Source organism: Kribbella sp. VKM Ac-2571, assembly GCF_004362255.1.
GTDB classification, from domain to species: Bacteria; Actinomycetota; Actinomycetes; order Propionibacteriales; family Kribbellaceae; genus Kribbella; species Kribbella pratensis.
On sequence record NZ_SNWS01000025.1, the window covers coordinates 1 to 56308 of the forward strand.

Genomic DNA, 56308 nt, shown 5'->3' on the forward strand with positions numbered 1-56308 from the left:
ACCCTGCCCACCCGATCCGGTCACCCGCACCCAAACCAAGCACCAGCCGCACCCACCCTCACGACGACCGACACTTTTTCAGGTCGAAGTAGCTAGTGTTCGGCCCGTGAAGCTTTGGCGTGTGATCGCAGGTGTGCTGGCGGCCGGATTCGTCGCGGCCGGGGTGACTCCGGCGTGGGCGTGCGCGTGCGGCGGCTATCTGCCGGACGCACAGTCGCAGGCCCGGGCGTACGGCGAGAACGCGCTCGTCCAGTACGCCGGGGGCAGCGAGCAGATCACGCTCTCGATGTCGGTCCACGGCGTGTCGAAGAAGGCGGCCTGGATCATGCCGGTCCCGTCGGCCGCGAAGGTCGACCTCGGCGACGACGAGGATCTGTTCTACCGCCTCGGCCAGCTGACGCGCCCGAAGCGCGTGGTGAAGAAGACGTACTGGCCGTTCCGTGATCTGGGGATCATGGGCAACGGCCGTGGCGACTCGGCCGGCGCGCCCGCGCCGGGAGCCGGGGTGAACGTCAAGCAGCAGATGGTGCTCGGCCCGTTCGCGGTCACCCGTCTCGGCGGCTCCAGCGGTACGGCGGTCACGGACTGGCTGCGTACGAACGGGTACGTCGTACCGTCGACGCTGGCCGCGAACCTCACGCCGTACCTGACAGAGAAGTGGGAGATCGTCGCCGTGAAGCTCGCGCCGAAGCAGGACGGCGAGAGCCTGTCCGGTGCGACGCCGCCCCTGCGGCTGACGTTCGCGTCGGACCGGATCGTGTACCCGATGAGGCTGAGCAAGGGTGCGACCACGACGCAGACCGTGACCGTGTACGTCGCGGCCGAGCACCGGGTCGACGCCACGAAGGTGCCGGACGCCGACGTGACTCCGGAGCTGCTCTTCGCGGGCCGGGTCGAGATGGAAGCGTTGCCGAAGCCGACGGACTTCCTGACCGCGTACACGGCGACGTACCGCGAGCCGGGCAAGATCACCGACGACTTCACGTTCGCGCAGGCGGCCAACGACGACGAGTACCAGCGGATCACCTACGTCACCGAGAACGACGGTTTCTGGAGCACGGTCGCGGTGCTCGTCGGACTCGTGCTGCTCCTGGGCGGCGGGGCGATCGTGCTCGCGCGGGTGCTGGCTCGGCGGGCGGCCGCGGGCGTCCGCAGGTAGTCGTCTAGGGTCGTGGATCGTGCCGGCTGACAACGCGTTGCTCGCTGCGGGAATCGGCGCGGTCGCCTGCGGTGCCGTGGCGCCCGTGCTCGGTCCCTGGCTGATGCGGAGCATTCCCGAGCCGGAGCTCGAGGAAGGCGAGACCAAGGTCTCGTACGCGTCGCTGGCCGGTCGGCGAGCGACGTACTGGTGCGGCGGACTCGCGGCTGTGGCCGGCGGCATCCTTGGCTGGGTGCTCGGTATGGACGCCGCGCTGCCCGCGTGGCTGGTGCTCGTGGTGGCCGGCTCGGTGCTCGGGTACATCGACGCGCGCACGCGGTTCCTGCCGTCGGTGATCATCTGGCCGACGTACTTCGTGGTCGGAGCCGGACTGTTGGCCGCGGCGGTGGCGACGGGGGAGTGGGGCTCGTTGCGGCGGGCTGCGATCGCTGGAGCGATCGGGTTCGCGGTGTTCTACGTGCTGTGGTTCGCGTTCCCACGCGGGGTCGGGTTCGGCGACGTTCGGTTGTCGGGTCTGCTCGGGATGGCGCTCGGCTGGCTCGGCTGGGGCGAGTTCGTGTCCGGGCTGTACGGCGGGTTCTTCCTCGGCGCGATCGTCGGGATCGTGCTGATCGCGGCCCGGATCATGACCCGCAAACAGATGGTCCCGTTCGGTCCGTTCATGCTCGTCGGCGCGCTCGCCGGCGTCCTGCTCGGCGCCCCGTTGGAGAAGTTGTACGCCGGATAGGGGAGTCCTCCACTCCACCAGATGGTTGATGTGCGGACGCCACCCTCCTTCCTAGGGTCGAAACATTCGAACTCTCGGGAGGGAAATCAATGCCAGTCAGTCGTCGTGGTCTCCTGGCCGGAACAGCCGTTGCGGGTGCAGCACTCGCCATACCTGGTACGGCGTCCGCCGCTGTCGTCGGCACCAGCGCCAAGATCGGGCCGGGTGACGCGCGCTACCAGGATCTCGTGCAGCGCGGCCAGAATCGCCGCTTCGTCGGTCAACCCGACTACGTGCGGATGATCCGGTCGGCCGAGGACGCCGTCGCGGCCGTGCAGGACGCGGTCCGCAGCGGGAAGCGGATCGCGGTGCGCGGCGGCGGGCACTGCTTCGAGGACTTCGTGGACAGCAGCGACATCGAGGTCGTGCTGGACATGTCGACGTACGACGCGGTGACCTGGGACCCGCAGTACCGGGCCTTCTCGATCGGCGCTGGGGCGGTCCTCGAATCCGTCTACAAGGAGCTGTTCTACGGGTGGGGCGTCACAGTGCCCGGCGGCGGGTGCCTCGGCGTCGGCGTCGGCGGTCACTTCAGCGGGGGCGGGTACGGGCCGCTGTCCCGCAAGTACGGCTCGGTCGTCGATCACCTGTACGGCGTGGAGATCGTGATCGTCGACGCCCGTGGACGGGCGCGATCGGTGGTGGCGACGCGCGACAACGAGCACCACGACCTGTGGTGGGCGCACACCGGAGGCGGCGGCGGGAACTTCGGTGTCGTCACCCGCTACCTGATGCGGTCTGCCGGGTCGTCCGGCCGGGCACCGAGCGAATCGTTGCCCAAGGCACCGGCCGCGCTGCGGGCCACGCTACTGGTGTACGACTGGAAGACGACGACGCAGGCCGGCTTCCTGCGGACGGTGCGGAACTGGTTCGACTTCTTCGAGCAGCACAACACCGCGGACTCGCCGTACGCGACGCTCTATGCGCCGTTCATCCTGACCCACTCGTCGGCCGGGCAGTTCCTGCTCTCCACCCAGATCGACGCGGCCGCGCCGAACGCGGCGGCGCTGATGAACGCGTTCAACGCGGCGATGGTCGCCGGCGTGGACCCGAACCCGCAGGTCTTCGACGCCGGTGAGGGACCGTTCCTGCACACCACGATGGAGCGCTCGATCGCCGATACGCCGTCACCGGGACGCGGGAAGTACAAGGCCGGGTACCTCAAGAAGGGGTACACCGACGAGCAGATCGTGGCGATGTACCGCGGGCTGACGGACCCGACGTACACCGGACCGGAGTCGTCGGTGCTGCTGATCCCGTACGGCGGCAAGGTGAACACCGTTCCGTCCGACGCGACCGCCGCCGCGCAGCGCGACGTAGTCGCCAAGATGGTGCTCAGCGCGTCCTGGCAGAACGAGACCGACGACGCCAAGAACATCGCGTGGGCACAGAAGGTGTACGCCGACATCTACCGCAACACGGGCGGTGTCCCGGTGCCGAACGCGATCAACGCCGGGTCGTACATCAACTACCCCGACGTGGACCTGGCGGATCCGGCGTACAACAAGTCGGGTGTGCCGTGGCACGACCTGTACTACCTCGGCAACTACGCGCGGCTGCAGCAGATCAAGTCGAAGTGGGACCCGCGCAATGTGTTCCACCACAAGCTCTCGATCGAGCCGTTGTAGTCACCAGCCCGGGTAGCGGGTGGTCCAGGCGGTGTGCGGCCCGTAGTCGCCGTGCAGCCGCTTGCCCTGGCTGAACTCCAGTGCGAAGTCGTCAGCGAGCTGGAGGATGACCGGACGTCCCTCGACGGTGAAGACGAGCTCTGCGGGCAGAGCCGTCTCACCGTGGAGGGCGCCGAGAATGTTCCCGCAGATCGCACCGGTGGAGTCGCTGTCCCCGGAGTGGGTGACCGCGAGCGCGAGGGCATCGAGGAACTGCTCCGGCTCGGGGTAGGCGAGGGCCGCGTAGACGGCGATCGCAAGCGCCTCCTCCGCGACCCAGCCGCCACCGAGGCGCTCGACCGTGACGGGTCCGGCCGGTGCCGTCGCGGCCAGGTGCCTGGCGAACGCGAGCGCCGTACTGGTCTCCTCGTGGCCCTCGTGCTTGATCAGCAGGTTTGTTGCGCTGGTGAGTGCGTCGTCGAGGCTCGCGCCGCCGCACAGCTCCCGGATGATCGCGGCCAGCGCACCGGAGGCAAGCTTGCCGGTCGTGTGACCGTGCGTGTACCCGGCGGCGGTCGCGGCCGAGTCGAAGATCCACTCGGCCGGGAAGTCGTCCGGCAGCAGCCCGAACGGCGCGACCCGCATCACGCCACCGCAACCTTTCGAGTCGTTGACCGTCTGGCCGCCGTACTGCGCGATCCTGGCCTCACCCTTGCGGGCCTGGGTCAACGCGGTGAGGCAGGTGTTGCCCGGCGCGCGGCGCGCGTACAGCCACTGCTCGTTGATGAGCCAGCCGTCGCGCTCGCCGCTCGGGCCCGGCAGGTTCTGCGTGTCCAGCCAGCGGTCGTACGCGTGGTGCACGACACCTACGGTGAAGCCGAGTCCGCGATCGGTTCGCACGCTCGCCCGGATCAGTCCCTCGACCGTGAACAGGGTCATCTGGGTGTCATCGGTGATCGTCCCCGCCGGCCATCCGCCGGCAACGAACGTCCGCAGACCGTCGGAGTGCTTCGCGACGATCGACCGACCGTCCTCGAACTCCACCGGACCGCCCAGCGCGTCCCCGATCGCACCGCCCAACAGGCACCCACGCACCCGCGCCCGCCACGTCTCCTCAGCTACCCGATCAGCCACCCGACTCATGCCAGGACCCTATCGGTGGTGGTGTCAGCGCTACCTCCAAGACGGGATCTGGAGCCAGTTCGCGCGGCGCTCGTTCCTTCTACGGTCATTGGTAGTAGAGCAACCGATCGTCGAAGGAGCGCATCATGACCACCGCATTTCGTCGTACCGCCGGGCGTCTGGCCGTGGCGGCCCTCGCCACGACAGCCCTCACGGGCGCCGCGATCGCCGGCGGTCAGGCAGCCACGGCCAGCACCAGCTGCCAGGACTCCCCGATCGCCAGAACCTTCAACGCCGTCCTAGCCGTCCGCACCGGCCCCACCCAGGACGACGCGACCTGCGGCTGAGGTTGATGAATCTGTCCAGTCTGTCTAGACTGTTCCCGAGGTGATGGTCATGACAGTTACGGCTGGGCAGTGGCAGTTGCAAGAGGCGAAACAGCATTTCAGCGAGCTGATCCGGGCAGTCCTGACCGACGGTCCGCAGATCGTGACAAGGCACGGTCAGCAGGTCGCCGTCGTGCTGGACATCGTGGACTACCGGCGGATGATCGGGGTGGAACTGGTGGATTTCAAAAGCTTCCTGGCCTCGGCGCCGGATCTGAGCGGTCTCGAGATCGAGCGCTCGACCGAGCCGGCGCGGCAGGTCGACTTCGAATGAGCTTTCTGCTCGACACGAACGTGGTGTCGGAGTTCCGAAAGAAGTCCCCGGATGCCGGTGCGGCCGACTGGATCGGCTCGGTCCGGTCGAGCCAGTTGTATCTGAGTGTTCTCGTGGTCGGGGAGATGAAGCAGGGTGTCGAGCGGCTCGCCGCCAGGGACCCGAAGCAAGCCGCCTCGATCGAGGACTGGAGACAACGACTGGTTCGGGGCTACGCAGACCGGATCGTCCCGGTGTCTCTGGAAGTCGCCGAGGCCTGGGGTCGTCTGAATGCGGCCGGTCCGCTCCCTCTGGTCGACGGGCTGATGGCCGCGACCGCACTCGTCCACGACTGGACATTCGTTACCCGCAACGCCGCCGACGTCGAGCGCACCGGCGTACGGCTCCTGAACCCCTTCGACAACTGAGACCGCTGTCCGGAGGGCGAACTCGGCGTGAAAGAATCGCGGCATGCTGCGCTGGCTCACCGCCGGCGAGTCGCACGGACAAGCGCTCGTCGCCGTACTCGAAGGTCTTCCCGCAGGCGTTGAGGTCACCACGGATGACGTGGCCGACGCCCTGGCTCGTCGTCGGCTGGGCTATGGCCGCGGCGCCCGGATGAAGTTCGAGCGGGACGAGGTGACGTTCGTCGGCGGCTTCCGGCACGGACTGACTCTCGGCAGCCCGGTCGCGATCCAGGTGGGCAACACCGAGTGGCCCAAGTGGGAGCAAGTGATGAGCGCGGATCCGGTCGACGCGGAAACGCTGGCCGGCCTCGCGCGGAACGCGCCGCTGACCCGCCCGCGGCCCGGCCACGCCGACCTAGCCGGCATGCAGAAGTACGGGTTCGACGAGGCCCGCCCGGTGCTCGAACGCGCCAGCGCCCGGGAGACCGCGGCCCGCGTCGCGCTCGGCGAGGTCGCGGCCCGCTTCCTCCGCCAGGCGTACGGCGTGACGATCGTCAGCCACGTCGTCGAGCTCGGCACCGTCAAGGCGCCGTACGGCGTGATTCCGGCGTACACGGATGTCGCGGCGCTGGACGCGGACCCGGTCCGCTGCCTCGACCAGGACGCGAGCAAGCAGATGGTTGCCGAGATCGACGCCGCACAGAAGGCCGGCGACACGCTCGGCGGCGTCGTCGAGGTCGTCGTCGACGGACTCCCGCCGGGCCTCGGCAGCTACGTGCACTGGGACCGCCGCCTCGACTCCAAGCTGGCCGGCGCGCTGATGGGCATCCAGGCGATCAAGGGCGTCGAGCTCGGCGACGGGTTCGAACTGGCCCGGACGCCGGGCTCCAAGGCGCACGACGAGATCGTCGCCGAGGACGGCTCGGTCCGCCGTACCAGCGGTCGTTCGGGTGGTACCGAGGGCGGGATGAGCACCGGCGAGACGCTCCGGGTCCGCGCCGCGATGAAGCCGATCGCGACCGTCCCGCGCGCCCTCCGCACGATCGACACCGCCACCGGCGAGGCCGCTGCCGCGCACCACCAGCGTTCGGACGTCTGCGCCGTACCGGCAGCCGGCATCGTCGCCGAGGCGATGGTCGCGCTGGTGCTTGCCGAGGTGTCGCTGGAGAAGTTCGGCGGCGACTCGGTTGCGGAGACCGCGCGCAACCACCAGTCGTACCTGGCGAACCTGCCGAAGACGATCACCCCGCGGGAGTGGGAGTGAGCCCCGTCGTTGTGCTGGTCGGCCCGCCCGGATCGGGCAAGTCCACGATCGCGGCACTGCTCGCGAAGCGGCTCGGCGTACCGCACCGCGACACCGACACCGACATCGAGGCCGGCGCGGGCAAGCCGATCTCGGACATCTTCGTCGACGAGGGCGAGCCGCACTTCCGCAAGCTCGAGCGGGAGGCGATCGTGGCCGCGCTGCAGGGCGACCGCGAGGTGCTGTCGCTCGGCGGCGGCGCGATCCTCGACCCCGCCACCCGCGCCGACCTGGCCGGCCACACCGTGGTGTTCCTCGACGTCAGCCTGGGGGAGGCGACGAAGCGCGTCGGCCTCAGCGTCGCGCGTCCGCTGCTGCTCGGCAACGTCCGGACCCAGCTGCGCAACCTGATGGAGGCGCGTCGCCCGCTGTACGGCGAGGTCGCCAAGCAGACCGTACTCACCGACGGCAAGACTCCGGACCAGATCGCCGACGAGATCCTGGAGCAGCTCTCGTGAGTGCAAGGATCCGCGTCGAGGCGGCCGCGCCGTACGACGTTGTCATCGGCAACAACCTGCTCGGGGAGCTGCCCGCCCTGCTGGGTGACGGCGTGCAGCGGGTCGCCGTCATCCACCCGCGGGCACTGCGCTCGACCGGTGACGCGATCCGCGACGACCTGACCGGCTCCGGGTTCACCGCGCACGCGATCGAGATCCCGGACGCCGAGGAGGCCAAGACCGCAGAGGTGTTGGCGTACTGCTGGTCGGTCCTCGGGCAGGCCGGCTTCACCCGCTCGGACGCGATCGTCAGCGTCGGCGGCGGCACGACGACCGATCTCGCCGGATTCGTTGCCGCCACCTGGCTGCGCGGCGTGAAGGTCGTGCACATCCCGACGACTCTGCTCGGCATGGTCGACGCGGCCGTCGGCGGCAAGACCGGGATCAACACGGCCGAGGGCAAGAACCTGGTCGGCGCGTTCTGGGAGCCGGCCGGCGTACTGTGCGACCTCGCCGCACTCGAGACACTGCCCGTCAACGACTACGTCAGCGGCCTCGCCGAGGTCGTGAAGTGCGGCTTCATCGCGGACCCGGTGATCCTCGACCTCATCGAGAAGGACCCGGCCGGCGCCAAGAGCCCGTCGTACGGCGCGACCGAGGAGCTGATCGCCCGGTCCATCCAGGTGAAGGCGGACACGGTCGGCGCGGACCTGCGCGAGCGGACGACCACCGCGGGCGGGCCGATCGGGCGCGAGGCGCTCAACTACGGGCACACCCTCGGCCACGCCATCGAACGCGTCGAGCGCTACAAGTGGCGCCACGGTGCCGCGATCAGCATCGGCATGGTCTTCGTCGCCGAACTGTCCCGCGCCGCCGGCCGCCTGGACGACGCCACCGCCGACCGCCACCGCACCGTCCTGGAATCCCTGGGCCTCCCCGTCACCTACCGCCCCGACGCCTGGCCCCACCTCCAAGACGCCATGAAACTCGACAAAAAAACGAGAGCCAACCGCCTCCGCTTCGTCATCCTCGACGCCCTCGCCAAACCCACCATCCTCGAGGCCCCCGACCCCAGCCTCCTAATAGCCGCCTACACCGAAACCACCTAACCTCCCACGCCGAACCCCCGCCCAAGGCATCGCGCCCCACGTCCCGGCCCCACGTCCCGGCCCCACGTCCCGGCCCCACGTCCCGGCCCCACGTCCCGGTCCCACGTCCCCGCGCCCGCACTCCCAGCGCGCCAGCTCCGGTGCCGTTGCACAGGGTCTGGTGACCGGGCACCTGTTATTTCCTGTTCCACGCCCCCGCGCAGGGTGCCGTGTCCCCGGGTCCTGTGTGGTGGGCCCGCTTCCTGTTCCGGGACTGCACGGGCGCCGCGGGTCGTGTGGTTGCACAGGGTCTGGTGACCGGGCACCTGTTATTTCCTGTTCCACGTCCCCGCGAGGGGTGCGGTGTTGCCGGGTCCTGTGTGGTGGGCCCGCGTCCTGTTCGGTGACTGCGCGGGTGCCGAGGGTCGTGTGGTTGCACAGGGTCTGGTGACCGTGCACCTGCTATTTCCTGTTCCACCCCCCCGCGAGGGGTGCCGTGTTGCCGGGTTCTGTGTGGGTGGCCCTGCTTCCTGTTCGGTGACTGAGTGCGTGCCGGGTGTGGTGTGGTTGGACGGGATCTGGTGGCTGGGCACCTGGTATTTCCTGTTCCGCGCCCCGGCGTGGGGTGCCGTGTCCCGCGGTCCTGTGTAGTGCCCCGCTTGCTGTTCCGTGACGCACGGGTGCCGAGGGGCGTGGGGTTGGACAGGGTCTGGTGACTGGGGGCCTGTTATTTCCTGTTCCGTGTCCCCGGGATGGGTGCTGTGTCCCGGCGGTTTGTGTGGTGGCACCGCCTCCTGTTTTACGTCCCGGCGAGGGGGGCCGTGGGCTCGCGGCCTGTGGTGTGGCGCGGCGGGCTGTGTTGTGAGTTGGTGGGCATGGCGGGGGTGGTGCGGGTTGAGGGTGGGGGTGGCTGGATGTGGTCAGATGGTGGGCGGTGGGTTGTGGGATGGGGGTGGGGCGCGGAGGATGCTGGAGATGCCTCGGAAAGGGCTTTCCATATGAGTGAGAGCAAGTATCGGATCGCGATCGTCGGGACCGGAGGGATTGCCGCCTCGCATGCGCGGGCTGTTGCGGCGTTGCCTGAGCGGGCCGAGTTGGTCGCGGCCGTCGACGTTGATCTGGATCGGGCGAAGGAGTTCGCCGCCCAGTGGAACATCCCGGCGACGTACGCGAGCCTGACCGACCTGCTGGCCGCCGGCCGGGTCGATCTGGTTCATCTGTGTACGCCGCCGAACTCGCACGTCCCGTTGGCTGCCGAGTGCCTCGCCGCGGATGTCGACGTGTACCTGGAGAAGCCGCCGACCCTGTCGCTCGACGAGTTCGACGCGCTCGTGGCCGCGGAGGAGAAGTCCGCCGCGCAGGTGGCGTGCGTGTTCCAGCACCGCTTCGGATCCGGGGCGGTCCGGCTGCGCGAACTGCTCGCCGACGGCGTCCTCGGGCGCCCGTTGGTTGCCCTGTGCAACACCGTCTGGTACCGCGACGACGCGTACTTCGCGGTGCCCTGGCGCGGTACGTTCGACGTCGAGGGTGGCGGTCCGACGATGGGCCACGGGATCCACCAGTACGACCTGTTGCTGTCGATCCTCGGCCCGTGGGAGAAGGTGACCGCGCTCGCCGCCCGGCAGGCGCGGCCGACGCAGACCGAGGACGTGTCGATGGCGCTCGTGACGTTCGAGAGCGGCGCGGTGGCGTCGGTCGTGAACTCGCTGGTGTCCGCGCGGCAGACCTCCCAGCTGCGCTTCGACTGCGAGAACGCGACCGTGGAGCTGGAGCACCTGTACGGGTACAAGAACCCCGACTGGACGATCACGCCCGCTCCTGGCCACGAAGAGATCGCCACCGCCTGGTCGGCCGATCTGCCGGATGTGGCGAGCGGTCACACCGCACAGCTCGCCGCGATCCTCGACGCCAAGGCCGCGGGCGAACCCACCCCGGTCACGCTGGCCGAGGCGCGCAACACGCTCGAACTCGCCGCGGCCATCTACGCCTCCGCGTTCACCGACAAGCCGATCCGCCGCGGTGAGCTCGGCCACGGTACGCCGTACGCACAACGCATGGGCGGCCCCGGCGCCCCCTGGAGTTAGGTCAGCTCGGGTGGTAGCTCCCGGCTGTGCAGGATGTCCAACCGGGAGACCGCCCGCGTGAGGACGACGTACAGGCGGTTGAGGCCGCGGGTCTCGGAGGCGACGATCTCGGACGGCTCGAGTGCGATGACGTGGTCGTACTCAAGCCCCTTCGCCAGGCTCGCCGGTACGACGGCGACGCGACCGTCACCGTCCGCCGCCGAGCTCTCGATCCCGGCCGCCTTCAGCGCATCGCTCACCGCCGGCAAGTGGTGATCGGCGGCAATGACACCGATCGAGCCCTCGACCGAGAGCGCTCTCCGGATGCTCTCGACGCATGCGGCCGCGACATCGTCGACACGTGTGATGGTCAGCTCGCCGTCCGAGCGGAACGACCTGGTCGGTGGAACCGCGACGTCGAGCGCGTCCAGCAGGCGGTTGGCCAGCTCGACCACGGTCCCCGGGACGCGGTACCCGGTGCTCAAAGCAACGATCTCCGCAGCAGGCTTTCCGAGGTGCCTGAGCTGTGTCGCCCAGTCGTCGGCCGCCCAAGCCGTCGTACCTTGCGCAAGATCGCCGAGCACCGTGATCGAGGTGTGTTCGCTGCGCCGCGCAATCGCCCGGCACTGCATGGGGGAGAGGTCCTGAGCCTCGTCCACGATCACGTGGCCGTACGTCGGAGAGCGCTCGAGCAACGCGCTCACCTCGTCGAGCAGTACGGCGTCCGCGGCCGTCCAGCGCGCGCTCTTCGCCTTACGCGGGCGCGACCACGCGATGGCGCGCTGCTCCTCCGCCGTCAGGATGCCCACCTGACTGGGATCGCTCAGATACTCGGCCAGCACCTCGTCCGCCTTCAACGCCGGCCACACCTCCTCGACGTACGGCGTCACGCCCCGCGCCATCCGCCGCAGCCAAACGCCGTTGCAGTTCTGCCCGCGCGCTTCGGCCTGCCGTTGCACCGCGGCGACGAGCCGTGCGATCACCCGCTCGCGACCGGTCGAGTACGTCGTCGCATCAGCCTCGGCCTCGTCCACCATCTCCGCGAACTCATGCTGACTGACCCGCCACTTGTACGACTCGTCCCGCACCACGACCGCCTGTGCCGGCCGCCCGATGCGCCCGTAGACCGCTCTCCGAAGGACTTCGGCCATCCGTACGTCGTGCTTGATCGCGGCCGCTATCGGGTCGTCGACCGCCCGCACCTCGCGGTCCAGCAGTTGCTCGATCGTGGTCTGTTCGACGTCCACTTCACCGAGGGTCGGGAGTACGGCGGAGATGTAGTGCAGGAACGCCCGGTTCGGTCCGAGGACGAGGACACCGTTGCGTTCGAGCCGCGACCGGTGCGCATACAGCAGGTAGGCGGCGCGGTGCAGGCCGACCGCGGTCTTGCCGGTCCCCGGCGCGCCCTGGATGCACACCGAGACGTCGAGTCCGGTCCGCACGAGTGTGTCCTGCTCGGGCTGGATCGTGGCGACGATGTCCCGCATCGGACCCACGCGAGCCCGCTCGATCTCCCGCCGCACAAGCTCGCTGGCCGAGCCACCAAAGCCGTCACCAGAACCGCCACCAGAACCGTCACCAGAACTCGTCCGGAGATGCTCGTCCTCGAAGCTCGTCAGCCGATTCCCTGACCAGCCGAAGCGGCGGCGGACGTCGATCCCGCGCGGCTCGACGGCGGACGCCTGGTAGAACGAGGCCGACACCGGCGCGCGCCAGTCGATCACCATCGGCGGGCGGCCGATCGCGTCCGAGATGTGCCGGCGGCCGAGGTAGTACGTCTGGCGGCGGTGCTCGCCGGCCGCCGGGTCCGTGGCGCCGTACGCGATCACGCCGAAGAACGGCGGGTTGTCGCCCTCCTCACCCATGTCGCGAGCCAGCGTCTTGAGGTAGAAGCCCAGCCGCTCGGCGGTGTACCGGTCACCCCAGGTGCCCTCGCCGACGACCACGTTCTCCCGCGCACCCGCGACCATCCGCCGCAGCGCGTCCCGGCAACGATCGGCGTACGCGCGTTCCTCGTCGAGCTCCTTCATCCGCCCCTCCACAAAAGATTAACTCGGTCAATCTTTTGCCTAGGTTAACATGATCACTGTGACCGGACTCCGCGAACGCAAGAAGCAGCAGACGCACGACGCCCTGTCCGAGGCGGCGATCGCGCTGTTCCTGAAGCGCGGCTTCGACGAGGTGTCGGTGGCCGACATCGCCGAGGCGGCGAACGTCTCCAAACCGACGTTGTTCAAGTACTTCCCGACCAAGCAGGACCTCGTCCTGCACCGGATCGCCGACCATCGGCACGAGTCGGCCCGGGTGGTCGCGACGGCCGCGGTCCCGCCGGTCCAGGCGCTGCGTGAGCACTTCATGGCCGGTCTCACTGCCCGCGACCCGGTGACGGGCCTGAACGACCATCCGCAGGTCCTCGCCTACTACAAGCTCGTCTTCGGTACCCCCGCCCTCACGACCCGGCTGCACCAGTTCATGGACGACGACCAGCACGCCCTCGCGACCGCCCTCGGAGGCGACCTCGCGGGCGAACTCCTTGCCGCCCAGACGGTGTCGGTCCAGCGGGTGCTGTCCCGCCGCAACTGGGAAGCCATCGAGGCCGGGCAGCGGGCCGCCGACCGCTACCTGGACGCGGTGACCGAGGCCGAGATCGCCTTCGACGGCCTCCCGCTAGGGTGAACGCTGTGACGGATGTGAGCAGGCGAGTGCTGGTGCTGAACGGGCCGAACCTCGGGCGGCTGGGGTCGCGGGAGCCGGAGAAGTACGGTACGACGACGTTCGCCGAGCTGGTCGGGGTGTGTGAGAAGACGGGCGCCGAGCTCGGGTTCGAGGTCGACGTACGGCAGACCGACGACGAGGCCGAGTTGGTCGGCTGGCTGCACGAGGCCGCGGACGGCCGGATTCCCGTCGTCCTGAACCCGGCCGCGTTCACCCATTACTCGTACGCGTTGCGGGACGCGATCGCGCAGCGGACCGCTCCGTTGATCGAGATCCACCTGACCAATCCGGCCGCCCGCGAGGAGTTCCGGCACACCAGCGTGGTCGCCGGGGTGGCGACCGGGACGATCGCCGGCTTCGGGGTCGACTCGTACCGGCTCGCGCTCCGCGCGCTCACCACCCTCGATTCATAACCAATCTGCCCCTTCGGGCATCAGATGGTTGTGACGACACAACAGGTGGGGGAACCTCTCGGTCAGCACCACCGGATTCCGGTCTGGGTCAAGGCGCTTGACCCGCTGTCGCAGTTCGGGCTGGTGCACACGCTGCGGCAGTGCCCGGAGATCAGCGTGATCGATGACGCTGACCTGGGGGCGCAGCGGCTCGCTCAGTCGGCCAATCGGCGCACTGCCCCGCCAGTGGTCGCGTTGGTTGCCGTCGACTCGCTGGACGCCGGTGCCGTTCAGGTACTGCGGGCCGCGACGCAGCGGGGTTTCCGCCGGACCGTGCTGATCGGCAGCACGATCGACGACGAAGCGCTGATGACAGCTGTCGAGCTGGGGGTCTCCGGCGTACTACGGCGTACCGAAGCGACCGGTGACCGGATTGTGCACCTCGTCCAGGCCGCCGCTGCGGGTGACGGCAGCCTGCCTCCGGACCTGCTGGGACGGCTGCTCGGCCAGGTGTCGCGGATGCAGCGCCACGTTGTGGCACCGCGAGGACTGTCCCACGCCGGTCTCTCCGACCGGGAGACTCAGGTACTGCGACTTGTCGCGGACGGCATGGACACGCAGGAGATCGCCCGGGAGCTGTCCTACTCGGAGCGGACGGTCAAGAACGTCCTCCACGACGTCACCAGCCGCCTGCAGCTCAGGAACCGCTCCCACGCCGTCGCCTATGCACTGCGCCAGGGACTTATCTAGGCGCTGAGCTGCGGGTCGTACCTGAGCGAACGCAAGGGCCGCCAGCACGATGAGACCGCCGACTGCCTGCAATGCGGTCAGGTGCTGAGAGAGGACCAGCCAGCCCACTGTGGTGGCTACTACCGGGCTCAGCAGTCCCAGGAACGTGACCTCGGTCGGAACGAGTTCCCGGAGTCCGCGGAACCAGAGTGCATAGGCGAGTGCCGAGCCGAACAGCGCCAAGTACGCGTAGCCAGCGACGTTCCGCAGTGTGAAGGCGGGAAAAGCGCCCTCGACCAGGAAGGCCACTGGCAGGAGCACAAGTCCACCAGCGACGAGCTGCCAGCCCGTAGTGGCCAGCAGGGGAGCAGGTGACGTCCAGCGCTTGCTGAGTACGACGCCGAATGCCATGACGACCGCAGCGCCGGCGGCTGCGAGTACGCCCCCCATGTCGAGTCGTGCGGTAGCTCGCAGCACGAGCAGACCGACGCCGAACACGCCCGCCAGCGCAGTGAAAACGGTGCGCAGTGACAGGCGCTGGCGCAGCAGACCAGCGGACAGCAAAGCGACCAGCAGAGGCTGGATCGCACCGACGGTCGCCGCCACGCCACCTGGCAGCCGGTACGCACCGACGAACAAGAACGCGTTGAAGGCGCCGATGTTGAGCGTGCCGAGGAGCAGCGAGCGCCACCACCAACTGCCGCGCGGCAGGACACGGGTGACCGCGACGAGCAGGAGGCCGGCCGGCAGCGCGCGCAAGAGTGCGGCCAGCAGAGGGCGGTGGGGCGGCAGGAACTCGGTGGTCACCACGTAGGTCGTGCCCCAGAGCATCGGCGCGATGGCCGTGGTCAGGAGGATGGTCGAGCGTCGATTGCTTAGCACTAAGATAAAGTATCTCAGTGCTAAGCAACTTTCAAGTCTCTCAGCGCTAAGGGATCTGGCGCTAGGCTGGGTGGATGGCAGATCACGTCGACCTGGTGCTCGAGCAGTGGCGTGTGCGGCGGCCGGACCTGGATCCGTCGCCGATGGGCATCATCGGGCGGATGAGCCGCCTCGGCGCGCTGTTCGACGCCGAGCTGCGGCGGAACTTCAGCAAGCATGACCTGGACCGCGCGTCTTTCGACGTACTGGCGACCCTGCGGCGCAGCAACGCCGAGCACAGCCTGACCCCGGCCGGGCTGATGCACTCGTCGATGGTCACGTCGGGAGCGATCAGTCAACGGCTGGATCGGCTGGAGGCTCGCGGACTGGTGACGCGTGCGCCGAGTGAGACCGACCGCCGTGGTGTGCTGGTGACCCTGACGCCTGAGGGCCTCGAGCTGATCGACAAGGTGCTGCCGACACACGTCGACACCGAGTCGCAGCTACTCGCCGGCCTGTCGGCGGCTGAACGCGAGCAGCTGGCAGGTCTGCTGCGGACGCTACTGGAGTCACTCGGGGATAAGCGGGACTAGCTACCTCACTGCGACGTGGGAGGAGTGGCCCGCGGCGGGTTGCTGACGGTCTGCCACAGCTCCTCGATGTCGGAGCGATCCTCCGGCTCGGGTACGTCGACCCAGCCGCTGGCCCACACGTTTTCGTCACGGTCGTTGACGTTGAAGATCGACTCCGCGAACGCCGCTGAACCGACGTACCGCTCCTCGTCAGGCTCGTCCGGTACGTCGGTTCCTTGCTGAGCTGCCGGCGGCGCGACCAAGGTGCGGGCGTACTTCTGCGCCTCGAGGATCCCCATCTCACGCTCGTCGCTCAGCAACCGGATCGCGCCTACCTCGTGGCCCGCCTTCATCAGGTCCCGCACCCTGGCGTCCAGGTCCTGCTTCGTCGACGGCAGGTTGTTCTGCTGCGGTCGATGCGCCGGCGGCTGGTACGGCCCCGGGTTGTACTGCACCGGGTACTGCGCCGGGTACTGGGAGGGCTGGAACTGCGCCGGCGGCTGGTACGGCGTACCGAAGCCGGGCTGCTGTGCCGCCTGGCCGGGGGAGTTCCGCTCGCCCATGTGTCGCGGCTGCCGCCCGTTCTGCAGGAGTTGCTGGAGAACGGCCGCGGCCTGCTGACTGCCCTGCGCAGTCCCGGTCTGCATCTGCCCTGGTATCGGCGCCGGAGGTGGTCCGCCCGGCCCGGCGGCCTGGGTGAACTGGCCCTGGAACTGGACCGGTTGGTTGCCGCCCTGCTGGGCCTGGATCCGCTCGATCACCGCCTGCATGCGGGCGTTCTGCTTGGCGTTGCCGCCGCCGGACTGCTGCTTGGCTTTGTTGATCAGGCCGACCACGATCATCACCACGACGAAGATCACGAACCCCGTCATCAGCCGGCCTCCTGGCACCTCGGTGGACGATCCGGAGCTCCAGCGTACGGCCCCCGGGGTCCGGCCGAACGCACGAATCGGAGGAATGCGGTAGTCACCGCTACAATTTGTCGTTACCGCTGATCGATTTCGAAGGGCATACCCGCGTGGCATCGACGAACGACCTCAAGAACGGCATGGTGCTCGACCTGGACGGACAGCTGTGGTCCGTCGTGTGGTTCCAGCATCACAAGCCGGGCAAGGGCGGCGCCATCGTCCGGACCAAGCTGAAGAACGTGCTGTCCGGCAAGGTGGTCGACAAGACGTTCAACGCCGACGTCAAGGTCGACGTGGCCACGGTCGACAAGCGTGACATGACGTACCTGTACAACGACGGCACGTCGTACGTCTTCATGGACAAGAGCACCTACGACCAGCTGCAGCTCACCCCCGAGGTGGTCGGCGACGCGGTGCACTTCCTGCTGGAGAACCAGGACGCCATCGTCGCGGTGCACGACGAGCTCCCGCTGTACGTCGAGCTCCCGGCCTCGGTCGAGCTCACGGTCGAGTACACCGAGCCCGGTCTGCAGGGCGACCGCTCCAGCGGCGGCACCAAGCCGGCCAAGCTGGAGACCGGTTACGACATCCAGGTCCCGCTCTTCCTGACCACCGGCGAGAAGGTCAAGGTCGACACCCGCACCGGGGACTACCTCGGCCGCGTCACCTCCTGAGCAGCGCAACCTCTAGGGAAAGTCGACAACAGAAGATGTCTGCCCGGAGCAAGGCCCGCAAGCGCGCCCTCGACGTGCTGTTCGAGTCGGAGGTCAGGGGGTTGCCGGTCGGCGGCACCCTGGCTGACCGGGTGGCCGACAACGACCCGCCGGTGAACGAGTTCACCGTGGCGCTGGTCGAAGGGGTCGCGAAACACAATGAGCAGATCGACGACCTGCTCGAGACCCACTCGGTCGGCTGGACGCTGGACCGGATGCCGGCCGTCGACCGGAACATCCTGCGGATCGGCGCCTACGAGCTGCTGTTCGACGACCAGGTGCCGGACGTGGTCGCGGTGAGCGAGGCGGTCGCGCTCGCGCGGGACCTGTCGACCGACGAGTCCCCGACGTTCGTCAACGGCCTGCTGGCCAGACTGCTGCAGCTGAAGCCCACACTGGGCGTCTGAATCGCTGCTGGGAAGTGAGGGGGCGAGCCCTCTCTCAGGCCCGGTGACCGTCTCGGTACGGTCCCGGGCCGCCGTTGCGTCCCCGTGTGCGGCCGGTGAGGTGGTACCTGCCGCTGGTACTGCGTTGGTCCTGCATTGGTACTGCGTTGGTAGTGCTCTGTTCCGTCTGCTGAGGAAGGCGGGCGGCCGCGGGCCAGCTGCTACAAGCCCCGACCGTCTAGTACCTTCGCCAGATTGCTGCCTTCTCAGGCGTCAGGCGCCGGCGGCTTCGGACGTTTCCTCGACGTCACCCTTCGCCTCCGGGTTCAGTACACCCCAGGAGATGAAGCGCTCGGTCAGCGTCGTCGGCGACTCGTCGTAGATGACCGCGAGCGTCCGCATGTCGTCCTGACGGATCGACAGCACCTTTCCGTTGTAGTCCCCACGCTGAGCCTGGATCGTGGCCGCGTACCGCGTCAGCGGACCGGCCTCGCTCGCGTCGAGGTGTTGCAGGGCCTCCAGGTCGAGGATCAACCGGGGAGGAGCGGCAGCCGCGGCAGCCGCGCTGGCGGACCCAGGGAGCAGCTCACGGATCGGCACGCCGTAGAAATCGGCGAGCTCCGCGAGCTTCTGGACCGTGACGGCTCGATCGCCGCGCTCGTACGAGCCGACGACAACCGCCTTCCAGCGACCCTTGGACTTCTCTTCCACGCCATGCAGCGACAAACCCTGCTGCTGGCGGATGGCACGTAGCTTGCCACCCAGTGTCTTCGCGTATTCGCTCGGCACGCTGGTTCTTCCCTCCGACTAGTTTCGTCATGTCCGGCCCGCAGGGAACGGGCCAGATGGCCAAACCCCCTCGATTACACAGAGTAACAATATTCTGGGTCAGAGGCCAGCGTCAAGACGGCGTGTCACATCCGATACCATGTCAAGCGGTCCGAACGTCCTTTAAAGACCCGTCCAGAGAGGCGGGAAAGGAGGAACGGTAGCGATGAGCCCTGCCCAGAGTGCAGAGCACCCCGAGATCTCGCAGCCGCCGAAACGCAGCAGCCGCGAAGTCCTCGACGCTTCCGACATTTCCCGGGCACTGACCCGGATAGCTCACGAGATCCTCGAGCGGAACCGCGGCGCCGACCCGGTCGTCCTGCTCGGTATCCCCAGCCGCGGAGTCCCGCTGGCACAACGCGTCTCGGCCCGGATTCAGGCCGTTGAGGGGCAGAGCGTGCCGACAGGATCACTCGACGTGACCATGTACCGCGACGACATCGGCCTCAAGCCACCACGCGGCCTGGAACACACCGACATCCCGGCGGACGGTATCGACGGCAAGGTCGTGGTGCTCGTCGACGACGTGCTGTTCTCCGGCCGGACGATCCGTGCGGCGCTCGACGCGCTCGGCGACATCGGCCGCCCGCGCGCCGTCCAGCTCGCCGTCCTGGTCGACCGCGGCCACCGCGAGCTGCCGATCCGCGCCGACTACGTGGGCAAGAACCTGCCGACCTCCCTGGTCGAGCGGGTCACCGTGCACCTGACCGAGTTCGACGGCGAGGACGCCGTACTGATCGCGGACAAAGCAGCCGACCAAGCTGCGGACAAAGCAGCCGACAAAGCAGCCGACAAGCCGCCGACAGGGGTGAAGGCATGAAGCACCTGCTGAGCGCCGCGGACCTGAGCCGCGACGAGGCGCAGCTGATCCTCGACACCGCCGAGGAGATGCGGTCGCTGGCCGACCGCCCGATCAAGAAGCTGCCCGCGCTGCGCGGGCGGACCGTGGTGAACCTGTTCTTCGAGGACTCGACCCGGACGCGGATCTCGTTCGAGGCGGCCGCCAAGCGGCTGTCCGCGGATGTCATCAACTTCTCCGCGAAGGGCTCGAGCCTGAGCAAGGGCGAGAGCCTGAAGGACACCGCGCTGACCCTGCAGGCGATGGGCGCCGACGGCGTCGTCTGCCGGCACGGATCGTCCGGTGCGCCGCACCTGCTGGCGAAGTCGGGCTGGATGACCGGGTCGGTGGTCAACGCCGGCGACGGCACCCACGAGCACCCGACGCAGGCGTTGCTCGACGCGTTCACGATGCGCCGGCACCTCGGTTCGCTGGAGGGCCGCCGGATCACGATCGTCGGCGACGTCCTGCACTCGCGGGTCGCGCGGTCGAACGTGCTGCTGCTGTCGACGCTCGGCGCCGAGGTCACCGTGGTCGCCCCGCCGACGTTGGTGCCCGTCGACATGAGCAGGTGGCCGTGCGCCACGTCGTACGACTTCGACGCGGTGCTGCCGAAGAGCGACGCGGTGATGATGCTGCGGGTGCAGCGGGAGCGGATGAACGACGCGTTCTTCCCGAGCGCCCGCGAGTACACGCGCCGCTACGGCCTGGACAAGAACCGGATGGCGCAACTGCCGGACGAGGCGATCGTGCTGCACCCCGGGCCGATGAACCGCGGGATGGAGATCAGCGCCGAGGTCGCCGACTCCACCCGCTCGGTGATCGTCGAGCAGGTCACGAACGGCGTGGCGATCCGGATGGCCGTCCTGTACCTGCTGCTATCTGGAACCAACGAGACCGAGGAGCACCTGGCATGACCGCATACCTGATCACCGGCGCACGGATCGTTGGCGGTGACCAAGCGGACCTGCTGATCGACAACGGCGAGATCGTTGCCACCGGCACCGGTCTGGACGTGCCCGCCGGCGCGCAGACGATCGATGCGCACGGGCTGGTCGCGCTGCCGGGTCTCGTGGACCTGCACACGCACCTGCGCGAGCCCGGCCGGGAGGACGCCGAGACGGTGTTCACCGGCACCCGCGCGGCCGCGAAGGGCGGCTTCACCGCGGTCTTCGCGATGGCCAACACCGACCCGGTCGCCGACACCGCCGGTGTGGTCGAGCAGGTCTGGCGCCTCGGCCGCGACGCCGGGTACGCCGACGTGTACCCGATCGGCGCGGTCACGGTCGGACGGAAGGGCACGCAGCTCGCGGAGCTCGGCGCGATGGCGGACTCCGCCGCCCGGGTCCGGGTGTTCTCCGACGACGGCGACTGTGTCTGGGACGCCGCGCTGATGCGCCGCGCGCTCGAGTACGTGAAGGCGTTCAACGGTGTGATCGCGCAGCACGCGCAGGAGCCGCGGCTCACGCAGGGCGCGCAGATGAACGAGGGAGCGCTCTCCGGCGTGCTCGGCCTGACCGGCTGGCCGAGTGTCGCAGAGGAGGCGATCATCGCCCGCGACATCCTGCTGAACGCGCACGTCGGGTCGAAGCTGCACGTCTGTCACCTGTCCACGAAGGGCTCCGTGGAGATCGTCCGCGCGGCGAAGCGGCGCGGGCTCGAGGTGACCGCCGAGGTCACCCCGCACCACCTGCTGCTGACCGAGGAGCTCGCCGCCTCCTACAACCCGGTCTACAAGGTGAACCCGCCGCTGCGCACGAAGGAGGATGTCGAGGCGGTCCGCGAGGGCCTGGCCGACGGCACGATCGACATCGTCGCCACCGACCACGCGCCGCACCCGGTCGAGGACAAGGACTGCGAGTGGAGCGCGGCCGCGTTCGGGATGACCGGCCTGGAGACCGCTCTCTCGGTGGTCCAGCAGGCGATGATCGACACGAAGCTGCTGACCTGGGCAGATGTCGCGGACCGGATGAGCTACCGGCCGGCCGCGATCGGCCAGGCCGCCGAGCACGGCCGCCCGCTGGAGGCCGGTGCGCCCGCGAACGTCGTCCTCTACGACCCCAGGGTCGAGCGGACCGTCGTACCGGAAGACTCGGTGTCACTGTCGCGGAACACGCCGTTCGACGGGATGACGCTGCCGGGCAAGGTGGTCGCGACGTTCCTGCGCGGTACGCCGACCGTCCTGGACGGTGAGCTCACCCGGTGAGGGCGTTCCTCGGCACTCTCGGCACGCTGCTGGTGCTGGCAGCGGGCTACCTCGGCATGTACCGGGGCTGGCGGAACCGCCAGGCCAGGCAGGCCGACCTGGCGCCTTTGCCCACGGCGCCAGAAGAAGGGGCGCGCGGCGTCGAAGGTGTGTACGTCGCGACGACGAGCGCAGGCGACTGGATGGACCGGATCGCCGTGCACGAACTGGGCGTCCGCGCCACCGCGGACCTGGCCGTCAGTGAGGCCGGCCTGATCTTCCACCGGCAGGGCGCGGCGGATGTCTTCATCCCCGCGGACCACCTGACCGGGGTCCGGACCGACCGTGGGATCGCCGGCAAGGTGACCGCGGAGAAGTCCGGCCTGGTCGTGGTCACCTGGACCCACGACGGCCGTGAGCTCGACACCGGGTTCCGTCCGCGTCGTAAGGCCGACACCGCCGCCCTGACCGCATCCATCTCGACTCTGATCGGAGCACTATGAGCCAGCCAGCGCTGCTCGTCCTCGAGGACGGGCGGTCGTTCGCCGGTACGTCGTACGGGGCGACCGGATCCACGTTCGGCGAGGCGGTGTTCACCACCGGGATGACCGGTTACCAGGAGACACTGACCGACCCGTCGTACCACCGGCAGATCGTCACCCAGACCGCGCCGCACATCGGCAACACCGGGATCAACGACGAGGACGACGAGTCGCAGAAGATCTGGGTCGCGGGGTACGTCGTCCGCGACCCGGCCCGGGTGCCGTCGAACTGGCGCGCGAAGCGATCGCTCGACGACCAGCTGAAGGGTCAGGACATCGTCGGGATCTCCGGGATCGACACCCGCGCGCTGACCCGGCACCTGCGGGAGCGCGGCGCGATGCGTGCCGGGATCTCCACCGAGATCCTGGACCCCGCCGAGCTGCTGCAGAAGGTGCTCGAGCAGCCGCCGATGGTCGGCGCGGACCTTGCGTCGGAGGTGACGACGCATCTGCCGTACGTCGTGCCGGCCGAGGGGGAGAAGCGCTTCACGGTGGTCGCACTCGACCTCGGGATCAAGACGATGACGCCGAAGCGGATGTCCGAGCGCGGCATCGAGGTCCACGTCATGCCTGCGAACACCCCACTGGACGAGATCCTCGCGGTGAACCCGGACGGCATCTTCATGAGCAACGGCCCGGGTGACCCGGAGACCACCGAGCACCCGACCACGCTGCTGAAGGAACTCCTGCAGCGGGGGAAGCCGTACTTCGGGATCTGCTTCGGCAACCAGGTGTTCGGACGGGCGCTCGGACTGGGCACGTTCAAGCTCAAGTACGGGCACCGCGGGATCAACCAGCCGGTGCTCGACCGGGCCACCGGCAAGGTCGAGATCACCGCGCAGAACCACGGGTTCGCGGTGGACGCACCGATCGGGGAGACGGTGGAGACGCCGTACGGAACGGCGGAAGTCAGCCACGTCTCGCTCAACGACAACGTCGTCGAAGGACTCAAGCTGACCGGCAAGGACGGCCGCGTGCTGGCCTTCTCGGTCCAGTACCACCCAGAGGCGGCGGCCGGGCCGCACGACTCGGCGTACCTCTTCGACCGGTTCGTAGAGCTCATGGAAGGGCGGAACTGATGCCGCGCAGGACAGACATCGAATCGGTCCTGGTGATCGGGTCCGGACCGATCGTGATCGGCCAGGCGTGCGAGTTCGACTACTCCGGGACCCAGGCCTGCCGGGTGCTGAAGGAGGAGGGGTTCCGGGTCGTCCTGGTGAACTCCAACCCGGCCACGATCATGACCGACCCGGAGTTCGCCGACGCCACGTACGTCGAGCCGATCACCCCGGAGTACGTCGAGAAGGTGATCGAGAAGGAGCGCCCGAACGCGCTGCTCGCCACCCTCGGCGGGCAGACCGCGCTGAACGCGGCGATCGCCCTGCACGACAACGGCGTACTGGAGAAGTACGGCGTCGAGTTGATCGGCGCGTCCGTCGACGCGATCCAGCGCGGCGAGAACCGGGAGTCGTTCAAGCAGATCGTCGAGAAGCTCGGCGCGGAGACCGCGCGGTCGGTGATCTGCCACACGATCGACGACGTGATGGGCGCGGCCGACCAGCTCGGCTACCCGCTGGTGGTGCGGCCGTCGTTCACGATGGGCGGCGTCGGATCCGGGATGGCCTACGACGAGGCGGACCTGCGCCGGATCGCCGGCGCCGGACTGCACGCCAGCCCGACCACCGAGGTGCTGATCGAGGAATCGATCCTCGGCTGGAAGGAGTACGAGCTGGAGGTGATGCGCGACAAGGCCGACAACGTCGTGATCATCTGCTCGATCGAGAACGTCGACCCGATGGGCGTGCACACCGGCGACTCGGTCACGGTCGCGCCGGCGATGACGCTGACCGACCGCGAGTACCAGGTGATGCGGGACCTCGCGATCGGCATCATCCGTGAGGTCGGCGTCGACACCGGCGGCTGCAACATCCAGTTCGCGGTGAACCCCGACGACGGTCGGCTGATCGTCATCGAGATGAACCCGCGGGTGTCCCGCTCGTCGGCGCTGGCGTCGAAGGCGACCGGCTTCCCGATCGCGAAGATCGCCGCGAAGGTCGCCATCGGCTACACGCTCGACGAGATCCCGAACGACATCACCAAGCAGACGCCGGCCAGCTTCGAGCCGACGCTGGACTACGTGGTGGTGAAGGTGCCGCGGTTCGCGTTCGAGAAGTTCCCGGCCGCGGACGCCACGCTGACCACACACATGAAGAGCGTCGGCGAGGCGATGGCGATCGGCCGCAACTACACCGAGGCGCTGCAGAAGGCGTTGCGGTCGCTGGAGAAGCCGGAGGCCCGGTTCTCCTGGGCCGGCCAGCCCGCCGGCGAGCTCGAGCCGTTGCTGGAGGCAATCAAGACGCCGCAGGACGGCCGGCTGCGGATCATCATGGACGCGATCCGGGCCGGTGCCACACCGGAGCAGATCTTCGACGCGACCAGGATCGACCCGTGGTTCGTGGACCAGCTGTACCTGATCCACGAGACCGCTCTCCAGGTTGCTGCCGCTCCGCGGCTGACGCCGGACGTCATCAAACTGGCCAAGCGGCACGGTTTCTCCGACCTGCAGCTGGCCGAGATCCGCGGCCTGACCGAGGACGTCGTCCGCGGTGTCCGGCAGGCGCTCGGGATCCGGCCGGTCTACAAGACGGTCGACACCTGCGCGGCCGAGTTCAAGGCCGAGACGCCGTACCACTACTCGTCCTACGACGAGGAGACCGAAGTTGCGCCGCGGGACACTCCTGCCGTCCTGATCCTGGGCTCCGGGCCCAACCGGATCGGTCAGGGCATCGAGTTCGACTACTCCTGCGTGCACGCGTCGATGGCGCTGCGCGAGGCCGGCTACTGCACGGTGATGGTGAACTGCAACCCGGAGACGGTCTCGACCGATTACGACACCTCCGACCGGCTGTACTTCGAGCCGCTCACCTGCGAGGACGTGCTCGAGATCGTGTACGCCGAGTTGCAGGCCGGACCGGTCGCGGGCGTGATCGTCCAGCTCGGCGGTCAGACGCCGCTCGGACTGGCGCAGCGCCTGGCGGACGCCGGCGTACCGATCGTCGGGACGTCGCCCGAGGCGATCCACCTGGCGGAGGAGCGGGGTGCGTTCGGCAAGGTGCTCGCGGACGCGAAGCTGCCGGCGCCGAAGCACGGTACGGCGATGTCGGCCGAGGCCGCGCACGACGTCGCGGAGGAGATCGGGTTCCCGGTCCTCGTCCGGCCGTCGTACGTGCTGGGCGGTCGCGGGATGGAGATCGTCTACAGCTCGGCCGAGCTGACCGCGGCGCTGGACCGGCTGAGCGCCGGCTCGGGCTCGTGGGAGCACCCGGTGCTGATCGACCGGTTCCTCGACGACGCGGTCGAGATCGACGTCGACGGGCTGTTCGACGGCGAGGAGCTGTTCCTCGGCGGCGTGATGGAGCACATCGAGGAGGCCGGTGTGCACTCCGGCGACTCGTCGTGTGCGCTGCCGCCGATCACGCTCGGGAACGCGGACATCGAGAACATCCGTCGCTCGACCGAGGCGATCGCCCGCGGTGTCGGCGTACGCGGCCTGCTGAACGTCCAGTACGCGCTCGCCGGCGACGTCCTCTACGTGCTGGAGGCGAACCCGCGGGCGTCCCGGACGGTGCCGTTCGTGTCGAAGGCGACCGCGACACCGCTGGCCAAGGCCGCGGCCCGGGTGATGCTCGGGGCAACTATTTCCGAGCTGCGGGGCGAGGGTCTGCTGCCGGCGACCGGGGACGGCGGGACGCTGCCGCCGACGACGCCGATCGCGGTCAAGGAGGCCGTGATGCCGTTCAACCGGTTCCGGACCATCGACGGTTCGTCGGTCGACACCGTGCTCGGGCCGGAGATGAAGTCCACCGGTGAAGTGATGGGCATCGACGACACGTTCGGTACGGCGTTCGCCAAGTCGCAGGCGGGGGCGTCGCAGCCGCTGCCGATCAACGGCAAGGTGTTCGTGTCGGTCGCGAACCGGGACAAGCGGCACATGATCTTCCCGGTCAAGCGGCTGGCGGATCTCGGCTTCCAGATCTACGCGACCGAAGGCACGGCCGACGTCCTGCGGCGCAACGGCGTCGAGGCGGTCACGGTCCGCAAGAGCAGCCAGGGCCCCGGCCCGAACGGTGAGCCGACGATCGTCCAGATGGTCCAGGACGGCGAGCTGAACCTGATCGTCAACACGCCGATCGGGATCACTCAGGGCGGTTCGCCGCGGATCGACGGGTACGAGATCCGCAGCGCGGCGGTGGCGCGGAACATCCCGTGCATCACCACCGTGCAGGGGCTCGCGGCCGCGGTCCAGGGGATCGAGGCGCAGCGCGCCGGCGACATCGGCGTCCGGTCGCTGCAGGACTGGGTGCCGAGGATCCGCGGTGTATAGGCGAGTGGTCCGGCCGGTCCTGTACCGGCTGGGTCGCGGTGACGCGGAGGTCGCCCACGAGCAGACGCTGAACGGTATGCGCCTCCTGGGGCGCATACCGGGCGCCGCCGCGGCCGGGTCCCGCGTGTTCGGTGTTCCGGCTCGTCGCGGTGCCTCGGCCTCGGCTCGTACGGTCTTCGGGATCCAGTTCCCGTCACCGGTCGGACTGGCGGCAGGCATGGACAAGAACGGGATCGCCCTGCGCGCGTGGCCCGCGATCGGGTTCGGCTTCGTCGAGGTCGGCACCGTGACGGCGCATCCGCAACCGGGCAACGAGAAGCCTCGGTTGTTCCGCCTCGTCGAGCATGAGGCGGTCATCAACCGGATGGGCTTCAACAACCTCGGCAGCGAGGCGTTGGCCGCGCGATTGGCGGCGTACGGCGATCTCGGCTACCCGCTCGGCATCTCGATCGGGAAGTCGAAGGTGACACCGCTGGAGGAGGCGGTCGAGGACTACGTGACCTCGCTGCGCCGCCTCTACCGGTACGGCGACTACTTCGCGGTCAACGTCTCCTCACCGAACACACCGGGATTGCGCTCTCTCCAGGACGCCGGACACCTGCGCGAACTGCTGACCGCACTGCACGCCGAGGCGGCCTCGCTGACCGTCGCCGGGCTGGCTCCGAAACCGATCCTGGTGAAGATCGCACCGGACCTGACCACGTCGGCGATCGACGAGCTCCTCCAGGTCTGCACCGGCACCGGCGTCGCCGGCATCATCGCCACCAACACGACGATCGACCGGGCGGGCGTCTCGGGGCATCCGCTGGCGGGTGAGACCGGCGGTTTGTCCGGGCGGCCGCTGGCCGAGATGTCGGCGAAGGTCGTCGCGCACATCCACGCGGAAACCGGGGGAGCGCTCCCCGTCATCGGAGTCGGGGGGATCGTGGAACCGTCGGACGCGGTCCGGCTCTTCGACGCCGGCGCGAGCCTCGTCCAGGTGTACACAGGATTGATTTATCGCGGGCCGGGGCTGATCCGGCAGATCAACAGGAGATTGCCTTGAGCAACGAGACTTTCGGGAGCGACATGCGGAGCAAACCGTTCGGGACCCGGTTGCGGGCAGCGATGGATACGCGCGGGCCGTTGTGCGTCGGCATCGATCCGCACGCACACCTGCTCGACGCCTGGGGCCTGCCCGACACCGCGGAGGGCCTGGCCTCGTTCACGTACGGTGTCATCGACGCCCTCGCCGACCGGGTCGCGGTGTTCAAGCCGCAGTCCGCGTTCTTCGAGCGCTTCGGGTCGGCCGGGATCGCCGTGCTGGAGCAGGCGCTGATCCGGCTGCGGGACGCCGGGGCGCTGGTGATCATCGACGCGAAACGCAATGACATCGGTTCGTCGATGGCCGGCTACGCGTCGGCGTACCTGGCCGAGAAGGGGCCGCTGGCGTGCGACGCGCTGACGGTCAGCCCGTACCTCGGGTTCGGGTCGCTGCAGCCCGCGATCGACGTGGCCCGGGAGTCGGGGGCGGGGTTGTTCGTCCTCGCACTCACCTCGAACCCGGAAGGCCCGCAGTTCCAGTCGGCCCGCACCGCCGACGGTACGACGGTCGCCGGCGCGGTCCTCGACGGTCTGCGCGCGTTGAACGCCGACGCGGACGGCCTCGGGTCCTTCGGTGCGGTTGTTGGGGCGACCATCAGTTCGACGGATGAGAACCTGGACATCAACGGCCCGTTGCTCGCTCCCGGCCTCGGCGCCCAGGGCGGCACGGCCGAGGGTCTCATCGAGGTCTTCGGGTCCGCGGTGCGCAACGTCGTACCGTCCAGCTCCCGGGAAATCCTCGGAGCCGGTCCCGACGCCACCGCCCTCCAGGACGCGGCCGCGCGCACGAACGACGCCTACCGGACGGCGCTCGGTTACTGACCCCGAAATGCGGTAGAATATGCAGTAGCAAATGGCGCAGCTGAATTTCTGCGCCATTTGCTGTTTTTCTTGAAATCGCCAGGCCCGGCGTGCGATCTTCGTCGGCATGGGTTCAGGGCTGGAATTGTGCCGGCGGTTCTACTTCGACGTCGTCCGGCCGATGGTGGACGTGCCGCACAGTGCGGCGTTGCTCGGGCGGGGCTCGGAGGTGCTCGGGTTCGACGACGAGATGTCGACGGACCACAACTGCGAGGCTCGCGCGCTGGTGTTCGTCCCGGACGGCGTCGAGCTGCGACTCGAGGTGCCACAGACGTTCGAGGGGCGGCCGGCGCTGGTCGAGGTCCACACCCTGCGCGGGTACTTCCGCGACCACGTGGGGTTCGATGTCGACGTCGCATTGACGGTTCGCGATTGGCTCACCTTTCCGGAATCCATTCTGCGGCAGTTCACCGCGGGCGGTGTGTTTCATGACGAACTCGGTCTGGATGATATTCGTGATCGGCTCGCGTATTACCCGGACGACGTCTGGCGTTACCTGATGATCACCGCCTGGTGGCGCGTGCATCCGCCAGATGAACCTGGTCGGCCGGGCCGGGTACGTCGGCGACGACCTCGGGTCGGCGTTGATCGGCGCGCGCATGGTCGAGGACCTGATGCGGTTGTGCTTCCTCATGGAGCGGCAGTACGCGCCGTACTCGAAGTGGTTCGGGACTGCCTTCGGCCGGCTGTCCTGCGGTCCGTCGATCGGGCCCCTGTGCCGCGAGGTGTTGCGGGCGGAGAGCTGGGAGGAACGCGAGGAAGCGCTCTCCGCCGCGTACCTGGCGGTGGGGGAGTTGCACAACCAACTCGCGATCACCCCGCCGGTCGACCTCGGCGTCGTACGGATGTGCGACCGGCCGTTCAAGGTCGTCTGGGGTGACTTCATCGGCGCGCTCTCCGCCGACATCGAGGATCCAGAGGTACGGCGGCTCCTGGAGCGCTGGCCGGTCGGCGGGATCGAGCAGGTCCGCACTGTGCTGTGGCGGGTGGCGGACCGTCGTCAGCTGCTCGGGCTGCTCGATTCCCGGTAGAGCGCGATCAGCAGGTCGACGGCCGCCTGCGCCGCCGGGTGCGGGTCGTCGCGATGCCAGATCAGGTGTACGTCGACCGGCGGCGCGTCCCGCAGCGGGCGGTAGACCACGCCGTCCCGCCGGTACTGCGTCGAGGTGGCCTGCGGCGTCACGCCGACGCATCGCCCGGACGCGATCGCGGCCAGCCAGTCGTCGACGTCCTGGGTGTACTCGAGGGCCGGGCGAGCGCTCTCCGGCCAGAGATCGGCCGTGGTGCTCCCGGTACGCCGGTCGATCACGAGCGTCCGGTCCCGGAGCTGATCGAGCGTCAGCGCCCGTTTGCGAGCCAGCGGGTCGTCGGCGGGCAGAGCGCAGTACCGCCGCTCCCGGGTCAGCAACACGTGCCCGAATCGCCGCAGGTCCAGCTGACTGCGAATGACCGCGAGATCGCACAGACCCTCGGCGAGACCGCCGGTCGCGGTGTTGGTGCGGATCAGCTGCAGCTCGATGCCGGGATGCTCCACCGCCCACCGGCGCTGGAACTCGCGGGTGCGGCTCCCGAACGCCGACCACGCGTGGCCGACCCGCAGACGGGTGTGACCGCTCGTCGCCTCACTCACGAGTTCGTCGATCTCCGCGAGGATGTGCCGCGCCCGCGCGAGCACCCGGACGCCGGCCGTCGTCGGGGTGAGTGAGCGGCTGGTTCGGTGCAGCAGGCGTACGCCGAGTTCGCGTTCCAGGGCCAGCAGGTTGCGGGACACCGCGGCCTGAGAGATCCCCAGCTCGATCGCGGCGTCGGTGAACGTACCCGAGTCGACGATCTCCACCAGGCACCGCAGCTGCCGGATATCCATGACCCCAGCGTATAGATCGGCGGCTCGATGCATTTTGCGCAGCCACGCGCCGGGCGGATTCTCGTGATCGTGAGGCGTGAACGGTTGGTCGGTGTCGTGATGATGCTCGGGAGCGGGCTGTCGACGCAGGTCGGTGCGTCGGTGGCGGCGCTCGCGTTCCCGGTGATCGGTCCGGCGGGCGTGGTGGCGATCCGGCAGTGGGTCGCGGCGGTCCTGCTGCTCGCGATCGGGAGACCGCGGCTGCGGTCGATCACGGCCCCGCAATGGCGCCTGGTCGTCGGGCTGGCGGCGGTCTTCGCCGTGATGAACCTGTCCCTGTACACCGCCATCGACCGAGTAGGCCTGGGCCTGGGCGTGACGCTGGAGTTCCTGGGTCCGCTGGCCGTTGCGCTCCTGGGGTCCCGGCGCGTGCTCGACCTGGCCTGTGCGCTCGTCGCCGCGCCCGCTGTCGTCCTGCTGGCCCGTCCGCAGGCAACGACGGACTACCTCGGGATCGGGCTGGGTCTGCTCGCCGCGCTGTGCTGGGCGTTCTACATCCTGCTCAACCGGAAGGTCGGGCGAGAGTTGCCGGGCGCAACCGGTTCGGCCGCGGCGGCAGGGCTGTCGGGACTCGCCTACGTGCCGATCGGCGTGGTCGTGCTGCTGCATCACCCGCCGACGTTGGCCGCGGCGTCGTACGCGCTGGTGGCCGGTGTGCTGTCGTCGGCCGTGCCGTTCCTCGTTGATTTGTTGACGTTGCGCCGCGTCCCGGCGCAGTTCTTCGGTGTGTTCATGAGCGTGAACCCGGTACTCGCGGCACTCGTCGGGCTGGTCGTTCTGCACCAGCGGTTGGGGATGCCGGACTGGCTGGCGATCGTCGTGATCGTTTCCGCGAACGCGGTGGCGATCTCCTTCGGTGGCGACGCGCTACATCACAACCGGGTTCCAGTCGGCGGGTGCGATGTTCTTCACGGCGTGCCGGAGCTCGCGGTGACCCCGGCGTTCGGAAAGGTGTCGGCGGACGGGGAGCCACGGTCTTCCCGCGCGACACAGTGAAGGAACACGATGCGGAAGCTGGCAGCCCTCGCGGCCGTTGTGACGATGAGTGTTGGCGCCCTGACGGCCTGCTCGGGCGGCGACTACTGCGGAGACCTGAAGGGCTACGTCGACTCGGCGAAGGACCTGGACATCAAGGACTCCGACGCGGTCGGCAAGATGCTGGACCAGGCGAAGAAGGTGTCGAAGTCGGCGCCGAAGGACCTGCAGGACGACTGGAAGACTGTCATCGACTACGCCGAGAAGGCGCAGGACGCCAAGGGCGACACCAACAAGCTGATGGAGCTGGCCAAGTCCGACGGTTCCAAGATCCAGCCGGCGATGGACGCGATCACCAAGCAGGCGAAGGACACCTGCAAGATCGACCTGCCGGGCTCCGGTAGCTGACCTTCCGTTCGGCCTGCCGTTGACCTGCCTGGTGGGACGGCTCTGCCCGTTCCGTCCCACCAGCGCGTGCCAGGAGGCGGTTTCGGTCCGTAGTCCCGGGTACCTGTAGCGTGAACGTCGTGAAGCGCTCTCTCGCCGTTCTCGCGACCATGGCCGCAACCGCCGGTGTGCTGACTGCCTGCACCGACGAACAGGCGTACTGCGTGGACCTCGCCAAGTACGCCGCCAAGGCAGTCGACGTCGACCCGCAGAAGCCGGTCGACTACGTGAAGATCCTGGACGAGGCGAAGAAGCTCCAGGAGTCCGCGCCGAAGGACGTGAAGGACGACTGGGGTGTCGTCGTCGCGTTCGCGGAGAAGGCCGAGAAGGCCGGTACGGACGCCGCCCAGTTGGCCGAACTGAGCAAGCAGACCGGCGGCGTGATGACGGCGTACAAGAACATCACCAGCCAGGCCAAGGACAGCTGCAAGGTCGACCTTCCGGCACTGAACTGATCAACTGATCGTTCCAATCGCCCGCTTGTCCCGCGCCTGGGTTCCACCACGACTCAATCCCGGGCTGAACCCGTGTTAGGTTCCCTTGCGAAGCCATACAACGGGACAGGTGAAACGGTGCCACTTCCTTCTTTGACGCCGGAGCAGCGTGCGGCCGCTCTGGACAAGGCCGCGGCGGCGCGGCGTGAACGAGCCGAGATCAAGAACCGGATCCGGCACTCGGGAGCGTCTCCGACGGAGGTGCTCCACGAGGGGCAGAAGAACGACGTCATCGGCAAGATGCGGGTCAGCCAGCTGCTGCAGTGCATCCCGGGTGTCGGCAAGGTCCGCGCCCAGCAGATCATGCAGCGCGCGGGGATCTCGGAGACGCGGCGGGTGCGCGGCCTCGGCTCGAACCAGATCGCCGCGCTCGAGCGCGAATTCGCCGAGTGAGCCAGACGCTGACCGGTTCGTTGGACACTGGTGTGACGATGACCACGGACCCCGGTGACACCCCGGCCCGGTTGACGGTGCTGGCCGGCCCGACGGCGGTCGGCAAGGGAACCGTCGCGGCCGACATCCGCGAACGGTTCCCGGACATCTGGATCTCGGTGTCCGCGACCACCCGCAAACCGCGGCCGGGCGAGGTGCACGGCGTGCACTACCTGTTCGTCTCCGACGCCGAGTTCGACCGGATGATCGCCGACGGCGAGTTGCTGGAGTGGGCGGTGGTGCACAAGGCGGCCCGTTACGGGACGCCGCGGCAACCGGTGCTCGACAAGCTCGCCGCGGGCCGGCCGGCCCTGCTGGAGATCGATCTGCAGGGCGCGCGCCAGGTCCGGGCGACGATGCCGGAGGCGCAGTTCGTCTTCCTGGCCCCGCCGAGCTGGGACGAGCTGGTCCGTCGGCTCCTCTACCGCGGCACCGAGACGCCGGAGGAGCGGGAGCGGCGGCTGGAGACCGCGACCGTCGAACTGGCGGCCGAGAAGGAGTTCGACGTGACGATCGTGAACGCCTCGGTTCGGGAAGCCGCCGATCAGTTGGTAAAGTTGATTCGATCACCCCACATCTCTGGAAAGGCCTGACCTTGTCTGGCAACCAGCCCGTCGCCATCGGCATCACGTCCCCGCCGATCGACGACCTGCTCACCCGCACCGACTCCAAGTACAAGCTGGTGCTGTACTCGGCCAAGCGCGCGCGGCAGATCAACGCCTACTACTCCCAGCTCGGCGAGGGCCTGCTGGAGTACGTCGGACCGCTGGTCGAGACGCACGTCCAGGAGAAGCCGCTGTCGATCGCGATGCGCGAGATCAACGAGGGCGTGCTGACCTGCACCGACATCGACCCCGAGGCCGAGGCGGAAGCCGCCGCCGCGGAGAAGTCCGAGTAGTCACCTAGGACGAACGACCGGGAACGGAGTCCACACACGATGTCCGCAACCGGTGACCAGACCCCCGGAACCGACCACGGTCCGGGGGCTGACGTCGTCCCCAAGCACAAGCCCAACGTGGTGCTGGGCGTCGGCGGCGGCATCGCGGCGTACAAGGTCTGTGATCTGCTGCGCCGGCTGACCGAGTCCGGGCACAGCGTGCGCGTGGTGCCGACGGCGGCCGCGCTGGAGTTCGTCGGCGCGGCGACGTGGGCGGCGCTGTCCGGGCAGCCGGTGACCGCCGACCCGTTCGACAACGTGCAAGAGGTGCCGCACGTCCGGATCGGCAAGGCGGCGGAGCTGGTCGTGGTCGCTCCCGCGACCGCCAACCTGATCGCCAAGGCCGCCCACGGGCTCGCCGACGACCTGCTCACGAACACCCTGCTCACTGCGCGCTGCCCGGTCCTGTTCGCGGCCGCGATGCACACCGAGATGTGGGAGCACCCGGCGACCCAGGCGAATGTCGCGACGCTGCGTGCCCGCGGGATCACGGTCCTCGACCCTGCGGTCGGGCGCCTGACCGGCACCGACACCGGCCGCGGCCGGCTGCCGGAGCCGTCGGAGATCTTCGCGATCAGCCAGCTGATGCTCGCCGACGAGGCCGCCCGCGCGGCCGGCCAGTCGGTCGCCGACCTCACCGGCAAGCACGTGCTGATCAGCGCCGGCGGTACCCGTGAGCACCTCGACCCGGTGCGGTACCTGGGCAACTCGTCGTCCGGCAAGCAGGGGTACGCGCTCGCCCGGATCGCGGCCGCCCGCGGCGCCAAGGTCACCCTGGTCGCGGCCAACTCCGAGCTGCCCGACCCGGCCGGCGTCCAGGTCGTCCCGGTCACCAGCACCCGCGACCTGTACGACGAGATCACCGGACGGGCCGCCGACGCGGACGCGATCGTGATGGCCGCGGCCCCTGCCGACTTCCGCCCGGCCAACGTCGCTGAGCACAAGATCAAGAAGACCGCCGACGGCTCAGTGCCCGCGGTCAGCCTGGTGCAGAACCCAGACATCCTGCAGACGATCTCGCACGACCGGTCCCGCACCGATCAGGTGATCGTCGGGTTCGCCGCGGAGACCGGCGACGCCGACCACACGGTCCTCGAGCTCGGCCGCGCCAAACTGGAACGCAAGGGCTGCGACCTCCTGGTCGTCAATGATGTCTCCGGCGGCAAGGTCTTCGGCAGCGACGTCAACGAGGCCGTCATCCTCGACCGCACCGGCAACGCCCTCCCCGTCCCCTCCGGCAGCAAGGACGCCCTGGCGGGTGTCATCTGGAACCTAGTCGCCACCCACTGGGGCCAACCCGGCCAGGGGTAGCGGCGCGCGCAGGGTGATGCTGGTGATGCCGTAGGTGAAGCCGAGGTGTTCGTTGAGGCGGCGCATCGCGTCGTTGCCGCGCTGCGTCCAGGTGTAGATCTCGGTGATGCCGTGGTCGGCGGCCCACGCCATGCTGGTGCGTTTGAGGGTCGCGGCGACCGATTTGCCGCGCCACTCCCGCCGTACGGCGGTGTAGCCGACCTCCGCGCGCTCCGGTCGGTCGGAGTCGAGCAGCAGTCCCGCGACGCCGATCACCTCGTTGCCGGCGACGGCCACGAACATCGCGGCCGGGTCGTTGATCCATTCCTTCTCCCAGTCGTCCTGGGAAACCTTGAGCGCGACCGGGTGGTCCATGTCCGGGAACGTCGGCAGCGCGACCTGGTGATAGGCCGCCGCCCACAGCTCGGGGCGTTCGGCGACCGAGACGATCGTGTACGCCGTCGAGGGCGCCGGCCACGGTTCGTCGCCGATCTTCCGCAGCTGCTCGACCTGCCGATTCGTTTCCACGAAGCCGAACCGTTCAGCGAAGAGCCCGGACTCCGCATCGTCGACATTGGCGCCTGCCGTGTCGTAGCCCTGGGCAACGGCATGGTCAGCGAGCACCCGGAGCAGGCCGGTCCCCACCCCGCGCCGACGGAACTCCGGGCGGACCCGCGGTGTCAGCGACGCCCGCTCGCCGTCCTGCGAACGATCCGCCAGCCCGCTGCCGACCACCTCGCCGTCGATCTCCGCAAGCAGCATCAACCGGCCCGGGCGGTCGAGAGCGCGGAGCTCAGCGACAGTCGGGCAGCGCTCATACGGCATGGTCGCGATCCGCACCGCACGGAAGGCTTCGTAGTCGGCGTCGGTGATCGCAGTCCGGATGCTCGTGGTCATGAAGTCAGCTTGCCTCAGCTTGCCGCAAGCGGCTCCAGGTTTTTGCGGCTCGGTGTCCCGTACCGGAGATTCGCGCGACAAGTCCGAGCCGGCCGGACCCCCGTCGCTGGATCCCGCCCCAAACTGGTTTGGGGGCCCGCCCCCAAACCAGTTTGGGGAGCCCTACCTGCCCGTATCGGGCAGCTGCGCTCCCCGGTCGGAGGCTAGAGCCTGCCCAAAGCGGTTTGGGGAGGTTGTGGGTGCGTGGGGTCGGGGCTTGGGTGGGCTGGGAGTGGGGAGCGGCGATCGCACCGGGCCGGAATTACGGCGCGGACTTGCTGCGCAGGACATTAGAGGACAGAAGCTGTCCGCTTCCATCCCTAGTCTGAGGCCATGGAGATCAGCTGGGAGGCCGTGGTTGCGCGGCGGATGCGGCGGCATTTTCTGAGTGAGGCCGCGGAGACGCCGGTGGATGCCGTGCGGGCGATGTGTGGGGCGCATGCGCAGATCGCGGCGGCGGGGGAGGTGTCCGTGGCGCTGCGCGTTGGCGGGGAGAATCGGGAGTCGGTGCAGCGCGACGAAGGGTTGGTGAAGACGTTCGGGCCGCGCGGGACCGTGCATCTGCTGCCGCTTGAGGATCTGCCGATGTGGACCGGCGCGCTGTCAGCGCTGCCGGCCGGCGGCCAGCAGCCGGAGCCGATCCGGATGACGCCGGGCGAGCTCGACCAGGTCGTGGCCGCGGTCGGTGAAGCCCTCGCCGACGCAGACCTGACCGTCGACGAGCTCACGGAGGAAGTCGTACGGCGTACCGGTGAGTGGGCGCGCACGCCGACGATTCCGGCGTTCCAGGGCGCCTGGGCCCGCTGGCGGCAGGCGGTCTACCTCGCAGCGCACGCCGGCGTCCTCTGCCACGGACCGATGCGCGGGCGGCTCACGACGTACTCGAATCCGCACCGGCTCCGCCCGTTCGACCCGATGCCCGCGGAGAAAGCGCTCACCGAACTCCTGCACCGGTACCTCTACTCGTATGGCCCCGCGACCCCGCAGCAGTTCGCCCGCTGGCTCAAGACCACGCCGACGATGGTCAAGCCGTACTTCGACGACCTGCCGCAGGTCGAGCTCAACGGCCAGACCGCCTGGATCGCTCCCGGCGACGACGAGTTCCCCGACGATCGCGCGGACGGCGTCAGGCTGCTGCCGTACTTCGATGCGTACGGCGTCGGTAGCTTCCCGCGCGAACTGCTCTTTCCGGGCAAGGCGTTCGACCGCGCGACCGCCCGCGGTCAGGCCGGCAACTTCCCGTTGCTCCTCGTCGACGGCGTTGTGGCCGGCGTTTGGCACCAGAAGAAGAGCGGTAAGAATCTCCAGGTCACCGTCGAGGCGCTGACGCCGCTGAACCGGCGCCGCCGCAGGTTGCTCGACGCCGAGGTGGACCGGCTGGCTGCGATTCTTGGTGGTACGCCGTCGCTCACACTCGGCGATGTGACGGTCGGCCCGCACGCCTGAACCCGCGCGGATCGTCCAGAATGCGATCACGCATCTCGTATCCTGGAGAAATTCGGAGCGTCACCGGGACGCGGGCGGAAACTGCTGGCATACTTCCCAAGATGCATCGCCAACCGCCGGTGCATGGGGGGATCGTGCGGCTGTGCCAACGCGCAACCGGGCGGCACAAGAGGAATCCGAGGGAGAACTGTGGCGAGGCGCCTTTTCACGTCCGAGTCCGTGACCGAAGGTCACCCGGACAAGATCGCTGACCAGATCAGCGACTCCATCCTCGACGCGTTGCTGGCCGAGGACCCGAAGAGCCGGGTTGCGGTCGAGACCCTGATCACCACGGGTCTGGTCGTCGTCGCGGGTGAGGTCACCACGACGGCGTACGTCGACATTCCGGGGATCGTGCGCGCGCGCATCCTGGAGATCGGCTACGACTCGTCCCTGAAGGGTTTCGACGGCGCGTCCTGTGGGGTGCAGGTCGCCATCGGGAGCCAGTCGCCGGACATCGCCCAGGGTGTCGACACGGCGTACGAGACGCGTTCGGACGCGTCGGAGGACGTGCTGGACCTGCAGGGGGCAGGCGACCAGGGACTGATGTTCGGTTACGCGTCCAACGAGACGCCTGAGCTGATGCCGCTGCCGATCACGATCGCGCACCGGCTGTCCGAGCGGCTCGCCGAGGTCCGCAAGAACGGCACGCTGGCGTACCTGCGGCCGGACGGCAAGACCCAGGTCACGGTCGAGTACGACGATGACAAGGCGGTCCGGATCGACACCGTGGTGGTGTCCAGCCAGCACGCGGCGGACATCAACCTGGAGACGATGTTGCAGCCGGACATCAAGAAGCACGTCGTCGACCCCGTGCTGGAGCAGTTCGACATCGATGCGACCGACTACAAGTTGCTGGTGAACCCGACCGGCCGGTTCGAGATCGGCGGCCCGATGGGCGACGCCGGGCTGACCGGCCGGAAGATCATCATCGACACCTACGGCGGTATGGCGCGGCACGGCGGCGGCGCGTTCTCCGGCAAGGACCCGTCGAAGGTGGACCGCTCGGCGGCGTACGCGATGCGCTGGGTGGCGAAGAACATCGTCGCGGCCGGGCTCGCGGACCGGGTCGAGTGCCAGGTCGCGTACGCGATCGGCAAGGCGGCGCCGGTCGGCTTCTACGTCGACACCTTTGGCACCGAGAAGGTCGCCGTGGACAAGATCGCCGCCGCGGTCCGCGAGGTCTTCGACCTGCGGCCGGCCGCGATCATCCGCGACCTGGAGCTGCTCCGGCCGATCTACGCCCAGACCGCGCGGAACGGTCACTTCGGCCGCACCGGCGAGGGCTTCACCTGGGAGCGCACGGACCGCGTCGAGGCCCTGAAGGCCGCGGTCAGCAAGTAAGTACGACGTACGCGCGCGGCCGGGCTGTCGGTTGTCCACAGCCCGGCCGTCCGCGTCCCACGCAGTGTCGTCGCGGCCGACTACAGTTTCCCGGTGACATCGAACGGAGACTCGCCGGAGCAGCTGACGCTGCTGCGCGACACCGTTCGCAAGTCGCGCACCAAAGAGCCGGCCGAGATCACCACGACGTTGCCGGTGGCCCGGATCGCGGTCGATGTCTCGCTCCCGCACCTGGACCGGCCGTTCGACTATCTGGTGCCGGACGACCTGGCCGCGGCCGCCCAGCCCGGTGCCCGGGTGAAGGTGCGGTTCGCCGGCAAGGACCTCGACGGATTCGTGCTGGAGCGGCTCGACGCATCGGATCATGACGGCAAGCTGGTCCGGCTCCGCAAGGTCGTTTCGCCCGAGCAGGTGCTGACGCCGGAGATCGCGGACCTCTGCCGGGCGGTCGCCGACCGGTACGCCGGGGTGCTCGCGGATGTCACGCGACTCGCGGTGCCGCCGCGGCACGCGAAGGTCGAGGGCGAGGCGCTGCGCTGCGATCAGCCGCCACGTCCGCCGCTGTCGACGTCCCGCTCGGAGTGGGCGCCGTACCCTCCTGGCTTCCTGGACGCGGTCGCGCGGGGCGAGGCGCCGAGGGCGGTGTGGACCGCCGTACCGGGAGCTGATTGGCCGCTCGCGTTCGCTCAGGCGGCTGCGGTGTGTGCGGCCTCTGGCCGGGGCGCGTTGTTGCTGGCGCCTGACGCGCGGGACCTGGAGCGGCTCGCCGCTGCGTGTGCCGAGGTGCTGGGGGAGTCCGGGTTCGTCACGCTGTCCGCGGATCTGGGTCCGACAGCTCGCTATCGCGCGTTTCTGTCCGCGTTGCACAGCCGTGCGCGGGTCGTGATCGGGACACGCGCGGCGGCGTTCGCTCCGGTCGCGGATCTCGGCCTGGTGGCGATGTGGGACGACGGCGACGAGTCGTACGCCGAGCCGCGGGCGCCGTACCCGAATGCCCGGGAAGTCCTGCTGCTGCGGGCATATCGGCACAAGTGCGCGGCGTTGCTCGGTGGGTACGCGCGGTCCGCGGAGGCGGCGGCCTTGGTGGAGTCCGGGTTCGCACAGGAGCTGATCGCGGACCGGAAGGTGACCCGGGCGGCGGCGCCGTCCGTGCACATTGCGGGGGAGTCGGACATCGATCTGGCGCGTGATCCGTCGGCGCGCGCGGCGCGGTTGCCGTCCCGGGCGTTCGAGATCGCGCGCAAGGGTCTGCGCACCGGGCCCGTGCTGGTGCAGGTTCCGCGGGCCGGGTACTTGCCGAGTTTGGTGTGTCAGACGTGCCGGGCGCCTTCGCGGTGCGCCACCTGTGGCGGCCCGTTGCGTCGTACCGGGGGATCCGGGCCGGCGAGCTGCAGCGTGTGCGGCCGGCCGGCGGCGGATCATCGGTGCCCGGAGTGCGGCGACACCCGGATGCGCGCGGCGATCATCGGCGCACGTCGTACGGCGGAGGAACTCGGGCGCGCGTTCCCCGGTGTCGTCGTCCGCACGTCGGGCGGGGACAACATGCTCGATGTCGTACCGGACGCGCCGGCGTTGGTCGTCAGCACACCGGGGGCCGAGCCGGTCGCCGCGGGCGGATACAGCGCGGCGCTGCTCCTCGACACCTGGCTGATGCTCGCTCGCCCCGACCTCAGGGCCGCCGAAGAAGCGGTACGCCGTTGGTTCAACGCGGCCGCACTCGTCCGGCCGGCAAGCTCCGGTGGGATGGTGATCCTGGTCGGCGACCCGTCGGCGCTGCCGCTGCAGGCGATCGTGCGGTGGAGCCCCGAGGGGTACGCCGCCCGCGAGATCGAGGAACGCCGTACCGCCCGCCTCGCCCCGGCCGCCAAACTCGCCGAACTCACCGGCCCGGCCGAATCCGTCAACGACCTCGTCACCCGACTGCGCGACCTGATGCCGCCGTCCGCCGGTCTCGAGGTCCTCGGCCCGGTCGACCTCGACGAGGAAACCGTCCGCGCCGTCGTCCGCACCCCGCGCGCCCACGGCACTGCCCTCGTGAAAGCCCTCAAAGAATCCCAATCGGCCCGCACCACCAAGAAGAACCCCGGCACAGTCCGGATCCAGGTAGACCCACCCAGCTTCGGCTAGGCCGTGGAGGCCAGCGCGGTGGGCGCCGCGAGGAGTTGGTTGCCCAGGGACGTGCGGTGGTAGAGGACGGCGCGGCCGTCGCGGCGGGAGGTGACGACGCCGGCGTTGCGGAGGATGCTCAGGTGGACGCTGAGGGTGGGTGCGGAGACGCCTAGCTGGTTGGCCAGGTGGGTTGTGGACATCGGCAGGTCGAGGTGGCTGACGATCGCGGCCCGGGTGCGGCCGACGAGGTCCGCGAGTGGGGAGTCCGTCGTGTCCTGGCGGTCCTCCCACAGCCGTCCGAGGCCGCGTGGCGGGTACGTGATCGTCGGGACGTGCGGTGCGCCGGTGACGGCCAGCCCGGCCGGCCAGGTGAACACACACGGCACGAGCAGCAGGCCCTGACCCGCCATCGGCTCGCCGTCGCAGCAGAACGGCCGGTCGATGGAGATGCGGTCGCCGGCGTACTTGATCGACGGATGCAGATTGCGGAAGAGCCGCTCGATCCCGCCGCTCGCCAGCTCGTCCAGCCGGTACGCGAGATCCTCCTGCAGCAGCGACCGCATCCGCCGCCAGTCCGGCTCGATCGCCCGCCGCCAGTACGTCTCGAGCGCCGAGGTGATCAGGTCGAGCGCCTTCGCCGGGTGCGCGATCAGCTCGGGGAGCAGCGGGTCCGGGGTGTCCCTGTGCAACTGCGCGAGCTCGTCGGCGACGAGGTCGTGCGGCGTGGCGGCGATCGCGGCCAGGCCCGACTCCAGGCTCGTCGACCGGCGCGGCGGGGCCGGGGTCAGGAAGTCCGGGATATAGCCGTACGACGGAATGAGGGCCCTGAGCAACGTCAGGTCGTCGCCCTCGATCGTCGGCCGGACCTTCTGCAGCCACGGCCCGTGCACGCTGCGCGCGGTGTTGTTGCTCAGCGCCCGCACACTCGTCACGGCCTCCCAAACCGGCGACAGCGCGAACCGGATCCGCCCGATGTCCCCGGCGTTCAGCCTGATCGTGATCACCGGGCCAGATTAGCCCTGAGCCTAATCGTCGACAACGCCGCGGTGGAGCCGGACAGTTGACCCATGAGCGCAATCGCCGTCGGCAACCCCACGACCACCGCACTGCCGCGGGCCTTCTGGGCGTTGTGGGTGTGCCAGCTGGTCAACCGGCTCGGCAGCTTCGTGCAACCGTTCCTCGTTCTCTACCTGACCCACGATCGGCACCTCTCCGCGGGTACGGCGGGCGCCGTCGCAGCCGCCGTCGGCGCCGGAAGCGTCTGCGCGCAACTCGTCGGCGGCTGGTTGTCCGACCGGGCCGGACGCCGGGTGACCATGCTGATCTGCTTCTTCGGCACCGGCGCCGCGCTGATCCTGCTCGGATCCGCCCGTTCGATGGTGCTGGTCTGGGTGACAGCCTTCCTCGTCGGCCTGCTGGGCGACCTGTTCCGCCCCGCGGTCCAAGCGACGGTCGCGGACCTGCTGCAGCCGACCGAGCGTGTCCGCGCGTACGGCCTCCTGTTCTGGGCGATCAACCTCGGCTTCTCCGTGTCGACAGTCAGCGCCGGCGTACTCGCGTCGTTCGGTTACGGCCTGCTGTTCTGGGTGAACGCCGCCACGTCGGTAATTGCTGGTCTGGTCATCTGGACGATGGTGCCGGAGAGCCGCCCGGCGCCCGAAGACAACTCGGTCGGCCGGGCACTGCTCCCGGTCGTCGCGCGCGACACGGTGTTCCTGATGATGGTCCTGATCCAGATCGGCTACGCGACCATCTACATGCAGGGCTACTCGACCCTGCCGCTCGCGATGGCGGGGGACGGCCTGTCCTCTCGGACGTACGGGCTCGTGATCGCGCTCAACGGTGTGGTGATCGTGCTCGTCCAGCCGTTCCTCGGCCGGTGGATGGCGAAACTCGACCGGCCGAAACTGCTCGCCGCGTCGATGCTGGTGGTCGGGCTCGGGTTCGGTCTGGGAGCCGTCGTCCACACCTGGTGGGGATACGGGATGTCGGTCGTCGTGTGGACGCTCGGGGAGATCGGGTTCGCGGCGGTGATCGGCGCCGTGTTTGCCGATCTCGCGCCGATCGACCTGCGCGGCCGGTACATGGGCCTGTCCGGTATGGCGTTCGGCGTCGGCACGGTGATCGGGCCGCTGGCCGGAACCAACGCCCTCGAGCACCTCGGCCCGACCGCGACCTGGCTCGGCTGCGCGGTTCTCGGCGTAGCGATCTTCATCGGCCAGTACGCACTGGCACCCGCACTACACGCCCGCGCCCAGTCGAACGCATGAGGTGAGTTGCGGTACCGGGTCTCGTAGGGTTGCCGGTATGAGTGAGCGGACGATCGACGTGGTGGTGTTCGACATCGGTGGGGTGCTGCTGGACTGGAGCCCGACGTACCTGTATGCCGACCTGATCCCGGACGAGGAGCAGCGGACGCACTTCCTGACCAACGTGGCCACGCCGGCCTGGAACCACAAGCAGGACGAGGGGCGTCCGTGGGCGGAGGCGATCGCCGAGCTGACCAGCCTGCACCCGGAGCACGCCGAGTGGATCGAGGCGTACGACACCGGCTGGCTGAAGATGGTCAGGGGCGTGTTCGAGGACACCGCAGCGGTGCTCGGTGAGCTGCAGGCGCTCGGCGTACCGACGTACGCGTTGACGAACTTCTCCGGCGAGAAGTGGGAGGTCGCCAAGGAGGCGTTCCCGATCCTCACCCACTTCGACGGGGAGGTCGTGTCCGGGGTCGAGCAGACGGCGAAGCCGGACGAGAAGATCTACCGGATCCTGATCGAACGCTTCGGTCTGGACCCGGCGCGCACGTTCTACACCGACGACATGGCGTACAACGTCGACGGCGCCCGCGCGGTCGGCCTCGACGCCGAGGTCTTCACCGGCGCCGCGAACCTGCGGACCCAGCTGCGCGAACGCGGCCTGCCACTACAGTGATCCGGTGACTTCCGTACCAGAGGAACGCTCGCCCGCGATCGGGGACGCGGACCGCAATGCGGCGGTGGAGCGCGTGCAGGCGGCCTACACCGGTGGGTACCTCACGCACGACGAACTGGAGCAGCAACTGCACCAGGTCCTGGCCGCGAGGACCCGCCAGGATCTCGAGGTCGCCGTCGCTGCGCTCCCGGCCGAGCAGCCGGGCCGCTCGGCGACGATCGGCGCCTCCGCCGGCCGGATCGTACGGCGGGGTGTCTGGCGGGTGCCGCGGTATCTGAAGGTCGAGTCCCTGCACGGGCGGGTACGGCTGGATCTGTCGCGGGCGCAGTTCGAGCACGCGGACGTCGACATCGACCTGAACGTGCTGCACGGCGGCGTCAAGATCACGCTGCCGCGCGACGCGGTCGTCGACTTCGACGCGGTCCGCACCGAGTGGAAGGACACCCGCTACAAGCCGCCGAAGAACTCCACCGGCGACGGCCCGCGGGTGCGGATCACCGGCGTGATGGGCTTCGGTCGCCTGAAGATCCGGCACGCGCGCCGCTAGCAGGCTGGTTGTTGCGCTGGTTGGCGATGAAGCGGGCCTTTTTCTGACGATTGCCGCATGTGTTCATGTCGCACCATTTGCGGGTGCGGCTCTGGCTGGTGTCGAAGAAGGCGGCTCGGCAGGTCGGTGACGCGCACAAGGCCAACCTGCCGTCTCGTTCGCCCGCGATGATGCTGATCGCGTCGGCGGCGATCACGCCGAGGGCATCTTCCACGCTGGAAGCCGAGCCGAGTTGCCATCGCCGCCCGCCCTCTGGCGTCAGGACAGCTGCGGCCCGACCTTGAAGGCTGCGGTCATTGATGACCTGGACAGCAGCTGCAGGCAGGGTGTCCTGGATCGCCGCTGCGGTCGCAGCGGCGTGAATCGACTCCCTCAGCTCCCGCGCGAGGTCGAGCTGGGCAGTCGTGCACGAGTCGACGGCGAGCCCGCTCACCGTCAGCCAGTCGATGAGCCGCTGCGGTGTCGGAATGCGCTCCACCGCGTTGCCGTGACGCTCCGACACAGTCCCCGTGAAGCTGGTCGCCAGCACGCTACCGAGGCGAAAGTCGGGAAACCCATCACGCATGGAACCATCTTAGCCGGTTGCGCGCCGAGCGTAGGCATGACATGGTGGAACCGTCTTAGCCGGTTCCACGACGATGGCCAGGGAGGCCTCATGCCCCTGCTCACCAGCGACGTACAAGCATTCGAAGCTCACGCATCTGACGCCGATCTCGACGATCTGCGCGCGCGATTGGCCGCGGCTCGACTACCGGAGGCTGAGACGGTCCACGGCGCCGCGCCCGGCCCCGGCCGATGGGAACAGGGCGTTCCGCTCGCCGACCTTGTCGAGCTCGTGAACTACTGGCGCACCGGATACGACTGGCGGTCTTTCGAAGAGCGCCTTCATCGGATCGGTCAGTTCCGTACGACGATCGACGATCTGGGAATCCACTTCCTGCACCGGCGATCCGCGCGCGCCGATGCCACTGCGCTGATCCTGACGCACGGCTGGCCGGACAGCATTGCTCGGTTCATCGACGTAGTGGACGAGTTGGCGGATCCGAAAGCTGCCGACGCGCCGGCGTTCCACGTCGTGGTTCCGTCGCTTCCAGGCTTTGGTTACAGCGACAAGCCGGCCACGACCGGATGGGGAACCGAGAAGATCGCGGCCGCCTGGGTCGAATTGATGGGAAGGCTGGGATACGGCAAGTTCCTGGCCCACGGCGGCGACTGGGGAGGCAATATCACCACGGTCCTCGGCGGCAGGTTCCCGGCGCACGTTCTCGGTGTCCACACAACGTTCGCGGAGGCGCCGCCCGGGATGACAACGGACGGGCTGACAGCGATCGAGCGCGAATGGACCGAGGACACTCGCGACTTCTGGCGCCACCGCGCGGCGTACGCGAAGCAGCAGGCGACCCGGCCGCAGACCATCGGCTACTCACTCGTCGACTCACCCGTCGGGCTGCTTGCCTGGATCCTCGACAAGTTCGCCGAGTGGTCAGACACCGAAGAGAGCCCGTTCGAGCGGATTTCCAGAGACCGCGTTCTCGATGACGTCACGCTGTACTGGCTGACGCGAACCGGCGCATCAGCGGCCCGCATCTACCACGAAAGCCATAACTCGCTGGACCCCGAACTTCGGGTCGACGTCCCGTCGGCACTCACGATGTATCCCCGCGACGTCGAGAAATGTCCGCGCCCCTGGGCGCAGGAGCGGTACCGGCAGATCGTCCGCTGGAGGACGCCCGAAATCGGGGGACATTTCCCAGCGCTGGAGGTCCCCGAGTATTTCGTCGAGGATCTGCGAGAAGGACTCGCGGCAGTGCTGGCCGCTACTCGGTGAACTAGAGCGCGGCCGAGATAGTTTCGGTGTACGTCGGGGTGGTCGCGAGGTACGCCGCTTCGACGAAGACCGTGTTGTCCTGGCACGTCATCGGAGTGAGCGCGACGCCGGGTTTGGCGGCGTACAGCCGTTGCGGGGCGGAGAGACCGGAGCGCCAGCGGTTGATCTGGTAGGTCTCCTCGCCGCCTGCTCCGACCGTCCGGGTCTCCCACAGGATCCAGTTGCCGCAGGCAAGAATCGTGTCGGTGACGACGGTGCCGAGCGGGCGGGCGGGGGAGTCGCCGGACTCCCGGACGTACGCCTTGCTCTGGTACTGGTCCGGGTCCGAGGCGGCGACCTCCGACCAGATCGTCGCGCCGCGCAGCGTCGCGCCGCTCCACTGGATGCAGTTGGTTGCTGCGGGCACCGGTTGGGCGGCGCCTCCGGACAGGGGAGCGGTGCGGATCCGCTTGCAGCGGCGCGTGGTCTCCGGCGCGATGATCTCGCTGAACGTCACCGTGTCGGCGGACACCACGGGATCGGCCACGTAGCCCGGGGTCGCAACGCAGGTGACGGTGCGGGACTTGAGCGTCGCGAGGTCCGCGACGATCAGGCAGGAACGGTTCTTCGCGTCGGTGGAGCTGTAGGCGAAGGTGCCGTCGTACGCGCCGATCTCCGGCTCGGAGACGGGCGGGATCGCGGTCGGTGAGGTGGCCTTGCCCGTCGTGAGGTCGTAGCGGAGCACCTTGAGCTGCGGGTCGGGGCCGTCGGAGCGGATGTCCTCGATCAGCGCCCAGTGGTCGTCGATGACGACGGGGGACTGGGCGACGAAGCCGCTCGCGGGTACGTGCCGTACGACGACCTTCTTGCTGGTGCGGTCCGTGACGGTCGTCGTACCGGCCTCATCGCTGCCGCGGGTCACGACGTACTTGCGTTGCTGGGTGACGAGGTGCTGCCCGTCGACCGGTTGCCGCAGCACGTTCGCCCACGCGGGCAGCGCCGTACCGGTGTCCGACGGCCGCGTCGGCGTCGGGCTGGTGGTCGGTGGCGGTGTGGTGCTGGGTGCGGGGGTTGTGCTCGGTGACGGACTGCTCTCCGGGCTGTTGGAGGAGCAGCCCGCCACGGCCAGGAGCAGAACAGTGCCAACGGCAACCGTACGACGACGCATTTACAGCCCGATGTTCTTGAAGGAGTTGGCCAGGGTGGCGTTGAACAGGGCGCTCGCGGGGATGTTCTTCGGGCCGTCGGTGACGTTGCCGCGGCTGTTGAAACGGCGCTCGTTGAACACCTCGAAGATCGCGATCGTGCCCTTCGCCTTGTCGTAGCCGCGGCCGACCTGGTAGTGCCCGCTGTGGTTGAAGGCGAGGTACGGGAAGTACCGCTTGAGCAGTTGAACGTGCTCGATCACCGGGGCCTTGTACACGCCGAGGTGCTTCTGGTGCACGGTGAAGAAGGTCTGCGCGTTCCAGTTCGAGACGCTCTGCACGATGTACGTGCCGGCGGTCTTGGGCCAGGCGGTCTTCAGGTTCGTCTGCTTCACCATCGCTGAGATCGCCGTACCGGAGCTCGTCGAGCCGAGGTCCTTGGCCCAGGACGCCTGGGTGTCCTTCTGGTTGTCGTCGGCCCAGTCGATCGACTGGAACGTCGCCGGACCACACCAGTACCCCTTCTCCTGCGAGGTCTGGAACCCCTTCATGATGTAGGCCGACGCAGGCGCGGCGACCGGAGCCACCGGGGTCGACGGCACAGGAGTCGGCGTCGGCTCTGGGGTGGGTCCCGGTGTGGGCTCGGGGTTGGGCGGAGGTGTTTGCGTCTCGGCGAGTTCGCGGAGTTCGCGGGCCTTCTCGCGGCCATTCCAGGCGGCTTGCATCTCGTCGAGTTCCGCGGTGACGCGCCGGCTCTTCGGCATCGCGGCACGCGCGCCGACGAACGCAGCCGGCGTGAGATCACCGGTGGGAATGTCCTGCTCGGCGCTCACCTCGTCCGCGGCGCGGAGGTTCGGCTCGGTCATCAGGGCGTGCCGTTGGGCGCCGGTCGGCACCTGGCTGACGAACCCGAGGCCGAGGCAGTAGTTCTCGGTGTCGAGCTTGAAGCACCGAAGCATCGAGGCAGCCTGCGCCGAGGTATCAGCCGACCTGAGCTGCACATCACCCGGCGAGCTCTCGGTGACCTGTTTCACCACCTCGCTCCACGATCGCGCGGGAGCTTCATTGGGCGCTCCAGACGCCGGCGCGGAGGTCGGCGCAGTAGTAGGCGGCGCAGTAGTAGGCGGCGCAGTACTGGGCGGCGCGGTGGGTGGCGGTGCGGCGGGACCGGCGGGCTCGCGCGGTTCGTAGGCCTCGGCGGTGAGGGGTGCCTGAGCGAGCAGTGCACCCAGGAGGATCAGAGTTGCCGGTCGCAAGTGAGTAGTCATTGGCTACTCACCTACAGCCTCTGGCGAGGCGGTCCCGGTCTCACGCTCTCGGCTGCCGGGTAGACGCTTCACAGCCACCTGCCCGGTAGCCCGGGTCCTCTGGTCGGCTCTACGTCCGTTTAACGTCTCCGCGCCACTCGCGGCGACTGCCAGCGCGGCGAGGTTCCTCGCCGCGTTCTCGTCACGGTCCATGACCAGACCGCAGGACTCACAGTTGTAGTTGCGTTCGGACAAGAGCAGCTTGGCTTTCACCACTCCACACCCGGAGCAGGTCTTGCTCGAAGGGAACCACCTGTCGGCGACGACCAGCCTTCCGCCGTTCCACTGGGTCTTGTAGGCCAGTTGGCGCCGGATCTCGCCGAACCCCGCGTCCCCGATCCGGCGGGCCAGCCGGCGGTTCCGCAGCATCCCGGCGACATTCAGGTCTTCCATCACGACAGTCCCGTACTTGCGGGCGATGTCAGTTGTCAGCTTGTGCAGCGCGTCGGCGCGCTGGTACGCCACCGTGTGGTGGACACGATTGCGCTGGGCGTTGGCGCGTTTCCACCTGTTCGAAGGTATCCGGCCACTACGGCGATCCGGACCGACGCGGCGGGATACGCGCCGCGACAGCTTGCCGAGTTTCCGCAGCGCTGCGTCCAGGTGCTTCGGGTTCGGCACAGTCTGGGGTTCACCCTCCGGCCCGGCCAGCATCGCGAGGGACTTGATGCCCAGGTCTACGCCGACCACCGCGTCGGGACGCCTCGGCATCTGGGCGGGCATCTTCTGTTCGACGGTGAACGACACGAACCAGCGGCCGCGCTCGAACCGGATCGTCGCGGCCATGATCCGGGCGGTGCCGTTCAGCAACTCCGGTGCCGGTGTCTCGTGCAGCCGGATGCGGCCGATGCGGGGAAGTACGGCGTACCGCTCCTCGCAGCCGATGGTGCCGGTCGTGAACCGGCACGATTTGACCGCCTTGCGCTTGGACCTGAACCGTGGAAACCCCATCGCGCGACCGCGGCGCTTGCCCTTACGCGACTCGCCCCAGTTCTTGAGCGCCGCCGCCAATTGGGTGAGGCCGGAAGCGTAGGCCTCTTTCGAGTATTCCGCCCACCAGGGCGCAACCCTCGCCTTGGCTTGGTTCCAGGCTTTGCGCAGCGAGTACATCGTCCACGAAATCGCTGGAGTCAGTAGCTCATCCGGTATGCCGTAGGACCGCTCGGCCGCCCGCTGGTCGAGGTTCGCCTTCACCCAGCCGAGTGCCCAGTTGAACGCAAGCCGAGCAGCCGCGCAATGCCCATCCAGGAGCCGACCTTGACGGGGCGTCGGATTCAACGCGTACTTGTACGCCTTTAACGTCAGAACGGAGCCCCTAGTCAGCTCCTCGGAAGAGGCGATGCCCGCTCGCGCGGCGCCTTTCGCTACTCCTGGTCTGTCGAGCAGCTCCTGTGCTGCTGTGAGCATTGGGTCTCCCGAGCGGCGTGTGACGACAGTGACTGAGGGTACGCCTGGGACCACAGTACGTGCTTGTGGCAACAAACGGGAGGGCCTCCCGGCGGGAATCCATCAGGCGGGCCAACTAGACTTGCCCGGTCCAGGTCCGTGGAGTGCTGTGGAGAGTCTGTGTCGGTCCAACCCATCCGCCTGTTCGGCGACCCCGTGCTGATCACCAAGGCCGACCCGGTCGTCGACTTCGACGCCGAGCTGCGCCGCCTGGTCGCCGACCTCACCGACACCATGCAGGACGCGCCCGGATCGGGCCTCGCGGCGCCGCAGATCGGCGTCGGCCTGCGAGTCTTCACATACCACGTCGAGGGCGAGCTCGGGCATCTGATCAACCCGGAGCTGACGCTGTCGCCCGAGGAGCAGTTCGGCCCCGAAGGCTGTCTTTCGATCCCCGGCCTGACCTTCGACTGCCGCCGCGCCCAGTCGGTGATCGCCAAGGGCTTCAACATGTACGGCGACCCGGTGGTGATCGAGGGATCGGACCTGCTCGCCCGCTGCATCCAGCACGAGACCGACCACCTGGACGGCATCCTGTTCGTGGACCGGCTCGATCGCGAGACCCGCAAGCAGGCGATGAAAGCGATCCGCGAATCCGACTGGTCCGGCCTGAACGGCCCCCCGCAGATCAAGGTCTCGCCGCACCCGACGAACGGATTTGGCTTGTGAGAGTCGTCTTCGCCGGTACGCCGGAACCCGCTGTCATCGCGCTCGAGGCGATCGTTGCCAGCCGCCACGAACTGGTCGGGATCGTGACCCGCCCGGATGCGCCCGCCGGCCGCGGCCGCAAGCTCGTGGCGTCGCCGGTCGCGCAGTACGCCGAGGAGCTCGGCGGGATCGAGATCCTGAAGCCGGTCAAGCCGAGCGACCCCGAGTTCCTGGCCCGGCTGCGGGAGATCGCGCCGGACTGTTGCCCGGTCGTCGCGTACGGCGGGCTGCTGCCGCAGGCGGCGCTAGACATCCCGCGGTACGGCTGGATCAACCTGCACTTCTCGGTCCTGCCCGCGTGGCGTGGCGCCGCGCCGGTGCAACACTCGATCATCGCGGGCGACGACGTGGCCGGGGCGAGCACGTTCCGCATCGTGAAGGCGCTCGACGCCGGCCCGGTGTACGGCGTACTCACCGAACCGATCGGTCCCGAGGACACGTCCGGGGACCTGCTGCAGCGGCTCGCGGTGTCCGGTTCGAAGCTGCTCGTCGACACGCTCGACGGGATCGAGGCCGGCGTACTGGAGGCTCGCGAGCAGCCGGCCGACGGCGTGACGCTGGCGCCGAAGCTCACGGTCGAGGACGCCGAGCTGGACCTGAAAGCGCCGGCGCAACGCGTCGATCGGCTCGTGCGTGGATGCAACCCGGCGCCGGGGGCGTGGACGATGTTCCGGGGCGAGCGGCTGAAGGTCCTCGCCGTACGGCTGACCGACGACGAGCTGAAGCCCGGCGAACTGCAGGCGACCAAGTCGAGCGTGAAGGTCGGCACCGGGAGCAAGGCGATCGAGCTCGTGACGGTTCAGCCGCAGGGCAAGAAGCCGATGGCAGCGGCCGACTGGGCACGCGGCGTCCGGCTCACCGATGCGGACGTTCTGGGGTGACCGATCGGAACGCACGTAATCGGGCGCCGCAGCGGCGCTCGGATCCGGTACGGCGGGTTGCGTACCAGGTAGTCCGGCAGGTCACCGCCGAGGGCGGCTACGCGAACCTCGCGCTCAACAAGGCCCTCCGCGACGCGCGACTCGGCGGCCGTGATGCCGCGTTCTGCACCGAGCTGGTGCACGGCACGCTCCGCTGGCAGGGAACGTACGACGCCTTCCTGGCGCGGTGCGTCACGCGTCCACTCCCGGACCTCGACCCCGAACTCCTGGACGTACTCCGCCTCGGCGCCCACCAGCTGCTCAACATGCGGGTGGACTCGTACGCCGCCGTGGACGAGATGGTCACGCTCACCCGGTCCGAGCTTGGCCAGAAACGCACCGGCCTGGTGAACGCCGTACTCCGCAAGATCAGTCAGCGCTCGCTGGACCAATGGATCTCGACGACCGCGCCGCGACCCGACGAGGATCTCCTGGGCTACCTCGCGATCGCCGAAGCCCATCCGCGCTGGGTGATCGAGGCGTTCGATCGAGCGCTCGGAGGGGCCGCCCCCGGCCTGGAGGATCTGCTTGTCGCGGACAACGAGCCGCCTCGGGTCACGCTCGTTGCTCGGCCGGGGCTGGCTGAGGTGGAAGAGTTGGTCGATGCCGGTGCGGTCCCGGCGCGCTGGTCGCCGTACGGCGCGGTGCTCGAAGGCGGTGGGGATCCGGGTCGGATCGCAGCGGTCGCGACCGGGCGGGCCGGCGTACAGGACGAAGGTTCGCAGCTGGTCGCGATCGCGCTGGCGTCGGCGAAGGTCGACGGCGACGACGCGAACTGGCTCGATCTGTGTGCGGGGCCAGGCGGCAAGTCAGCGCTGCTGGCCGCGCTGATGAAGGACGGACAGCTGACTGCTGTGGAGCCGCTGAAGCATCGCGCGGAGTTGGTTCGCCAGAACCTGCGGGCGATCCCAGGCAATCACAAGGTGCTCGTCGGCGACGGGACGAAGCCGACCTGGCCGGAGGGTTCGTTCGACCGCGTGCTGGCCGACGTACCGTGCAGTGGTCTGGGTGCGCTGCGCCGCCGTCCGGAAGCCCGCTGGCGCCGTACGCCGGAAGACGTCGAGGAGCTACGCCCGCTCCAGGAGGCGCTGCTCGACTCGGCGATCACGTCGGCCCGGCCGGGCGGAGTGGTCGCGTACGTCACGTGCTCGCCGCATCCCGACGAGACCCGGGCGGTGGTCGACGCGGTCCTGGGGCGCCGCGACGACGCGGCTCTCGAGGACGCGCGGGCGTTGTTCCCCGGCGTACCGGAGCTGGGTGACGGCCCCGACGCCCAGCTCTGGCCGCACGTGCACGGCACCGACGCGATGTATCTCGCACTCGTTCGTCGCTCATGATCCGGACCTGGTGTCAGGTGCTATCAGTCGAACGGTCATGATAGAGGGGTGACAACAACCGCCACCCGTCCCGCTCCTTCGACCCGGCGGCACCACGTCGTGGGGCTTGCTTCGGCATTCGGGATCGGGATGCTGGTAGCGGTCCAGTCACGTTTGAACGGCGAACTGGGCGGCATTCTCGGTGACGGGATCCCGGCGGCGCTGATCTCGTTCGGCTCCGGTCTGCTGATCCTGCTGGTCGCGGCGGCGGTGGTGCCTCCGGTACGGCGCGGACTGGTCAAGGTCTGGCGCACGATCCGGCGGCCGATGCGTGGGTACGGCGGTCTGCGCTGGTGGCAGTGTCTCGGCGGACTCGCGGGCGCGTTTCTCGTCGCTACGCAGTCGATCACCGTCTCCGTGATCGGTGTCGCGGTGTTCCTGGTGGCGGGTGTGGCCGGGCAGGCGATCAGCAGCCTGGTCGTCGATCGCCTCGGATTCGGCCCGGCCGGTCCGCAGCCGCTCACCGCCGTACGGATCGTCGGCGCACTGATCGCGCTGCTCGCGGTCGGCCTCGCCGTGTCGGAGCAGTTGAGCCACCCTGACGGTCTGATGCTGGCGATCCTGCCCGCGCTGGCCGGCGTCGGCACCGCGGTGCAGCAGGCCATCAACGGGCGGGTGGCGCGGGCCGCCTCGTCCGACGCGTACGGCGCGGTCGCGGCCGGCGTGGTGAACTTCCTCGTCGGATTCGTCGCTCTGCTGATCGTGTTCGCCGTCGATCTCTCGCTCCGCGGCGCGCCACGCCACCTGCCGAGCGAGCCCTGGCTGTACCTCGGCGGCGCGTGCGGCGTCATCTTCATCAGTGCCGCGGCCGCCGTGGTCCGAGTGGTCGGCGTCTTCGTGCTCGGCCTCGGCACGATCGCAGGCCAACTGATCGCGAGCCTGTTCGTCGACATCTTCCTGCCGGTCGCCGACAAGCCGATCACGACACCGGTCGTTGCCGGCACCTTGCTTGCACTGGTTGCCGTGGTGGTGGCCGCCGTACCCAACCTCCGGCACGCTGCCTAGGGGATGGCAGGTGCCTCCGCGACAACGGCCGGCTTGCGGCGGACGTTTCTGAGGACGCCCTGGGAGACGGCCACTCCGAGGAGGACGACGAGACCGCCGACGGGCTGGTACCAGGTGAGGTGTTCCTGCAGGACCAGTACGCCGACGATGATCGAGAAGATCGGCATCAGGTACGTGACCATCGACGAGCGGCTGGCGCCGATCAGGCGGATGTTGCGCATGTTGAGCACGAACGCGAGCCCGCTCCCGAGCGCGCCGAGGGCGAGAACGCTCAGCACGGTCTTGGCCGACAGCGACCACGGCGCCGGGGGAGCCTGCCCGGTGACCAGGGGAGCGACGACGGCCAACTGGACCGTTGCGCACAGCAACAAGCTGGTCGACAAGGCCGTGCCCGACAGGGTCGTCCCGGCCAGGAACCGTTTCTGGTAAGGGATCGCGAGGCCGTAGAACACCGCGGCCAGCATGCACAGCCCTTGGCCGAGGAGGTCCGCCCCGGCATTCACCCGCCAGGCTCCGAGGACGACGAGCATGCCCACGAACCCGATCAGCAGCCCGACCCCGCGCTGCGCGGAGAACCTTTCGGTTCGGAAGATCAGCACCGCGATCGGCAGCACGACCAGTGGCGTGATCCCGTTCCAGATGCCCGCGAGCAGCGACGGGATCCGTTCCTCGCCGTACCCGAACAACGTCCACGGGATCGCCGAACCGATCGCCCCGACCACGAACGAGTGCGCCCACAGCCGCGGGTCCCGCGGTAGCGCCTCGCGCTTCAGGGCGAGGATCGTGAGCAGTACGACGGAGCCCGCGACCACCCGTCCGAGCGCGAGATACAGCGGCGGCAACTCGCGGACGCCGACCGAGATGAACAGAAAGCTGCAGCCCCAGATCGCGGCGAGGGCCAGCATGACGGGAAGCCAGGCCCGGACCGGAGTGGGGCTGGAGGTGCTGTCAGGAGTCGTTACCGTGCTCACTCCTGACATCCTGCACTACTCCTCGGACAGTTCGCGCATTTTTATCCGCATTCGGGCAGGCAGTAGCGTCCGCTGTCAGCAGCGAGAGAGGATGACGCGCATGAGTGCCTTCGATGTGGTCGCCGTCCGGAAGCAGTTCCCCGCGCTCGACGAGGGAGCGGCGCACTTCGACGGTCCCGGTGGTTCGCAGACCCCGCAGGCCGTCGCGGACGCGGTGGCGCGGACCATGACCTCGGCGCTCGCCAACCGCAGCCAACTGACCGCCGCCGAGCGCCGCGCCGACGAGATCGTGGTCGGCGCCCGTCAGGCGATGGCCGACCTGCTCGGCACGATCGAGCAGGGGATCGTTTTCGGCCGCAGCATGACGCAGCTCACGTACGACTTCTCCCGCACCCTCGCCAAGACCTGGTCCGCGGGCGACGAGGTGATCGTCAGCCGTCTCGACCATGACGCGAACGTCCGTCCGTGGGTCCAGGCGGCCGAGGCCGCCGGCGCCACGGTCAAGTGGCTCGGCTTCGACCCGGAGACCTCCGAGCTGGACGACATCGCCCCGCTGCTCACCGACCGCACCCGACTCGTCGCGGTCACCGCCGCCTCCAACCTCCTGGGCACGCGTCCCGACACGCAGAAGATCGCCGACCAGGTGCACGAGGCCGGGGCGCTGATCTACGTCGACGGCGTGCACCTCACCGCACATGCGCCGGTCGACGCCCGGTACGCCGACTTCTACGTCTGCTCGCCGTACAAGTTCTTCGGTCCGCATCTCGGCGTGCTGACCGCGGCGCCTGAGCTGCTCGACACGCTGAAGCCCGACAAGCTCCTGCCGTCGACGGACGTCGTACCGGAGCGCTTCGAGTTCGGGACGCTGCCGTACGAGTTGCTCGCCGGCACGACCGCCGCCGTCGACTTCATCGCTGGTCTTGCGGGCACCGGCGGCACTCGGCGTGAACGCCTCACCAGCTCCCTCAAGAGCGTCGAAGCGCACGAGGATGCCCTCCGCGACGACCTCGAGGCCCGCCTGCAGGCGATCCCCGGCGTCACCCTCTATGGCCACGCCGCGAACCGCACGCCGACCCTGCTCTTCTCCCTCGACGGTCACACCCCCGCCGCGGTCTCCGAGCACCTCGCGAAGGCGGGCGTGAACGCCCCGGCCGGTTCGTTCTACGCGTACGAGCCCGCCCGCCACCTCGGCCTCGGCTCCGCCGGTG

56 protein-coding genes and 2 pseudogenes (1 of these 58 cut by a window edge) are annotated in these 56308 nt (G+C 68.9%); 45 read left to right on the forward strand and 13 right to left on the reverse strand.

What is annotated here, in order from left to right; genetic code table 11:
- Window positions 1–106: 106 nt before the first annotated feature.
- From EV651_RS37835 to EV651_RS37845, 3 genes are all read left to right on the forward strand, one after another.
- Window positions 107–1159: a DUF2330 domain-containing protein gene (locus EV651_RS37835; protein WP_133790435.1), complete on the forward strand. Its 1053-nt coding sequence runs from the start codon at window positions 107–109 to the stop codon at window positions 1157–1159.
- A gap of 19 nt (window positions 1160–1178) precedes the next feature.
- Window positions 1179–1886 carry an A24 family peptidase gene (locus EV651_RS37840; protein ID WP_238157459.1) on the forward strand — a complete coding sequence of 236 codons (708 nt, stop codon included), beginning with the start codon at window positions 1179–1181 and terminating at the stop codon, window positions 1884–1886.
- Window positions 1887–1975: 89 nt separating this feature from the next.
- Window positions 1976–3553, forward strand: a complete 1578-nt coding sequence (locus EV651_RS37845) for an FAD-binding protein (RefSeq protein ID WP_133790439.1) — start codon at window positions 1976–1978, stop codon at window positions 3551–3553.
- Here EV651_RS37845 and EV651_RS37850 read toward each other — a convergent pair whose 3' ends face one another.
- A complete protein-coding gene (locus tag EV651_RS37850) occupies window positions 3554–4675 on the reverse strand; it encodes an ADP-ribosylglycohydrolase family protein (protein ID WP_133790441.1) in 1122 nt (373 codons plus the stop codon).
- Window positions 4676–4800: 125 nt separating this feature from the next.
- On the opposite strand from EV651_RS37850, the gene EV651_RS37855 reads away from it, so the two are divergent.
- From EV651_RS37855 to EV651_RS37885, 7 genes are all read left to right on the forward strand, one after another.
- Window positions 4801–5001, forward strand: a complete 201-nt coding sequence (locus EV651_RS37855; RefSeq protein WP_133790442.1) for a hypothetical protein — start codon at window positions 4801–4803, stop codon at window positions 4999–5001.
- 49 nt (window positions 5002–5050) lie between these two features.
- Window positions 5051–5314, forward strand: a complete 264-nt coding sequence (locus EV651_RS37860; RefSeq protein ID WP_202870700.1) for a type II toxin-antitoxin system Phd/YefM family antitoxin — start codon at window positions 5051–5053, stop codon at window positions 5312–5314.
- Window positions 5311–5721: a type II toxin-antitoxin system VapC family toxin gene (locus EV651_RS37865; RefSeq protein WP_133790444.1), complete on the forward strand. Its 411-nt coding sequence runs from the start codon at window positions 5311–5313 to the stop codon at window positions 5719–5721. Before EV651_RS37860 ends, EV651_RS37865 begins: the two co-directional genes overlap by 4 nt.
- Window positions 5722–5764: 43 nt before the next feature.
- Window positions 5765–6964, forward strand: a complete 1200-nt coding sequence (gene aroC, locus EV651_RS37870) for a chorismate synthase (protein ID WP_133790446.1) — start codon at window positions 5765–5767, stop codon at window positions 6962–6964.
- Window positions 6961–7461 (forward strand): shikimate kinase, encoded by a 501-nt coding sequence (locus EV651_RS37875; protein ID WP_133790448.1) that lies wholly within the window; start codon window positions 6961–6963, stop codon window positions 7459–7461. The genes aroC and EV651_RS37875 overlap by 4 nt, the downstream gene beginning before the upstream one ends.
- Window positions 7458–8549 carry a 3-dehydroquinate synthase gene (gene aroB / locus EV651_RS37880; protein ID WP_133790450.1) on the forward strand — a complete coding sequence of 364 codons (1092 nt, stop codon included), beginning with the start codon at window positions 7458–7460 and terminating at the stop codon, window positions 8547–8549. The genes EV651_RS37875 and aroB overlap by 4 nt, the downstream gene beginning before the upstream one ends.
- Before the next feature lie 977 nt (window positions 8550–9526).
- Entirely contained in the window at window positions 9527–10612 is a 1086-nt protein-coding gene (locus EV651_RS37885; RefSeq protein ID WP_133790452.1) for a Gfo/Idh/MocA family protein, read from the forward strand.
- Here the strand turns inward: EV651_RS37885 and EV651_RS37890 are convergent.
- Window positions 10609–12621 (reverse strand): AAA family ATPase, encoded by a 2013-nt coding sequence (locus EV651_RS37890; RefSeq protein WP_133790455.1) that lies wholly within the window; start codon window positions 12619–12621, stop codon window positions 10609–10611. The two genes, EV651_RS37885 and EV651_RS37890, sit on opposite strands and share 4 nt — an antisense overlap.
- A 49-nt stretch (window positions 12622–12670) precedes the next feature.
- Between EV651_RS37890 and EV651_RS37895 the strand changes: the two genes are divergently transcribed.
- From EV651_RS37895 to EV651_RS42790, 3 genes are all read left to right on the forward strand, one after another.
- Window positions 12671–13267 carry a TetR family transcriptional regulator gene (locus EV651_RS37895; RefSeq protein ID WP_133790457.1) on the forward strand — a complete coding sequence of 199 codons (597 nt, stop codon included), beginning with the start codon at window positions 12671–12673 and terminating at the stop codon, window positions 13265–13267.
- Window positions 13268–13281: 14 nt separating this feature from the next.
- The gene (aroQ, locus tag EV651_RS37900; RefSeq protein WP_133790607.1) at window positions 13282–13719 is read left to right on the forward strand and encodes a type II 3-dehydroquinate dehydratase; all 438 of its coding nucleotides are present in this window, start codon (window positions 13282–13284) and stop codon (window positions 13717–13719) included.
- Between the two features lie 588 nt (window positions 13720–14307).
- Window positions 14308–14448 (forward strand): LuxR C-terminal-related transcriptional regulator, encoded by a 141-nt coding sequence (locus EV651_RS42790; protein WP_238157469.1) that lies wholly within the window; start codon window positions 14308–14310, stop codon window positions 14446–14448.
- A 39-nt stretch (window positions 14449–14487) separates the two neighbouring features.
- Here EV651_RS42790 and EV651_RS37910 read toward each other — a convergent pair.
- Window positions 14488–15309 (reverse strand): annotated as a pseudogene (locus EV651_RS37910) (EamA family transporter); the annotation flags it as partial.
- Between the two features lie 74 nt (window positions 15310–15383).
- Here EV651_RS37910 and EV651_RS37915 point away from each other — a divergent pair.
- Window positions 15384–15881, forward strand: coding sequence for a MarR family winged helix-turn-helix transcriptional regulator (locus tag EV651_RS37915; protein WP_133790461.1), 498 nt, complete (start codon window positions 15384–15386; stop codon window positions 15879–15881).
- Between the two features lie 5 nt (window positions 15882–15886).
- On the opposite strand, the gene EV651_RS41690 is transcribed toward EV651_RS37915, so the two are convergent.
- Window positions 15887–16732, reverse strand: coding sequence for a hypothetical protein (locus tag EV651_RS41690; RefSeq protein WP_166658925.1), 846 nt, complete (start codon window positions 16730–16732; stop codon window positions 15887–15889).
- 146 nt (window positions 16733–16878) lie between these two features.
- Between EV651_RS41690 and efp the strand changes: the two genes are divergently transcribed.
- Entirely contained in the window at window positions 16879–17442 is a 564-nt protein-coding gene (efp, locus tag EV651_RS37925) for an elongation factor P (protein ID WP_133790465.1), read from the forward strand.
- A 35-nt stretch (window positions 17443–17477) separates the two neighbouring features.
- The gene (gene nusB / locus EV651_RS37930; RefSeq protein WP_133790466.1) at window positions 17478–17888 is read left to right on the forward strand and encodes a transcription antitermination factor NusB; all 411 of its coding nucleotides are present in this window, start codon (window positions 17478–17480) and stop codon (window positions 17886–17888) included.
- Between the two features lie 252 nt (window positions 17889–18140).
- Here nusB and EV651_RS37935 read toward each other — a convergent pair whose 3' ends face one another.
- Window positions 18141–18656, reverse strand: a complete 516-nt coding sequence (locus EV651_RS37935; protein WP_133790468.1) for a transcriptional regulator — start codon at window positions 18654–18656, stop codon at window positions 18141–18143.
- 205 nt (window positions 18657–18861) lie between these two features.
- On the opposite strand from EV651_RS37935, the gene pyrR reads away from it, so the two are divergent.
- The 10 genes and pseudogenes from pyrR (at window position 18862) to EV651_RS42090 (ending at window position 29619) form a co-directional block, all read left to right on the forward strand.
- Window positions 18862–19515, forward strand: coding sequence for a bifunctional pyr operon transcriptional regulator/uracil phosphoribosyltransferase PyrR (gene pyrR / locus EV651_RS37940; protein ID WP_133790470.1), 654 nt, complete (start codon window positions 18862–18864; stop codon window positions 19513–19515).
- Entirely contained in the window at window positions 19512–20450 is a 939-nt protein-coding gene (locus EV651_RS37945; RefSeq protein ID WP_133790471.1) for an aspartate carbamoyltransferase catalytic subunit, read from the forward strand. The genes pyrR and EV651_RS37945 overlap by 4 nt, the downstream gene beginning before the upstream one ends.
- On the forward strand, window positions 20447–21739 hold the full coding sequence (locus EV651_RS37950; protein ID WP_133790474.1) for a dihydroorotase: 1293 nt from the start codon (window positions 20447–20449) through the stop codon (window positions 21737–21739). The genes EV651_RS37945 and EV651_RS37950 overlap by 4 nt, the downstream gene beginning before the upstream one ends.
- Window positions 21736–22221, forward strand: coding sequence for a hypothetical protein (locus EV651_RS37955; protein ID WP_133790476.1), 486 nt, complete (start codon window positions 21736–21738; stop codon window positions 22219–22221). The genes EV651_RS37950 and EV651_RS37955 overlap by 4 nt, the downstream gene beginning before the upstream one ends.
- The gene (gene carA, locus EV651_RS37960; protein WP_133790478.1) at window positions 22218–23339 is read left to right on the forward strand and encodes a glutamine-hydrolyzing carbamoyl-phosphate synthase small subunit; all 1122 of its coding nucleotides are present in this window, start codon (window positions 22218–22220) and stop codon (window positions 23337–23339) included. Before EV651_RS37955 ends, carA begins: the two co-directional genes overlap by 4 nt.
- Window positions 23339–26644: a carbamoyl-phosphate synthase large subunit gene (gene carB / locus EV651_RS37965; RefSeq protein WP_133790479.1), complete on the forward strand. Its 3306-nt coding sequence runs from the start codon at window positions 23339–23341 to the stop codon at window positions 26642–26644. The genes carA and carB overlap by 1 nt, the downstream gene beginning before the upstream one ends.
- Window positions 26637–27689 (forward strand): quinone-dependent dihydroorotate dehydrogenase, encoded by a 1053-nt coding sequence (locus tag EV651_RS37970; RefSeq protein ID WP_133790481.1) that lies wholly within the window; start codon window positions 26637–26639, stop codon window positions 27687–27689. Before carB ends, EV651_RS37970 begins: the two co-directional genes overlap by 8 nt.
- A 23-nt stretch (window positions 27690–27712) precedes the next feature.
- Window positions 27713–28549 carry an orotidine-5'-phosphate decarboxylase gene (gene pyrF / locus EV651_RS37975; RefSeq protein ID WP_133790609.1) on the forward strand — a complete coding sequence of 279 codons (837 nt, stop codon included), beginning with the start codon at window positions 27713–27715 and terminating at the stop codon, window positions 28547–28549.
- Between the two features lie 229 nt (window positions 28550–28778).
- Window positions 28779–29054 (forward strand): annotated as a pseudogene (locus tag EV651_RS43465) (hypothetical protein); the annotation flags it as partial.
- A gap of 67 nt (window positions 29055–29121) precedes the next feature.
- Entirely contained in the window at window positions 29122–29619 is a 498-nt protein-coding gene (locus EV651_RS42090) for a DUF4037 domain-containing protein (RefSeq protein ID WP_202870702.1), read from the forward strand.
- Here EV651_RS42090 and EV651_RS37985 read toward each other — a convergent pair.
- On the reverse strand, window positions 29589–30452 hold the full coding sequence (locus EV651_RS37985) for a LysR family transcriptional regulator (protein ID WP_133790483.1): 864 nt from the start codon (window positions 30450–30452) through the stop codon (window positions 29589–29591). The two genes, EV651_RS42090 and EV651_RS37985, sit on opposite strands and share 31 nt — an antisense overlap.
- Before the next feature lie 69 nt (window positions 30453–30521).
- Between EV651_RS37985 and EV651_RS37990 the strand changes: the two genes are divergently transcribed.
- The 7 genes from EV651_RS37990 (at window position 30522) to coaBC (ending at window position 35087) form a co-directional block, all read left to right on the forward strand.
- On the forward strand, window positions 30522–31487 hold the full coding sequence (locus tag EV651_RS37990; protein WP_238157460.1) for a DMT family transporter: 966 nt from the start codon (window positions 30522–30524) through the stop codon (window positions 31485–31487).
- Window positions 31488–31496: 9 nt separating this feature from the next.
- A complete protein-coding gene (locus EV651_RS37995; RefSeq protein WP_238157461.1) occupies window positions 31497–31874 on the forward strand; it encodes a hypothetical protein in 378 nt (125 codons plus the stop codon).
- Between the two features lie 119 nt (window positions 31875–31993).
- Window positions 31994–32368, forward strand: a complete 375-nt coding sequence (locus EV651_RS38000) for a hypothetical protein (RefSeq protein ID WP_238157462.1) — start codon at window positions 31994–31996, stop codon at window positions 32366–32368.
- A 117-nt stretch (window positions 32369–32485) separates the two neighbouring features.
- A complete protein-coding gene (mihF, locus tag EV651_RS38005; RefSeq protein WP_133790484.1) occupies window positions 32486–32800 on the forward strand; it encodes an integration host factor, actinobacterial type in 315 nt (104 codons plus the stop codon).
- A 38-nt stretch (window positions 32801–32838) separates the two neighbouring features.
- Complete coding sequence (gene gmk / locus EV651_RS38010; RefSeq protein WP_133790486.1) at window positions 32839–33432, forward strand: guanylate kinase; 594 nt, start codon at window positions 32839–32841, stop codon at window positions 33430–33432.
- A 2-nt stretch (window positions 33433–33434) separates the two neighbouring features.
- Window positions 33435–33737: a DNA-directed RNA polymerase subunit omega gene (rpoZ, locus tag EV651_RS38015; RefSeq protein ID WP_130388473.1), complete on the forward strand. Its 303-nt coding sequence runs from the start codon at window positions 33435–33437 to the stop codon at window positions 33735–33737.
- A gap of 39 nt (window positions 33738–33776) precedes the next feature.
- The gene (gene coaBC, locus EV651_RS38020) at window positions 33777–35087 is read left to right on the forward strand and encodes a bifunctional phosphopantothenoylcysteine decarboxylase/phosphopantothenate--cysteine ligase CoaBC (RefSeq protein WP_238157463.1); all 1311 of its coding nucleotides are present in this window, start codon (window positions 33777–33779) and stop codon (window positions 35085–35087) included.
- On the opposite strand, the gene EV651_RS38025 is transcribed toward coaBC, so the two are convergent.
- A complete protein-coding gene (locus EV651_RS38025; RefSeq protein WP_133790488.1) occupies window positions 35049–35963 on the reverse strand; it encodes a GNAT family N-acetyltransferase in 915 nt (304 codons plus the stop codon). The two genes, coaBC and EV651_RS38025, sit on opposite strands and share 39 nt — an antisense overlap.
- 372 nt (window positions 35964–36335) lie before the next feature.
- Here EV651_RS38025 and EV651_RS38030 point away from each other — a divergent pair, with 372 nt between their 5' ends.
- The 3 genes from EV651_RS38030 (at window position 36336) to EV651_RS38040 (ending at window position 40958) form a co-directional block, all read left to right on the forward strand.
- Window positions 36336–37448, forward strand: coding sequence for a winged helix DNA-binding domain-containing protein (locus EV651_RS38030; RefSeq protein WP_133790490.1), 1113 nt, complete (start codon window positions 36336–36338; stop codon window positions 37446–37448).
- Between the two features lie 189 nt (window positions 37449–37637).
- Window positions 37638–38831 (forward strand): methionine adenosyltransferase, encoded by a 1194-nt coding sequence (gene metK, locus EV651_RS38035; protein WP_133790492.1) that lies wholly within the window; start codon window positions 37638–37640, stop codon window positions 38829–38831.
- A 93-nt stretch (window positions 38832–38924) separates the two neighbouring features.
- A complete protein-coding gene (locus tag EV651_RS38040) occupies window positions 38925–40958 on the forward strand; it encodes a primosomal protein N' (protein ID WP_133790494.1) in 2034 nt (677 codons plus the stop codon).
- Here the strand turns inward: EV651_RS38040 and EV651_RS38045 are convergent.
- Window positions 40955–41944, reverse strand: coding sequence for a helix-turn-helix transcriptional regulator (locus EV651_RS38045; protein ID WP_133790496.1), 990 nt, complete (start codon window positions 41942–41944; stop codon window positions 40955–40957). The two genes, EV651_RS38040 and EV651_RS38045, sit on opposite strands and share 4 nt — an antisense overlap.
- Before the next feature lie 63 nt (window positions 41945–42007).
- Here EV651_RS38045 and EV651_RS38050 point away from each other — a divergent pair, with 63 nt between their 5' ends.
- The 3 genes from EV651_RS38050 to EV651_RS38060 are packed head-to-tail and all read left to right on the forward strand — an operon-like array spanning window position 42008 to window position 44415.
- Window positions 42008–43210: an MFS transporter gene (locus tag EV651_RS38050; protein ID WP_133790499.1), complete on the forward strand. Its 1203-nt coding sequence runs from the start codon at window positions 42008–42010 to the stop codon at window positions 43208–43210.
- Between the two features lie 37 nt (window positions 43211–43247).
- Entirely contained in the window at window positions 43248–43868 is a 621-nt protein-coding gene (locus EV651_RS38055) for an HAD family hydrolase (RefSeq protein WP_133790501.1), read from the forward strand.
- 4 nt (window positions 43869–43872) lie between these two features.
- Window positions 43873–44415, forward strand: coding sequence for a DUF1707 domain-containing protein (locus tag EV651_RS38060; RefSeq protein ID WP_133790503.1), 543 nt, complete (start codon window positions 43873–43875; stop codon window positions 44413–44415).
- Here the strand turns inward: EV651_RS38060 and EV651_RS38065 are convergent.
- A complete protein-coding gene (locus tag EV651_RS38065) occupies window positions 44363–44980 on the reverse strand; it encodes an ABATE domain-containing protein (RefSeq protein ID WP_133790505.1) in 618 nt (205 codons plus the stop codon). The two genes, EV651_RS38060 and EV651_RS38065, sit on opposite strands and share 53 nt — an antisense overlap.
- A gap of 90 nt (window positions 44981–45070) precedes the next feature.
- Here EV651_RS38065 and EV651_RS38070 point away from each other — a divergent pair, with 90 nt between their 5' ends.
- Window positions 45071–46243: an epoxide hydrolase family protein gene (locus EV651_RS38070; protein ID WP_133790507.1), complete on the forward strand. Its 1173-nt coding sequence runs from the start codon at window positions 45071–45073 to the stop codon at window positions 46241–46243.
- A 1-nt stretch (window position 46244) separates the two neighbouring features.
- Here the strand turns inward: EV651_RS38070 and EV651_RS38075 are convergent, their stop codons facing one another.
- The 3 genes from EV651_RS38075 to tnpB all read right to left on the reverse strand — a co-directional run bounded on the left by EV651_RS38075 (window position 46245) and on the right by tnpB (window position 50081).
- The gene (locus EV651_RS38075; protein WP_238157464.1) at window positions 46245–47390 is read right to left on the reverse strand and encodes a hypothetical protein; all 1146 of its coding nucleotides are present in this window, start codon (window positions 47388–47390) and stop codon (window positions 46245–46247) included.
- Window positions 47391–48401 carry a C39 family peptidase gene (locus EV651_RS38080; protein WP_238157465.1) on the reverse strand — a complete coding sequence of 337 codons (1011 nt, stop codon included), beginning with the start codon at window positions 48399–48401 and terminating at the stop codon, window positions 47391–47393.
- A gap of 237 nt (window positions 48402–48638) precedes the next feature.
- Window positions 48639–50081, reverse strand: coding sequence for an IS607 family element RNA-guided endonuclease TnpB (gene tnpB, locus EV651_RS38085; protein WP_202870704.1), 1443 nt, complete (start codon window positions 50079–50081; stop codon window positions 48639–48641).
- Window positions 50082–50240: 159 nt separating this feature from the next.
- Between tnpB and def the strand changes: the two genes are divergently transcribed.
- The 4 genes from def to EV651_RS38105 are packed head-to-tail and all read left to right on the forward strand — an operon-like array spanning window position 50241 to window position 54129.
- Window positions 50241–50789 (forward strand): peptide deformylase, encoded by a 549-nt coding sequence (def, locus tag EV651_RS38090; RefSeq protein ID WP_133790511.1) that lies wholly within the window; start codon window positions 50241–50243, stop codon window positions 50787–50789.
- Window positions 50786–51709 (forward strand): methionyl-tRNA formyltransferase, encoded by a 924-nt coding sequence (fmt, locus tag EV651_RS38095; RefSeq protein WP_133790513.1) that lies wholly within the window; start codon window positions 50786–50788, stop codon window positions 51707–51709. The genes def and fmt overlap by 4 nt, the downstream gene beginning before the upstream one ends.
- Window positions 51706–53085, forward strand: coding sequence for an RsmB/NOP family class I SAM-dependent RNA methyltransferase (locus EV651_RS38100; RefSeq protein ID WP_133790515.1), 1380 nt, complete (start codon window positions 51706–51708; stop codon window positions 53083–53085). The genes fmt and EV651_RS38100 overlap by 4 nt, the downstream gene beginning before the upstream one ends.
- Before the next feature lie 48 nt (window positions 53086–53133).
- Window positions 53134–54129, forward strand: coding sequence for a DMT family transporter (locus EV651_RS38105; protein ID WP_133790517.1), 996 nt, complete (start codon window positions 53134–53136; stop codon window positions 54127–54129).
- On the opposite strand, the gene EV651_RS38110 is transcribed toward EV651_RS38105, so the two are convergent.
- Window positions 54126–55109 (reverse strand): DMT family transporter, encoded by a 984-nt coding sequence (locus tag EV651_RS38110; RefSeq protein WP_133790519.1) that lies wholly within the window; start codon window positions 55107–55109, stop codon window positions 54126–54128. The two genes, EV651_RS38105 and EV651_RS38110, sit on opposite strands and share 4 nt — an antisense overlap.
- A gap of 91 nt (window positions 55110–55200) precedes the next feature.
- Between EV651_RS38110 and EV651_RS38115 the strand changes: the two genes are divergently transcribed.
- Window positions 55201–56308: the 5' portion of a cysteine desulfurase-like protein gene (locus tag EV651_RS38115; protein ID WP_133790521.1), read on the forward strand. It continues 98 nt past the right edge of the window; the window shows 1108 of its 1206 coding nt (coding positions 1–1108); the start codon lies at window positions 55201–55203; the stop codon falls past the right edge of the window.

Excerpts from the sequence above, each read along its gene's own strand:
- EV651_RS37845 (WP_133790439.1), top strand. The coding sequence starts at position 1,976 with ATGCCAGTCAGTCGTCGTGGTCTCCTGGCCGGAACAGCCGTTGCGGGT.
- EV651_RS37850 (WP_133790441.1), bottom strand. The coding sequence starts at position 4,675 with ATGAGTCGGGTGGCTGATCGGGTAGCTGAGGAGACGTGGCGGGCGCGG.
- EV651_RS37855 (WP_133790442.1), top strand. The coding sequence starts at position 4,801 with ATGACCACCGCATTTCGTCGTACCGCCGGGCGTCTGGCCGTGGCGGCC.
- EV651_RS37860 (WP_202870700.1), top strand. The coding sequence starts at position 5,051 with ATGACAGTTACGGCTGGGCAGTGGCAGTTGCAAGAGGCGAAACAGCAT.
- EV651_RS37865 (WP_133790444.1), top strand. The coding sequence starts at position 5,311 with ATGAGCTTTCTGCTCGACACGAACGTGGTGTCGGAGTTCCGAAAGAAG.
- aroC (WP_133790446.1), top strand. The coding sequence starts at position 5,765 with ATGCTGCGCTGGCTCACCGCCGGCGAGTCGCACGGACAAGCGCTCGTC.
- EV651_RS37885 (WP_133790452.1), top strand. The coding sequence starts at position 9,527 with ATGAGTGAGAGCAAGTATCGGATCGCGATCGTCGGGACCGGAGGGATT.
- EV651_RS37890 (WP_133790455.1), bottom strand. The coding sequence starts at position 12,621 with ATGAAGGAGCTCGACGAGGAACGCGCGTACGCCGATCGTTGCCGGGAC.
- EV651_RS37895 (WP_133790457.1), top strand. The coding sequence starts at position 12,671 with ATGATCACTGTGACCGGACTCCGCGAACGCAAGAAGCAGCAGACGCAC.
- EV651_RS42790 (WP_238157469.1), top strand. The coding sequence starts at position 14,308 with ATGGACACGCAGGAGATCGCCCGGGAGCTGTCCTACTCGGAGCGGACG.
- EV651_RS37915 (WP_133790461.1), top strand. The coding sequence starts at position 15,384 with ATGGCAGATCACGTCGACCTGGTGCTCGAGCAGTGGCGTGTGCGGCGG.
- EV651_RS41690 (WP_166658925.1), bottom strand. The coding sequence starts at position 16,732 with ATGACGGGGTTCGTGATCTTCGTCGTGGTGATGATCGTGGTCGGCCTG.
- nusB (WP_133790466.1), top strand. The coding sequence starts at position 17,478 with ATGTCTGCCCGGAGCAAGGCCCGCAAGCGCGCCCTCGACGTGCTGTTC.
- pyrR (WP_133790470.1), top strand. The coding sequence starts at position 18,862 with ATGAGCCCTGCCCAGAGTGCAGAGCACCCCGAGATCTCGCAGCCGCCG.
- EV651_RS37945 (WP_133790471.1), top strand. The coding sequence starts at position 19,512 with ATGAAGCACCTGCTGAGCGCCGCGGACCTGAGCCGCGACGAGGCGCAG.
- EV651_RS37950 (WP_133790474.1), top strand. The coding sequence starts at position 20,447 with ATGACCGCATACCTGATCACCGGCGCACGGATCGTTGGCGGTGACCAA.
- carA (WP_133790478.1), top strand. The coding sequence starts at position 22,218 with ATGAGCCAGCCAGCGCTGCTCGTCCTCGAGGACGGGCGGTCGTTCGCC.
- carB (WP_133790479.1), top strand. The coding sequence starts at position 23,339 with ATGCCGCGCAGGACAGACATCGAATCGGTCCTGGTGATCGGGTCCGGA.
- pyrF (WP_133790609.1), top strand. The coding sequence starts at position 27,713 with ATGCGGAGCAAACCGTTCGGGACCCGGTTGCGGGCAGCGATGGATACG.
- EV651_RS42090 (WP_202870702.1), top strand. The coding sequence starts at position 29,122 with ATGAACCTGGTCGGCCGGGCCGGGTACGTCGGCGACGACCTCGGGTCG.
- EV651_RS37985 (WP_133790483.1), bottom strand. The coding sequence starts at position 30,452 with ATGGATATCCGGCAGCTGCGGTGCCTGGTGGAGATCGTCGACTCGGGT.
- EV651_RS37995 (WP_238157461.1), top strand. The coding sequence starts at position 31,497 with ATGCGGAAGCTGGCAGCCCTCGCGGCCGTTGTGACGATGAGTGTTGGC.
- gmk (WP_133790486.1), top strand. The coding sequence starts at position 32,839 with ATGACCACGGACCCCGGTGACACCCCGGCCCGGTTGACGGTGCTGGCC.
- coaBC (WP_238157463.1), top strand. The coding sequence starts at position 33,777 with ATGTCCGCAACCGGTGACCAGACCCCCGGAACCGACCACGGTCCGGGG.
- EV651_RS38025 (WP_133790488.1), bottom strand. The coding sequence starts at position 35,963 with ATGACCACGAGCATCCGGACTGCGATCACCGACGCCGACTACGAAGCC.
- EV651_RS38030 (WP_133790490.1), top strand. The coding sequence starts at position 36,336 with ATGGAGATCAGCTGGGAGGCCGTGGTTGCGCGGCGGATGCGGCGGCAT.
- EV651_RS38050 (WP_133790499.1), top strand. The coding sequence starts at position 42,008 with ATGAGCGCAATCGCCGTCGGCAACCCCACGACCACCGCACTGCCGCGG.
- EV651_RS38055 (WP_133790501.1), top strand. The coding sequence starts at position 43,248 with ATGAGTGAGCGGACGATCGACGTGGTGGTGTTCGACATCGGTGGGGTG.
- EV651_RS38065 (WP_133790505.1), bottom strand. The coding sequence starts at position 44,980 with ATGCGTGATGGGTTTCCCGACTTTCGCCTCGGTAGCGTGCTGGCGACC.
- EV651_RS38070 (WP_133790507.1), top strand. The coding sequence starts at position 45,071 with ATGCCCCTGCTCACCAGCGACGTACAAGCATTCGAAGCTCACGCATCT.
- EV651_RS38075 (WP_238157464.1), bottom strand. The coding sequence starts at position 47,390 with ATGCGTCGTCGTACGGTTGCCGTTGGCACTGTTCTGCTCCTGGCCGTG.
- tnpB (WP_202870704.1), bottom strand. The coding sequence starts at position 50,081 with ATGCTCACAGCAGCACAGGAGCTGCTCGACAGACCAGGAGTAGCGAAA.
- EV651_RS38110 (WP_133790519.1), bottom strand. The coding sequence starts at position 55,109 with ATGTCAGGAGTGAGCACGGTAACGACTCCTGACAGCACCTCCAGCCCC.